This window comes from uncultured Methylobacterium sp. (assembly GCF_964244095.1).
GTDB lineage: Bacteria > Pseudomonadota > Alphaproteobacteria > Rhizobiales > Beijerinckiaceae > Methylobacterium.
The window spans coordinates 1-55,839 of sequence record NZ_CAXTHR010000001.1; the positions used below are offsets into that span (position 1 = coordinate 1).

The 55,839-nt window shown below is 69.4% G+C and carries 56 protein-coding genes and 1 pseudogene; 18 read left to right on the forward strand and 39 right to left on the reverse strand.

Annotated features, from left to right (window positions below; translation table 11 throughout):
- Positions 1–554: transcription termination factor Rho (gene rho / locus ACFE86_RS00005; protein ID WP_375453270.1), on the forward strand; the 554-nt coding region annotated here is incomplete at its 5' end.
- Positions 555–657: 103 nt separating this feature from the next.
- Here the strand turns inward: rho and ACFE86_RS00010 are convergent.
- Positions 658–1,050, reverse strand: a complete 393-nt coding sequence (locus ACFE86_RS00010; RefSeq protein WP_375453271.1) for a 4-oxalocrotonate tautomerase family protein — start codon at positions 1,048–1,050, stop codon at positions 658–660.
- 123 nt (positions 1,051–1,173) lie between these two features.
- Here ACFE86_RS00010 and ACFE86_RS00015 point away from each other — a divergent pair, with 123 nt between their 5' ends.
- Positions 1,174–2,058, forward strand: a complete 885-nt coding sequence (locus ACFE86_RS00015; protein WP_375453272.1) for a LysR substrate-binding domain-containing protein — start codon at positions 1,174–1,176, stop codon at positions 2,056–2,058.
- Positions 2,059–2,097: 39 nt separating this feature from the next.
- On the opposite strand, the gene ACFE86_RS00020 is transcribed toward ACFE86_RS00015, so the two are convergent.
- Together ACFE86_RS00020 and ACFE86_RS00025 are read right to left on the reverse strand one after the other, a co-directional pair.
- Positions 2,098–2,823: a TerC family protein gene (locus ACFE86_RS00020; protein ID WP_375453273.1), complete on the reverse strand. Its 726-nt coding sequence runs from the start codon at positions 2,821–2,823 to the stop codon at positions 2,098–2,100.
- Between the two features lie 38 nt (positions 2,824–2,861).
- The gene (locus ACFE86_RS00025; protein WP_375453274.1) at positions 2,862–3,863 is read right to left on the reverse strand and encodes a lipid kinase; all 1,002 of its coding nucleotides are present in this window, start codon (positions 3,861–3,863) and stop codon (positions 2,862–2,864) included.
- A gap of 408 nt (positions 3,864–4,271) precedes the next feature.
- Here ACFE86_RS00025 and ACFE86_RS00030 point away from each other — a divergent pair, with 408 nt between their 5' ends.
- A complete protein-coding gene (locus tag ACFE86_RS00030) occupies positions 4,272–5,141 on the forward strand; it encodes a hypothetical protein (protein ID WP_375453275.1) in 870 nt (289 codons plus the stop codon).
- A 9-nt stretch (positions 5,142–5,150) separates the two neighbouring features.
- Positions 5,151–6,317 (forward strand): thermonuclease family protein, encoded by a 1,167-nt coding sequence (locus ACFE86_RS00035; RefSeq protein ID WP_375453276.1) that lies wholly within the window; start codon positions 5,151–5,153, stop codon positions 6,315–6,317.
- A gap of 150 nt (positions 6,318–6,467) precedes the next feature.
- On the opposite strand, the gene murA is transcribed toward ACFE86_RS00035, so the two are convergent.
- Positions 6,468–7,757: a UDP-N-acetylglucosamine 1-carboxyvinyltransferase gene (gene murA, locus ACFE86_RS00040; protein WP_375453277.1), complete on the reverse strand. Its 1,290-nt coding sequence runs from the start codon at positions 7,755–7,757 to the stop codon at positions 6,468–6,470.
- A 163-nt stretch (positions 7,758–7,920) separates the two neighbouring features.
- The gene (locus tag ACFE86_RS00045; RefSeq protein ID WP_375453278.1) at positions 7,921–8,355 is read right to left on the reverse strand and encodes a hypothetical protein; all 435 of its coding nucleotides are present in this window, start codon (positions 8,353–8,355) and stop codon (positions 7,921–7,923) included.
- Positions 8,356–9,216: 861 nt separating this feature from the next.
- On the opposite strand from ACFE86_RS00045, the gene hemA reads away from it, so the two are divergent.
- The 4 genes and pseudogenes from hemA to ACFE86_RS00065 form a co-directional block, all read left to right on the forward strand.
- Complete coding sequence (gene hemA, locus ACFE86_RS00050; protein ID WP_375453279.1) at positions 9,217–10,521, forward strand: 5-aminolevulinate synthase; 1,305 nt, start codon at positions 9,217–9,219, stop codon at positions 10,519–10,521.
- A 65-nt stretch (positions 10,522–10,586) separates the two neighbouring features.
- On the forward strand, positions 10,587–12,344 hold the full coding sequence (locus ACFE86_RS00055) for a carbamoyltransferase (RefSeq protein ID WP_375453280.1): 1,758 nt from the start codon (positions 10,587–10,589) through the stop codon (positions 12,342–12,344).
- Positions 12,341–13,558 carry a YncE family protein gene (locus ACFE86_RS00060; RefSeq protein ID WP_375453281.1) on the forward strand — a complete coding sequence of 406 codons (1,218 nt, stop codon included), beginning with the start codon at positions 12,341–12,343 and terminating at the stop codon, positions 13,556–13,558. Before ACFE86_RS00055 ends, ACFE86_RS00060 begins: the two co-directional genes overlap by 4 nt.
- A 286-nt stretch (positions 13,559–13,844) precedes the next feature.
- Positions 13,845–14,453: pseudogene (locus ACFE86_RS00065) on the forward strand (IS3 family transposase); the annotation flags it as partial.
- Between the two features lie 283 nt (positions 14,454–14,736).
- On the opposite strand, the gene ACFE86_RS00070 reads toward ACFE86_RS00065, so the two are convergent.
- From ACFE86_RS00070 to sctS, 13 genes are all read right to left on the reverse strand, one after another.
- A complete protein-coding gene (locus tag ACFE86_RS00070; protein WP_375453282.1) occupies positions 14,737–15,738 on the reverse strand; it encodes a helix-turn-helix domain-containing protein in 1,002 nt (333 codons plus the stop codon).
- A gap of 210 nt (positions 15,739–15,948) precedes the next feature.
- Positions 15,949–16,332 (reverse strand): hypothetical protein, encoded by a 384-nt coding sequence (locus tag ACFE86_RS00075; protein ID WP_375453283.1) that lies wholly within the window; start codon positions 16,330–16,332, stop codon positions 15,949–15,951.
- A 455-nt stretch (positions 16,333–16,787) separates the two neighbouring features.
- Positions 16,788–17,048 (reverse strand): hypothetical protein, encoded by a 261-nt coding sequence (locus ACFE86_RS00080; RefSeq protein ID WP_375453284.1) that lies wholly within the window; start codon positions 17,046–17,048, stop codon positions 16,788–16,790.
- Between the two features lie 485 nt (positions 17,049–17,533).
- Complete coding sequence (gene sctU, locus ACFE86_RS00085) at positions 17,534–18,682, reverse strand: type III secretion system export apparatus subunit SctU (protein ID WP_375453285.1); 1,149 nt, start codon at positions 18,680–18,682, stop codon at positions 17,534–17,536.
- A complete protein-coding gene (sctT, locus tag ACFE86_RS00090; protein ID WP_375453286.1) occupies positions 18,679–19,506 on the reverse strand; it encodes a type III secretion system export apparatus subunit SctT in 828 nt (275 codons plus the stop codon). The genes sctU and sctT overlap by 4 nt, the downstream gene beginning before the upstream one ends.
- Positions 19,507–19,575: 69 nt before the next feature.
- A complete protein-coding gene (locus ACFE86_RS00095) occupies positions 19,576–20,892 on the reverse strand; it encodes a hypothetical protein (RefSeq protein ID WP_375453287.1) in 1,317 nt (438 codons plus the stop codon).
- A 26-nt stretch (positions 20,893–20,918) separates the two neighbouring features.
- Positions 20,919–21,371 carry a type III secretion system chaperone gene (locus ACFE86_RS00100; RefSeq protein ID WP_375453288.1) on the reverse strand — a complete coding sequence of 151 codons (453 nt, stop codon included), beginning with the start codon at positions 21,369–21,371 and terminating at the stop codon, positions 20,919–20,921.
- A 140-nt stretch (positions 21,372–21,511) separates the two neighbouring features.
- Complete coding sequence (locus ACFE86_RS00105) at positions 21,512–21,889, reverse strand: CesT family type III secretion system chaperone (RefSeq protein WP_375453289.1); 378 nt, start codon at positions 21,887–21,889, stop codon at positions 21,512–21,514.
- Positions 21,886–23,118, reverse strand: coding sequence for an HrpJ domain-containing protein (locus tag ACFE86_RS00110; protein ID WP_375453290.1), 1,233 nt, complete (start codon positions 23,116–23,118; stop codon positions 21,886–21,888). The genes ACFE86_RS00105 and ACFE86_RS00110 overlap by 4 nt, the downstream gene beginning before the upstream one ends.
- Before the next feature lie 165 nt (positions 23,119–23,283).
- Entirely contained in the window at positions 23,284–23,610 is a 327-nt protein-coding gene (locus tag ACFE86_RS00115; RefSeq protein WP_375453291.1) for an EscF/YscF/HrpA family type III secretion system needle major subunit, read from the reverse strand.
- Positions 23,611–23,635: 25 nt separating this feature from the next.
- Entirely contained in the window at positions 23,636–23,881 is a 246-nt protein-coding gene (locus tag ACFE86_RS00120; protein WP_375453292.1) for an EscE/YscE/SsaE family type III secretion system needle protein co-chaperone, read from the reverse strand.
- The gene (locus ACFE86_RS00125) at positions 23,882–24,682 is read right to left on the reverse strand and encodes a Crp/Fnr family transcriptional regulator (RefSeq protein WP_375453293.1); all 801 of its coding nucleotides are present in this window, start codon (positions 24,680–24,682) and stop codon (positions 23,882–23,884) included.
- A 35-nt stretch (positions 24,683–24,717) separates the two neighbouring features.
- Positions 24,718–25,005 (reverse strand): type III secretion system export apparatus subunit SctS, encoded by a 288-nt coding sequence (gene sctS, locus ACFE86_RS00130; protein ID WP_375453294.1) that lies wholly within the window; start codon positions 25,003–25,005, stop codon positions 24,718–24,720.
- Between the two features lie 346 nt (positions 25,006–25,351).
- On the opposite strand from sctS, the gene ACFE86_RS00135 reads away from it, so the two are divergent.
- Positions 25,352–28,042: an FHA domain-containing protein gene (locus tag ACFE86_RS00135; RefSeq protein WP_375453295.1), complete on the forward strand. Its 2,691-nt coding sequence runs from the start codon at positions 25,352–25,354 to the stop codon at positions 28,040–28,042.
- A gap of 96 nt (positions 28,043–28,138) precedes the next feature.
- Here ACFE86_RS00135 and ACFE86_RS00140 read toward each other — a convergent pair whose 3' ends face one another.
- The 21 genes from ACFE86_RS00140 to ACFE86_RS00240 form a co-directional block, all read right to left on the reverse strand.
- Positions 28,139–28,423 carry a hypothetical protein gene (locus ACFE86_RS00140; protein ID WP_375453296.1) on the reverse strand — a complete coding sequence of 95 codons (285 nt, stop codon included), beginning with the start codon at positions 28,421–28,423 and terminating at the stop codon, positions 28,139–28,141.
- Positions 28,424–28,450: 27 nt separating this feature from the next.
- Positions 28,451–28,738 carry a hypothetical protein gene (locus ACFE86_RS00145; RefSeq protein WP_375453297.1) on the reverse strand — a complete coding sequence of 96 codons (288 nt, stop codon included), beginning with the start codon at positions 28,736–28,738 and terminating at the stop codon, positions 28,451–28,453.
- Entirely contained in the window at positions 28,731–29,549 is an 819-nt protein-coding gene (locus ACFE86_RS00150) for a hypothetical protein (protein WP_375453298.1), read from the reverse strand. Before ACFE86_RS00150 ends, ACFE86_RS00145 begins: the two co-directional genes overlap by 8 nt.
- A 34-nt stretch (positions 29,550–29,583) precedes the next feature.
- Positions 29,584–30,072 (reverse strand): hypothetical protein, encoded by a 489-nt coding sequence (locus tag ACFE86_RS00155; protein WP_375453299.1) that lies wholly within the window; start codon positions 30,070–30,072, stop codon positions 29,584–29,586.
- A 4-nt stretch (positions 30,073–30,076) separates the two neighbouring features.
- A complete protein-coding gene (locus tag ACFE86_RS00160) occupies positions 30,077–31,249 on the reverse strand; it encodes a MotA/TolQ/ExbB proton channel family protein (RefSeq protein WP_375453300.1) in 1,173 nt (390 codons plus the stop codon).
- Positions 31,239–33,368 carry a type III secretion system export apparatus subunit SctV gene (gene sctV, locus ACFE86_RS00165; protein ID WP_375453301.1) on the reverse strand — a complete coding sequence of 710 codons (2,130 nt, stop codon included), beginning with the start codon at positions 33,366–33,368 and terminating at the stop codon, positions 31,239–31,241. The genes ACFE86_RS00160 and sctV overlap by 11 nt, the downstream gene beginning before the upstream one ends.
- A 43-nt stretch (positions 33,369–33,411) precedes the next feature.
- Positions 33,412–34,677, reverse strand: a complete 1,266-nt coding sequence (locus ACFE86_RS00170; RefSeq protein WP_375453302.1) for a hypothetical protein — start codon at positions 34,675–34,677, stop codon at positions 33,412–33,414.
- Between the two features lie 102 nt (positions 34,678–34,779).
- Positions 34,780–36,624 carry a hypothetical protein gene (locus ACFE86_RS00175; protein WP_375453303.1) on the reverse strand — a complete coding sequence of 615 codons (1,845 nt, stop codon included), beginning with the start codon at positions 36,622–36,624 and terminating at the stop codon, positions 34,780–34,782.
- Positions 36,625–36,636: 12 nt separating this feature from the next.
- The gene (locus ACFE86_RS00180) at positions 36,637–37,269 is read right to left on the reverse strand and encodes a hypothetical protein (protein WP_375453304.1); all 633 of its coding nucleotides are present in this window, start codon (positions 37,267–37,269) and stop codon (positions 36,637–36,639) included.
- Positions 37,270–37,276: 7 nt separating this feature from the next.
- The gene (locus tag ACFE86_RS00185) at positions 37,277–37,762 is read right to left on the reverse strand and encodes a pathogenicity island protein (RefSeq protein WP_375453305.1); all 486 of its coding nucleotides are present in this window, start codon (positions 37,760–37,762) and stop codon (positions 37,277–37,279) included.
- Between the two features lie 269 nt (positions 37,763–38,031).
- Positions 38,032–38,484 carry a hypothetical protein gene (locus ACFE86_RS00190; protein ID WP_375453306.1) on the reverse strand — a complete coding sequence of 151 codons (453 nt, stop codon included), beginning with the start codon at positions 38,482–38,484 and terminating at the stop codon, positions 38,032–38,034.
- A gap of 31 nt (positions 38,485–38,515) precedes the next feature.
- On the reverse strand, positions 38,516–39,379 hold the full coding sequence (locus ACFE86_RS00195) for a hypothetical protein (RefSeq protein WP_375453307.1): 864 nt from the start codon (positions 39,377–39,379) through the stop codon (positions 38,516–38,518).
- A 12-nt stretch (positions 39,380–39,391) separates the two neighbouring features.
- Positions 39,392–40,276: a type III secretion system translocon subunit SctE gene (gene sctE / locus ACFE86_RS00200; RefSeq protein ID WP_375453308.1), complete on the reverse strand. Its 885-nt coding sequence runs from the start codon at positions 40,274–40,276 to the stop codon at positions 39,392–39,394.
- A 308-nt stretch (positions 40,277–40,584) separates the two neighbouring features.
- Positions 40,585–41,109, reverse strand: a complete 525-nt coding sequence (locus tag ACFE86_RS00205) for a tetratricopeptide repeat protein (RefSeq protein ID WP_375453309.1) — start codon at positions 41,107–41,109, stop codon at positions 40,585–40,587.
- Positions 41,110–41,434: 325 nt separating this feature from the next.
- On the reverse strand, positions 41,435–42,583 hold the full coding sequence (locus tag ACFE86_RS00210; protein WP_375453310.1) for a hypothetical protein: 1,149 nt from the start codon (positions 42,581–42,583) through the stop codon (positions 41,435–41,437).
- Between the two features lie 359 nt (positions 42,584–42,942).
- Complete coding sequence (locus ACFE86_RS00215) at positions 42,943–43,581, reverse strand: hypothetical protein (protein WP_375453311.1); 639 nt, start codon at positions 43,579–43,581, stop codon at positions 42,943–42,945.
- Positions 43,582–43,659: 78 nt separating this feature from the next.
- Complete coding sequence (locus ACFE86_RS00220; RefSeq protein WP_375453312.1) at positions 43,660–44,115, reverse strand: type III secretion system chaperone; 456 nt, start codon at positions 44,113–44,115, stop codon at positions 43,660–43,662.
- A 185-nt stretch (positions 44,116–44,300) separates the two neighbouring features.
- Positions 44,301–44,711 (reverse strand): hypothetical protein, encoded by a 411-nt coding sequence (locus ACFE86_RS00225; RefSeq protein ID WP_375453313.1) that lies wholly within the window; start codon positions 44,709–44,711, stop codon positions 44,301–44,303.
- Positions 44,712–44,718: 7 nt separating this feature from the next.
- Positions 44,719–45,099 carry a hypothetical protein gene (locus ACFE86_RS00230; protein ID WP_375453314.1) on the reverse strand — a complete coding sequence of 127 codons (381 nt, stop codon included), beginning with the start codon at positions 45,097–45,099 and terminating at the stop codon, positions 44,719–44,721.
- Between the two features lie 28 nt (positions 45,100–45,127).
- Positions 45,128–48,508 carry a hypothetical protein gene (locus ACFE86_RS00235; protein WP_375453315.1) on the reverse strand — a complete coding sequence of 1,127 codons (3,381 nt, stop codon included), beginning with the start codon at positions 48,506–48,508 and terminating at the stop codon, positions 45,128–45,130.
- A gap of 49 nt (positions 48,509–48,557) precedes the next feature.
- Positions 48,558–48,923 carry a hypothetical protein gene (locus ACFE86_RS00240; protein ID WP_375453316.1) on the reverse strand — a complete coding sequence of 122 codons (366 nt, stop codon included), beginning with the start codon at positions 48,921–48,923 and terminating at the stop codon, positions 48,558–48,560.
- A gap of 225 nt (positions 48,924–49,148) precedes the next feature.
- On the opposite strand from ACFE86_RS00240, the gene ACFE86_RS00245 reads away from it, so the two are divergent.
- From ACFE86_RS00245 to ACFE86_RS00285, 9 genes are read left to right on the forward strand one after another with little or no spacing between them, the layout of a single operon-like run.
- Complete coding sequence (locus tag ACFE86_RS00245) at positions 49,149–49,805, forward strand: hypothetical protein (RefSeq protein ID WP_375453317.1); 657 nt, start codon at positions 49,149–49,151, stop codon at positions 49,803–49,805.
- A 10-nt stretch (positions 49,806–49,815) separates the two neighbouring features.
- Positions 49,816–50,250, forward strand: coding sequence for a hypothetical protein (locus ACFE86_RS00250; protein ID WP_375453318.1), 435 nt, complete (start codon positions 49,816–49,818; stop codon positions 50,248–50,250).
- Positions 50,251–50,302: 52 nt separating this feature from the next.
- The gene (gene sctI / locus ACFE86_RS00255) at positions 50,303–50,821 is read left to right on the forward strand and encodes a type III secretion system inner rod subunit SctI (RefSeq protein WP_375453319.1); all 519 of its coding nucleotides are present in this window, start codon (positions 50,303–50,305) and stop codon (positions 50,819–50,821) included.
- Positions 50,818–51,660 carry a type III secretion system inner membrane ring lipoprotein SctJ gene (sctJ, locus tag ACFE86_RS00260; RefSeq protein ID WP_375453320.1) on the forward strand — a complete coding sequence of 281 codons (843 nt, stop codon included), beginning with the start codon at positions 50,818–50,820 and terminating at the stop codon, positions 51,658–51,660. Before sctI ends, sctJ begins: the two co-directional genes overlap by 4 nt.
- Complete coding sequence (locus tag ACFE86_RS00265; RefSeq protein WP_375453321.1) at positions 51,657–52,397, forward strand: hypothetical protein; 741 nt, start codon at positions 51,657–51,659, stop codon at positions 52,395–52,397. Before sctJ ends, ACFE86_RS00265 begins: the two co-directional genes overlap by 4 nt.
- Positions 52,376–53,020 carry a type III secretion system stator protein SctL gene (gene sctL, locus ACFE86_RS00270; RefSeq protein ID WP_375453322.1) on the forward strand — a complete coding sequence of 215 codons (645 nt, stop codon included), beginning with the start codon at positions 52,376–52,378 and terminating at the stop codon, positions 53,018–53,020. Before ACFE86_RS00265 ends, sctL begins: the two co-directional genes overlap by 22 nt.
- Entirely contained in the window at positions 53,017–54,402 is a 1,386-nt protein-coding gene (gene sctN / locus ACFE86_RS00275; protein WP_375453323.1) for a type III secretion system ATPase SctN, read from the forward strand. Before sctL ends, sctN begins: the two co-directional genes overlap by 4 nt.
- Before the next feature lie 8 nt (positions 54,403–54,410).
- Positions 54,411–54,878, forward strand: a complete 468-nt coding sequence (locus ACFE86_RS00280; protein ID WP_375453324.1) for a YscO family type III secretion system apparatus protein — start codon at positions 54,411–54,413, stop codon at positions 54,876–54,878.
- Positions 54,875–55,687: a hypothetical protein gene (locus tag ACFE86_RS00285; protein WP_375453325.1), complete on the forward strand. Its 813-nt coding sequence runs from the start codon at positions 54,875–54,877 to the stop codon at positions 55,685–55,687. Before ACFE86_RS00280 ends, ACFE86_RS00285 begins: the two co-directional genes overlap by 4 nt.
- The last annotated feature ends 152 nt before the right edge of the window (positions 55,688–55,839 follow it).

Sequence of the window (55,839 nt, forward strand, 5' to 3'; positions counted from 1 at the left end):
CGGCCACCCGCCACGTGCAGGTCGCCGAGATGGTGATCGAGAAGGCCAAGCGCCTCGTGGAGCACGGCCGCGACGTGGTCATCTTGTTGGACTCGATCACCCGATTGGGGCGTGCCTACAACACGGTCGTCCCCTCATCGGGAAAAGTGCTGACCGGCGGCGTCGACGCCAACGCCCTGCAGCGGCCCAAGCGGTTCTTCGGCGCGGCGCGCAACATCGAGGAGGGCGGTTCGCTCTCGATCATCGCCACCGCGCTCATCGACACCGGCTCGCGCATGGACGAGGTGATCTTCGAGGAGTTCAAGGGCACCGGCAATTCCGAGATCATCCTCGACCGCAAGGTCTCGGACAAGCGCGTCTTCCCGGCGATCGACATCACGCGTTCGGGCACCCGCAAGGAGGAACTGCTGGTCCCCGCCGACGCCCTCAAGAAGACCTACGTGCTGCGCCGCATCCTCAACCCGATGGGCGTCACCGACGCGATCGAGTTCCTCATGGACAAGCTGCGCCAGACCAAGAGCAACGGCGACTTCTTCGACTCGATGAACACCTGATCGCTTCGGAATTCCGACGCGTGAGAAAGGCCCCGATCGCAGGATCGGGGCCTTCTTCGTGGGCGTGGGTCTCTCGAATCGGGCGCCGCCGGGGGCCGCCGTCTCAGGAAGCCGACGCCCTTCCGGCCCGGTCTGCCTGCGTGCGCCCGCCATAACCCCAGGCGTCGGCCGGCACCTCGTCCACGACCACGTAGGTGGCCAGCGCCAGCCGTCGGCCGAGAACATCGGCGATCAGCGCATGGGCGTCCGCGACGAAGCGGGCCTTCTCCTTTGCGGTGTTGGTGCCCTGCGTGACCTTGGCGTCGAGATGGGCCGCGCAGGCGACCGGTGCGGCTCCGACCGTCCAGCCCGAGGTCGGAACGCGCTCGATCAGGACGGCGGTGAGTTCGGCAGTCTTGCCCAGCACCTCGGCCATCAGCACGGTGAGGCCGCCTTGGAGGCGGGCGGTTTCAGTGCCGTCGAGGTCGGCGGCGAGCTTGAGGGTGACGAACGGCATGGGGCGATCCTCAGCGGGCCGGCCATCCGCCGTGCCCTTGACACTGCCGACCGTAGGCTGTGAAGATCGTTCGGAATATCAGGAACTTTTAAATCGAAAGTTTGGAAAAACCGCACGGTTGCGATGCTGCCGACGAACCTCGACATGGATGTGCTGCGCACCTTCGTCGCCGGGATCGATCTCGGCGGCTACGCGCGGGCCGCGGTGCGGCTCGGCCGCTCGCCCTCGGCCATCAGCCTGCAACTGCGCAAGCTCGAGGATCAGGTCGGCCGGCCGCTGCTGCGCAAGCACGCGCGCGGCCTCGTTCCGACGGAGGCGGGCGAGGTGCTGCTCGGTTACGCCCGCCGCCTGCTCGATCTCAACGACGCGACGCTTGCCGCCCTGCATGCTCCGGCCGTCTCGGGGACCGTGCGGCTCGGCCTGCCGCAGGATTTCGCCGAGACGCATCTGCCGACCACGCTCGCCCGGTTCGTGCGCCTGTACCCGGAGGTGCGGATCACGGCGCGGGTCGAGCGCAACGCCGTCCTTCGCGCCGCCTTCGCGGCGGGCGACCTCGATCTCGCCCTGCTCTGGAACGAGGGCGACCCGTTGCCTCCGGCGGCCGGTCTCCTCGATCTGCCGATGGTCTGGATCGGCCCGTGCGACTGGGCCGGCCGTGCGGCCGGCGACCCGCTGGCGCTGGTGGCGTTCGACGCCCCCTGCCTGTTCCGGCATGCAGTCCTGTCCGCCCTGGACCATGCTGGCATTCCATGGCGCGTCAGTTTCAGCAGCCCGAGCCTGTCCGGGCTCTTCGCCGCGGTCACGGCCGGCCTCGGCGTCACGGCGCGAACGCCCCACGGCCTGCCCGCCGCACTATCCGTCCTCGATACGGCGCTGACCGGCCTGCCCCCGCTGCCGCGCCTCGGCCTCGTCTTGCTCAGCGCCACGCCGCCGACCGCCAACCCGGCTGCCGTCCGGTTGGAGGCGACGCTCCGCGAGACCTTCGTCCCGGGCGCGATCGAGCCCTGACCGGGCTCGTCGATCATGCCGAGGGAAGGCGTGTTCGGTTCAGGCCCGCGTCCGACGCCGCCGCACCAGCATGTTCAGCCCCTCGACGCCGGCCGAGAACGCCATCGCCGTGTAGATGTAGCCCTTGGGCACGTGCGCCCCGAACCCTTCCGCGATCAGCGTCATGCCGATCATGATGAGGAAGCCGAGCGCCAGCATCACCACGGTCGGGTTCTTGGCGATGAAGGCCGAGAGCGGCTCGGCGGCCACCAGCATCACCACCACCGCCGTGACGACGGCGATCATCATCACCGGCACGTGCTCGGTCATGCCCACCGCCGTGATGATCGAGTCGATCGAGAACACGAGGTCGAGCAGCAGGATCTGGACGATCGCCGCGCCGAAGCCGAGGGCGCCGGCCGAATCCGCGGCCTTCTGCTCGGGATCGACGCTGTGATGGATCTCCCTGGTCGCCTTCCAGAGGAGGAAGAGGCCGCCGCCGATCAGGATCACGTCGCGCCAGGAGATGCCCTTGCCCAGCAGCGAGAAGACCGGTTCGGTGAGATGCACGATGAAGGCGACGGTGCCGAGCAGCCCGAGCCGCAGCGCCAGCGCCAGGCCGATGCCGATGCGGCGCGCCCTGGTCCGGTGCTCCGGCGGCAGCTTGTTCGTCAGGATCGCGATGAAGATCAGGTTGTCGATGCCGAGCACCACCTCCATCACGATCAGGGTGGCGAGCGCCGCCCAGACCTTGGGGTCGGCGGCGAGTTGGAGGAGATGATCCACGCGGGGGACTCGGCGCTTTGGACGGAAGCAGGGACTTGTCAAAGAGGAAGCAGGGACTTGGCCGCTGCGCCGGGGCGGTGCGCGGGGGCCGGCGCGTAGACCTTCAGGATCTTCGGGAAGACCTTGAAGTGGGCCGGCGTGTGGGTGGTCAGCTCGCCGTCGGTGTTGACCGGCCGCGGCTTCTTCGTCGTCAGCACGACCTCCGTGGTCTGGAAGGCGCGCACGTCCGCAGCCCGCCCGTGCGTGCCGCGGCGCAGCGCCGGCAGCAGCGCGAGCAGGCGCCACCAGTGCCCGACCTCCAGGCTGTAGAAATCGAGCTTGCCGTCGTCGACGGTCGCCGTCTCCTCCACCGTCATCCCGCCGCCGTAATGGCGCCCGTTGCCCACCGAGGCCTGGATGGTGATGACGCGCTCGGTGCCGCCGTCGTGCACGATCGTGACGGTGAAGGGGCGGACGCGCCGCAGCACCCGGAAGGCGGCGATGGCGTAGCCCAGCGTGCCCCAGCGCCGCTTCGATTCGGCGGTGAGGTCGCCGGCCAGCTCGGCCGAGAAGCCGATGCTCGCCACGTTGAAGAAGTAGTGCCCGTTGACCCAGCCGAGATCGACCGGCTGCGGCGCGGCGGTCGTGATCAGCCGCGCGGCGGCCAGCGGATCGAGCGGTAGGCCGAGCGAGCGCGCGAGGTCGTTGGCGGTGCCGAGCGGCAGGATGCCGAGCGGCAGCCCGGCTGCGACGAGCGCGGCGGCGGCCGCGTTCATCGTGCCGTCGCCGCCGCCGAGGATGACGAGGTCGACGTCGCCGGCGTGGCGCGCGATCGTCGCCCGGCAATCGCCGCCCGGCGGCGGCTCGACCGGCTCGATGCCGCCCGCGCGCAGGGCCCCGCGCACCGCCTCGATGGCGATGGCGCCGTTGCGGGCCCTGGGGTTGCAGATCAGCAGCGCCCGGCGCGGGGACGGCCCGCGCCTCGGCGAGCCTTCGGCCGGAAGCCCTGCCCCCGGAAGCTCTGCCCCCGGAAGCCCCGCGGCGGGCGGACCGTCGTTCATCGACGAAGCTCCGGCGACCGGCCGGATCGGGCAGAGGTCTGGGACACGGGCGAGCCTTTCGGCGCGTTCGCGTCGCACCGGGCTTGGCCCGGCGGCGACGGCGTGGCTGGGGTCCGACATCGCGGTCGACGCCGCGACCGCCGGAGGGGCCCGGACCCGGGATGGCGCGAATCTGGCGTGTCCGGCCGCCGATCTCAACCCCGCGGCCACGCCCAATCCCGGGCCGCGTGTCCGGGCGGCCTTGCCGGTGCCGAGCCTTGCCGGTGCCGAGCCTTGCCGGTGCCGATCCTTGCCGACGAATCGGCTTCCATGGCATGGCTCTTCCGGTGGGATACCGTGGCGCGGCCGCCGCGGCGCGGGCGGCCTCCGCGAAAGATCCGGCCGCTCAGGCCGCCACCCGGTGACCCCATGTGCCCCGACCCCTTGCGCCCCGATCCCGCCCGTTCCGGCCGCGTCCGCCACGGTGTCCTCGCGCTCGGCCTGATCCTGCCGCTGGCGACGGCCGGCGTCGCGGCGGCGCAATCGCGGCCGGGCTGGGTCGATCCGCCGGCCAAGACCACGCCGGCCAAGACCACGCCGGCCCAGACCGCGCCTCCCGTGCCCGTGCCGGCCGATCCGGCACCGTCGAAGCCGGAACCGGGCCGGGCCGCCGCACCGGAACCGGCCGTGGCGGAGGCCGGGCGCGACGCCGCCGCCATGGCCGGCCCGAGCCGACGGGCCGAACGGCCGCGGATGCGCCGCGGGGCCGCCCGGCGCCTCGCCGGCACGCCGGCGGCGAGCGCCTTCCCGACCGCGCCGCCGATTACGGGCCCGGCCCCGCGCGAGGCCGGCGCCGATCCGCGCGCGTCCGACCGGGCCGGCCAGGCGCAGGCGCTCGCCGGCGACTACCTCGCGGTCTTCTCCGCGCCGGTCGGCGCGATGGTCGCCGGGGCGCCGCGCTTCTACGGCGCGCGCCTGCGCTTCCACGGGCGGATGACGACGCTGGCGGAGCTGCTCGCCGAGAAGCGCCGCTTCGCGCAACGCTGGCCGGAGCGGCGCTACGCGCCGCGCACGGTCCGCACCGCCTGCGACGCGGCGCTGGAGAGCTGCATCGTGCGCGCGATCGTCGATTTCCGCGCCGGCAGCCCGGCCCGCGGCGCGCGCGCGCAAGGGGTCGCCGAGTTGGTGCTGGAGGTGAGCTTCCCCGGCGGCCGGGCGGTGATCGTCTCGGAATCGAGCCGGGTCCTGCGCCGCGGCGCGGCGGTCGGCGCGCTGGCCGGCGGGCGCGCCAGCGGCTAGACCGGCCCGATGACAGTCGCGGACCCGGCATCGGCGGAGCAGGCGGAGCGTCCCGTCCTCGGCGGCGCGGAGCGCGCCGGCCTGCGGGTTCAGGTGCAGGCCGAGATCGCGCGCCGCCGCCCGAAACCCGTGGCCGTGCGCACCCTGGAGCTGCTCGCCGAGGCGGCGGTCGAACCGTCCGAGGGCCCGCCGGGCTACCGCGTCGTCGATCGCCACGGCCGCCCGAGGCTGCATCCGGGGTCGGACGCGCCCCTGACGCTGCCCGAGCTCGTCGACGACCTGCAGCGGCGTCATCCCGCGCTGTTCCCGCCGCCGGACGTCGTCGTTGCGCCGGCGACGCCGGAGGCGCCGGAGAAGGATTCCGCGCTGATGGCGGGCGCGGCCGAGATGCGGGCCGCCACCGTGCGCTTCGTCGAGACCGGGTCCGAGCGCGCGCGCGCGCTCGCCGAGCGGTCCACCGAGCAGGGGCGGGCGCTCGCCGAATCGGCGGCCGGGCGCGTCTCGGGGTTCCGCGCTCGCCTCGCCGCGCGGCTCGCCGCCCGCCGGGCGCGCGCATCGGGGTGGGGCGGGGCGGCCGCGGGCCTCGGCCGCCGCCTCGCGGGCGTCCGCAACTGGCAGGGCGAGGGCGAATCGGTGCGCCAGCACCGCCGCTGGCTCGCGGGCGGGACCGCGGCGGTTCTGCTCGCGGTCGCCGCCGCCGGCCTCGTGGTGGCCAGCCGCATCCCCGAGGGCGAGACCGCCGCACCCCTGCCGGCGGTCAAGCCCGTGCCGGCGCCCCGCCCCGCGCCGCCCCCCGAGGCGGCGGCGGCGCCGCCGGAGACCGCCGAGGCCACGGACCTCCCCGAGCCGCCGCCCGCGCCCAACGAGGTCCGCGGCAGGGCCGAGGTGATCGACACCGCGACCGTGCGGGTCTCGGGCAAGCTGATGCGCCTGTTCGGCGTCGAGTGGGTGCGCGGCGGGCAGGCGGACGAGCTTACGAAATACCTCGCCGGCCGGCCGGTCGCCTGCGTCCCGGCCCCCGGCAGCGAGAACTTCTCCTGCACGGTCGAGGGCCGCGACCTCTCCGAGGTGGTGCTGTTCAACGGCGGCGGCCGTGCCGCGCCGGAAGCCTCCCCCGAACTCGTCGCCGCCGAGGACCACGCCCGCACCGAGCGCATCGGCGTCTGGAAGCGGTAGCGCGTCCCGACGTGACGGGCACTGGTTCGCCGGAGGCGGGCGGGTCGAAACAAGGACTCGTATCCCGCATCACGCGAACGCGCCGCGGGAATGCGGTCGCCGCACGAGGGGGGAAGCACCCGTCGCGGTAGCGCCGGGAGGCGCGGTCGATCAGGCCCGAACCCGCTCGATCCGCGCGCCGCAGCGGCCGAGCTTGGCCTCCAGCGCCTCGAAGCCGCGGTCGAGGTGGTAGACCCGGTTGATCTGGGTCTCGCCCTCCGCCGCCAGCCCCGCGATCACCAGGGAGACCGAGGCGCGCAGGTCCGTGGCCATCACCGGCGCCCCCTTCAGGCGCGCGACGCCCTCGACGACGGCGAGATCCCCTTCGAGGCGGATCCTCGCGCCCAGGCGCGCCAGCTCCTGCACGTGCATGAAGCGGTTCTCGAAGATCGTCTCGCGGATGCGCGATTGGCCGGCGGCGAGCGTCATCAGCGCCATGAACTGCGCCTGGAGGTCGGTGGGAAACCCGGGGAAGGGGTCGGTGGTCACGTCCACCGCCGCGAGCCCGGCGCCGTTGCGCCGCACCCGGAGGCCGCCCGGCACTGGGGTGATCTCGGTGCCGGTGGTGGCGAGGATGTCGAGCGCGGCGTGCAGCAGGTCGGCGCGGGTGTTCTCCAGCACCACGTCGCCGCCGGTCATCGCCACCGCCATGGCGTAGGTGCCGGTCTCGATCCGGTCGGGCAGCACCTCGTGGCGGGCGCCGTTCAACCGCGCCACGCCCTCGACGACGATCCGCGGCGTGCCGGCGCCCTGGATGCGCGCGCCCATCTTGGTCAGGCACTCGGCCAGATCCACCACCTCCGGCTCGCGGGCGGCGTTGGCGATCACCGTGGTGCCGTGGGCGAGCGCAGCCGCCATCAGCGCCACGTGGGTGCCGCCCACCGTCACCTTGGGGAAGTCGATCTCGGCGCCGCGCAGGCCGTTCTTCGTCTTGGCCACGACGTAGCCCGCGTCGATCTCGATCTGCGCGCCGAGACGTTCCAGCGCCATGATCAGCAGGTCGACGGGCCGCGTGCCGATGGCGCATCCGCCCGGCAGCGACACCTTCGCCTCGCCGAAGCGCGCGAGCAGCGGCGCCACCACCCAGAAGCTCGCCCGCATGGTCGAGACGAGTTCGTAGGGCGCCGTGGTGTCGATGACGTTGGAGGCGGTGAGCCGGATGGTCTGGCCGGCCTCGGTCGACTGCCCCGGGCGCTTGCCCACCACCATGTGATCGACGCCGTGGTTGCCGAGGATGCGCGTGAGCGCGGCGATGTCGGCGAGCCGCGGCACGTTGGCGAGCTCCAGCGTGTCGCCGGTGAGCAGGCTCGCGATCATCAGCGGCAGCGCGGCGTTCTTGGCCCCCGAGATCGGGATCGTGCCGTTGAGGGCTGCGCCGCCGGTGATGTGGATGCGGTCCATGTCTTCGTGCCCTGGGACGCCGCGCCCGTATCGCGGTGCCGGTGCTCCCGCCGAGCGGGGCTCGTGCTCGATCGCAGCCTATAGGCGAGTTTTGTCCGAAAGGGGACCGGGGCTTAAGCGTTCCGCGGGAGGTGTTGCATCCCTCGACCGGCGGACAACGCCTTCAGGGACGCGCGAGCCTCACGATCGCGATGGCGAGCCCGCTCACGCCAGCCAGGAGTGCGGCCATGAGCGCGATCATCTGCCAGACGGTCGGGATGTTGGACACCTTTCCGTCGATCGTTCCGATCTTCGCCGCGATCGGGGTCAGCTCGGATGTCGATACCTTGGCGTCCAGCTTGGTATCGATGGCGATCAAGCGGCTCTCCAGCGTCCCGAACCGCTTCTCCGTGTCGAGCCGTGCCGCCGCAATCGACGTCTGGATGTCGTCGAGCCTGGCGAACAGTTTGTCGATGCCTTTTTCGAGGGTGGCCACCCGGCGGTCCATGCCGTCTGATGTGCCTCCTCCGTTGCCGCCGGACAAGGAGGGGGTCGCGCGCGGCTCATCCGCCTCCACTTCCGTTCCGGATTCCTGTCCGACAACGCGAAACTTAGTCATCGCCTGTCATCCCGCGTGCCTCCGCCCATGCGAGCAGCGGCTCGTGACCGAAGCTGTAGGTACAACCGCAGTTCGAGCAAACCAGAAGCCACTGGCGGTAGCGTTTTCTGCGATTATTGTCGTAATTTATGCTGTAGATGAATGGATAATAATTGCCTTTTAACTTCTCGACAAACTCAAATGTGTCAGTTTTGCAAACCTAACAATGAAAGTCGGGCGCCACTTCGTCAAGGAATGCGCTCGCCATCCTGACGAAATGCTGTGATGCACGCGGATCGTCATCGTTCGTGTCCATCGCGCGGGGAAACCCTCAATCGTCATCGCTTCGATTCGGACTCCGATGCGATGGAACGGGCGAATCTGACCGTGACTTATTGTCCACAGCCTGCCCAGCCGAATTCTCCGGAGATGAAGCCGCGCCTTCGGACGGATGGTCGCCGCTCGACGCGTCGGCCTCCCCCCGCCCGCGCGCCTGGCCCTTCCGCCGCCGCAGGTTCTCGCGCAGCGCCGCCTTGAGGCGTTGCGTGCGGGTGCCGTCGTTGCCTGCGCTCATGATCCACGCGACCCATCGTCGCCTTCGACTCGTAAAGCCCGTCCCCGCGCCTCACAATGGCGTCGTGGGCGATGCAAGGCAGGTCTGTCTCCGGCCTACCTTGAACCGATTCCAGACCCGCCTGTATCGTTCCTCTCGGCGGCGCACCGACACGCCGCCGGATTCTTCGCCTTCCACCCGATGCACGATCGGGCGGGCCGGACCCCGGTGGGGTTGCGGACCGCACCGAGGGCATCGCGGCCCTGTCCGCCTCGACGATCCCGCGCCCGGACGGCCCCGCCGCCCGGTCAGCCACGACAAGGACTCCCATGCCCGAGACCCGGCCCGCCGCGAATGCCGCCCCCACGCAGAGCCTGGGCACCGGGCACGGCGTCGGCACCGATTACGAGGCCCATTTCCGCGGCGCGCTGGAGCGGCTGCACGGCGAGCGGCGCTACCGGGTGTTTGCCGACATCGAGCGGATCGCGGGCCGCTTTCCGACCGCGCATTGGCGCCGGCCGGACGGGGCGACCTCCGAGATCACGGTGTGGTGCTCGAACGACTACCTCGGCATGGGCCAGCACCCGGAGGTGGTGGCAGCCCTCACCGACACCGCGCGGCGCTGCGGCGTGGGTGCCGGCGGCACCCGCAACATCGCCGGCAACACCTCACCCCTGGTCGACCTCGAACGGGAACTGGCCGACCTGCACGGCAAGGAGGCCGGCCTCGTCTTCACCTCCGGCTACGTCTCGAACCAGGCCGGCATCTCGACGATCGCCAAGCTGATCCCGGACTGCCTGATCCTGTCGGACGCGTTCAACCACAACTCGATGATCGAGGGCGTGCGGCACGCGGGCTGCGACAAGCGGATCTTCCGCCACAACGACCTCGCCCACCTCGAAGAGCTGCTGGTCGCGGCGGCCGGGCGCAACACGCTGATCGTGTTCGAGAGCGTCTACTCGATGGACGGGGACGTGGCGCCGATCGGCGCGATCTGCGACCTGGCCCGCCGCTACGGCGCGATGACCTACCTCGACGAGGTCCACGCGGTCGGCCTTTACGGGCGCCGCGGCGGCGGCATGGCCGAGCGCGAGGGCGTGATGGACCGGGTCGACGTGATCGAGGGCACGCTCGCCAAGGGCTTCGGCTGCGTCGGCGGCTACATCACAGCGTCCGCCGCGATCTGCGACGCGGTGCGCAGCTTCGCGCCGGGCTTCATCTTCACCACCGCGCTGCCGCCGGCGATCGCGGCCGCCGCGCGTGCCTCGGTGCGCTACCTCAAGCGATCGAACGTCGAGCGGGACGCGCACCAGCGCCAGGCCGCCCGGACCAAGGCGTCGCTGGAGGCCGCCGGCCTGCCGGTGCTGCCGACCGACACCCATATCGTGCCGGTGATGGTGGGCGACGCCGAGCTGTGCAAGGCGGCGGCCGACCACCTGCTGGAGCGCCACGCGATCTACATCCAGCCGATCAACTACCCCACCGTTCCGAGGGGGACCGAGCGCCTGCGCATCACCCCCTCGCCGTTCCACGACGAGGCCCGCATCGCCGCGCTGACCGCGGCGCTGGTCGAGACCTGGGACACGCTGGATCTGCCGCGCGCCGGCGCGGTGTTCGCACAGGCCGCGGAATAGGCCCGGACGGAGCCGGTCGCGCGCCGCGTTGCGGGGCGCGGCGGCACGCGCTACCCCGGCCCGCGATGCGGTATTACCTCGGCCTCGCCACCACCTTCCACGATCCGGCGCTCGCGCTGGTCGGGCCCGACGGCACGGTGCTGTTCGCCGAAGGCGCCGAGCGGTTCCTGCAGTACAAGCGCGCGCCGAACTGCGAGCCCGACCCCGCGTCCCGGATGGTCGGGCTGCTCGGCCAGCACGTGCCGCAGGGCTCCGAACTCGTCGTCGCCTCGACCTGGGGCCAGCAGTTCACCGACTTCCTCGACGGGCAGGCGCGCGCCGGCGCCTTCACCCTGGAAGCCCTCGGCCGCCACGCGCCGGCGCTGAACCGCTCCTTCGTGCCCGAGCGGGCCGAGCGCATCTTCGTCGCCGAGATGGCGATCGCGCAGGCGCGAGCCGGCTACGGCACCCTGCTGGCGCTCGACCAGGAGACCCGCGGGCGCGGCGGCGAGCCGCGGGCGCGCATCGTCCGGCAGGTGCGCCACCCCCACCACCTCACGCACGCCGCCTACGCCCTGTGGGGCAGCCCGTTCGCGGACGCCACCGCCCTGGTCGTCGACGGCATGGGCGAGACCGGCGCGGCGGCGCTCTATCGGATGGAAGCCGGGCGCATCGCCGAGGTGCGCCGCCACCGCGGCCGCGGCTCGGTAGGCTTCCTCTACGGCCTCGTCACGGATCTCGCCGGCTTCGACCAGCTCAAGGGCGAGGAGTGGAAGATCATGGGGCTCGCGCCCTATGGCCGCGCCGACCCCGACCTGATCGCGCTGCTGCGCCGGCTCTACGGCGCCCGGAACGGCCGCCTGACGTTCTCCGACGACGCCACCGTGCGCGCGGTGGCCGCCGCAATCCTGGCGCGCCGCCCGGCCGATCTCGGGGAGGGCGGCTGGGCCGACCTCGCCCGGAGCGGCCAGGAGGTGTTCTGCGAGCTGATGGACATCCTGGTGGCCGAGGCCTGGGCGCTGGTGCCGCACGAGAACCTCGTGATCGCCGGCGGCTGCGGCCTGAACTCGTCCTACAACGGCTGCGTGCTCGCCCGCTCCGGGTTCTCCCGCCTGCACGTGCCCTCGGCGCCCGGCGACGACGGCAACGCGATCGGCGCCGCGTGGCTGGCCTATGCCGAGGACCATCCGGACTGGACCGGCCCGGCGCTGGCGGCCCGGCCGCTCACCGCCTATCTCGGCTCCCGCGTGCCGACCGGGCCGATGGAGCGGCTCGCCGAACGGGAGCCGCGCGCCCGGCGCATCGGCCACGCGGCGGTCACGCGGGAAGCGGCCGGGATCCTCGCGGGCGGCGGCCTCGTCGGCTGGGTGCAGGGCCGGGCCGAGTTCGGCCCGCGCGCGCTCGGCAACCGCTCGATCCTCGCCGACCCGCGGCCCATGGGCGCCAAGGACGCGCTCAACGCCAAGGTTAAGTACCGCGAGGCGTTCCGCCCCTTCGCGCCCTCGATCCTGGCGGATGCCGGTCCCGACTGGTTCGAGGATTATTCCGATAGCCCGTACATGGAGCGCACGCTCGTCTGGCGCGAAAGCATGCGCGACAAAGTGCCGGCGGTGGTCCACGCCGACGGCACCGGCCGGCTCCAGAGCGTGACACCTGCGCGCAACCCCGCCTACGCCGCGCTGATCGCGGAATTCGCCGCGCTCACCGGCGTGCCGATCCTGCTCAACACCAGCTTCAACGTGATGGGCAAGCCGATCCTGCACACGGCGGAAGACGCGATCCTGATGTTCTACACGACAGGGCTCGACGCGCTGGTGGTGGAGGACTGGATCGTGGTGAAGTGAGCCCCGCCCGAGCCCTGCCCCGTTCGCGGCGCTTCCGGGCGGCGCGGACCCTCGCCCTCGGTCTCGCGATCCTCTTCCACGTGGTACTGGCGGTCCTGCCCGGTCTCGCGCAGGAGAGGCCCGGGTCCTTCCTGCTGGTCGGCCTCGACGGCAAGACGTTCTTCGCGCCGGAGGGCGCGCGGAACGGACCGGACGGGCACGACGCGGTGGCGATCGTCGACATCGCCGACCCCGCCCGGCCGAGGCTCGTCCACGTCCTGCCGCTGCCCAACTCCGTCTACGGGCCGCCGACGAACCTCCAGATCACCCCGGACGGGCGCCTCGGGCTCGTGGCCAGCGCGGTGACGATGCGGCGGGAGGGCGAGAACTGGTACGCGCAGGCCGACGACCGGCTGCACGTGATCGATCTTGCCGCGGCGCCGCCGCGCCTCGTCGAGACCATCCGGGTCGGGCGCCAGCCCTCGGGGCTGGCGATCGCCCGCGCCGGGGATTTCGCGCTGGTGGCCAACCGCGAGGGCCGCAGCGTCACGGTGCTGACGATCCGCGGCACGGTGGTCCGGCCGGCGGCGGAGGTCGATGTCGGCGACGAGGCGGCGGCGGTGGCCATCACCCCGGACGGGACCCGCGCCTTCGTCGCCAAGAACAAGGCCGGCACCGTCGGCTTGCTGGCGATCCGGGGCGGCGCGGTCACCTACGATCCGACCCTCGACATGCCGGTCGGCCCCGGCACCTACGGCCTCGAGGTCACGCCCGACGGCGCCTTCGCGCTCTCGGCCAACGCGGGCGCGGTCCCGAGCGACGGCCACGCCGACGTGGTCAGCCTGATCGGCGCGCGCGGCCCGCGCCCGGTGGTGCTCGACCATGCCGGCATCGGCGACACCGCCGAGACCCTGGCGATCGCGCCCGACGGGCGCCACGCCGTCGTCTCCGTGGTGAAGGGCGCCGCCGCCCCCCACGCGAGCCCGGCCTACACGCCGCGCGGCGCGGCGGTGCTGGTGGCGATCGGGGACGGGCGGCTGCGCGCCGTGTCCGAGGCGCCGGCTGGCGCGGTCACGCAGGGCATCGCGTTCGATCCCTCGGGCGCCTACGCCTACGTCGGCAACTACGTCGATCGGACGCTCGGCGTGTACGCGGTGTCGGGCGACGCGATCCGCGAGACCGGCTTCCGCCTCGACCTGCCGGGCCAGCCGGCCTCGCTCCGCGGGCGCCCGTGATCGGAGCAGGCCGTTTAAGGGATGTGAGCCCGGTCTAAGCATCATTGCGCGAAGTGGCCGCCGGTTCGCGCGAAAAAAAATGATGCGGCACCAAAGAGATCGAAGCAGGCATTCGTGGGGCGACCCACGAATGCCTGCTTAGAGCCGATCGGACACCTCGCAATACCTCTTCCATGCGGGGCGGTGTCGTGATTTCCTGATGCTATCGGCGTTGGGGAGGCTCGGATGGGTCAGCCTGGGGTCTTCGATCTGGTTGAACGGTATCAGCGTCTGTCGGAGAACGGCGAACCACAAGTGCACGTATCGGATCTACCGGGACGAAGGACTGTCGATCCGGTCCAAGCTGCCCAATCGCAAGCGGGCTTGGCGGTATCGTCAGGGTCGGCCAGGGATCGGTGGGCCCAACGAGGTCTGGGCAATGGACTTCGTGTCCGACCGCATCTTCGACGGGCGTCCGTTTCGGATTCTGACCGTCGTCGATTGCCACACGCGAGAGGCGCTCTCGCTTAGACCGAGAGCCAACTTCCGCGCCTACCAGGTGACTGAGGCGCTCGACGCCTTGGTCCGGCTGCGAGGTCGACCGAAAAGCCTACGGGTGGACAATGGCCCCGAGTTCGCCGGGCGCATGCTCGACCAGTGGGCCTACCTGAACGGGGTCGAGATCGACTTCTCCCGACCGGGCAAGCCGACCGACAACGCCTACATCGAGTCGTTCAACGGCCGCCTATGGGCGGAATGCCTGAACGCTTCGTGGTTCCTGTCGCTGGCGGACGCGCGTGAGCGCATTGAGGAATGGAGGTGCCACTACAACGAAGATCGACCTCACACGGCCCTGGGTGGCTTGACGCCTCGAGCCTTCGCCAACCAAGCTGTCACAGCCCTAGAACTTGCATAGGCCGTGGACCACAAACAAGGTCAACTCCAAGCAGGGCGCAAAGCCATACCTCAGGGAGGACCACTTTCCAGGGGGCAGGCCAGGCCCAGCTCCGTAACACTCAGATGATCGGCGATGTGAGCCATATCCGCCTCCATGAAACGTGGCACAGACCCTAACCAGATTATCGCTCAACGAGAATTACCCGCCGAGTCAATCAGACGGAAACGGTATGACACACGGCCGAGGTTGCCTACACTTATAGGCCAAACACTCGGGATGACCCCGCGTCGATAATAGCAGCCTATCCCCCCAGGCGCGCCCACCAAGCTTTCACCGGCTCGGCCGAGCGTTGCCGCTCGGCATCGGCTTGCACGATCCGCTCGTGGCGTAGGTCGCGCGGCGTCAGACCGAAGCGCCGCCGGAAGACGCGGCTGAGATGGGCAGGACTACTGAAGCCGGAGATGGTCGCCAGTTGTGCTATGTTGCGGGTACCCAGTGGATCGGCGAGGGCATCCCGTACGGCCTCCAGCCTTAGTTCCTGAACGTGTCGCATCACGCCGCCGAGCGGCGCAAAGGCCCGATAGAGTGTCGCCCGTGACACCCCGATCCGTACCGCGAGAGAAGCCGGCGAGAGATCGGCGGCGGCAAGATTGGCGCGGATCACCTTTTCGGCGAGGTTCAAGACCCCGCTATCGAGCTCCTGGCCGTCCAGCGTATCGACCGCCGCCGACGTATCGAACAGGCGGCGCAGGAATGCGAAGAGATCGGTCGTCACGGCCTCCGTCTCGGCAACCGTGAGCCGCGGTAATTGCCGGCTCAGCGCCATGATCCGAGCAAACAGCAAGCGCTCGCGGTCCTTGTCGAGGCGGGGGCCGATGCGGTCGAGGTCGACCCCGACGAGCAGGCTTCTGGGGATTGCGAGGCCGCTCGTGTCCGACGCGGCCGCCCGCGCGTCGACCGTACGCGCGAGGTCGCAGATCGCGACCTGCCCGCGGCCGACCATGACGGACCGTCCGCCGAATTCCCCCTGGAAGCCGCCGGACCGATAGCACTGCAGCAAAACGTGGTTGGGCGTCGCGGCGACCAGCGCTTGGTCACGGGTGAGGTGCTGGGCATTGAAGGTGCAGCGATGGGCAATGACATCGTCCATGAGGTAGCTCGACACGCTGCCGCGCGGCAGTGCTCGGCTGTAGCGAGCCCGCTCGATGGCGAACATCGGCGCCATGACCTCCCGCCATTCAGCGAAGGCTTGCTTCTCGGGCAGGCCGGCGGTGCGATAGTGCAGGACGGGCAGGACGGTCACGGATCGGTCGTCTGTGCCTTAAGCGCGAACGGCGATGCGCGTTGTGGAGATACTGGACTCAAAAACAAAGCTTTCGCGTATCCCAGAAAGACTGAGCGCGCCTACGTGGCTTGGAGCGCCCTGCGTTTTCGCGGAAACTGCATCTCCATCGCGGTCGAACACATTCGCTCGAAACGGCTCGGTCCAGATCGCCGGTGGGGTTGGCCTATCTCAGAGGTAGCGCCAGAGGCCGCCGACCAGTACGCACCGGCCCCAGAGCGACACTCCGGTGCCGGTACGATCGATGTGATAGTAATCACCCGTCAGGCGCTCGACATAGGCGGTCAGTGCGGCGTCGTCGGCGAGCGTGATGCGCGTCGGCGAGATGTCCGCGTATGGACGCTGGTCGATCCGTTGCCAGCCCCGGCCCGCGTTCTCGAACCGTGTATAGACGAGATCGGCGCGGCTGAAGCTCATCCGGATCTTCAGGTCGAGCAGGAAATTGTCGCCGAGGCGCCGGAGATTGGTGCATTCGAGGTGGACCTGACCGGACGGTTGCGTGGGGCTGCGCGCCGTCGGCAGGGTCCGCTCGGCGGCCGAGGCGCCTTCGGCCACGCCGGCAAACCAAGCCAACAATGTGCAACGTGCCGCCAAGCGTGCGATGCGCCGGTATGTCATGCGATGCCGCCTGCTGCGTTTCGGTGGTGAGGACAGATCAATAGTCGAGACGGAAAGCCGCACCTGGCCCGTATGGAATCGGATTCGGTGCCGCCACTCGACAGACGGGTGGCCCGGGCGGCTCCGGATCGCAGACGATCCGCGGATCGTCATGGCGGGCGCACAGGCCGAACGTATTCACGGCGAATCCGGGTAGGCATCCCCCTGTCGCCGAGCGCAGGAGCGGCCGAAACGGCACCAGGGGGACGGGTGGCAACGAACGCCTCGCCGGATCGGTCGAGGACAGCGGATCCGCCGCGACGGCGGGTACGGCCGGGAAGCCGGCGATCAAGCCGGCCGCGAAGCATCGGACAAGTCGCCGCCGACCCGCGCCGGCCCACGAAACCCAGGCATCACCGGCGTCTGTCACGGTCTCGCTCCTCATTGCTCCGGCGGCGCTCGGCCTCCCGCATGTCGTCCTGACGCCGTTCCGCGCGGTGCAGATCATCTCGGCGCTCCTGTTCGCGCCGGTCCGTCGCGCCATCGTCCCGGCGGCGCTGGAGCCTGAGCAGCTCCTCGATCATGCCCTGCTCGCGTCGAGCCAACTCCCCCCCGATCAGGTCGCCCTGAGCCTGAGCCGAGGGGCCGGACAGCAGGAATGCGGCGAGCAGCAAGGCACGCCCGCATGCTCGACGGCTTTGCCCGCTCTCGAAGGATCGCCACGGGTCACCGGTCCGAAGCCTGCCCGATCCACGTCGGTCGAAGGCCTGCGGCAGTGCAACACATCCGGAACCGATCGCCGGGCTCACCATTGATCCATCACATTGCACGCGCCTCTTCGGAGCGGTTCTATGGGACAACAGAGCATCAACGAGGTCATACGGCTTTACTCTGCGGGTATGATTTCGCGTGCGAGTCTTGAAGAAGAAATCGATGCTCGCAAGCATGCGTTGGGCGAGACGGGACGCCGTACAGGGTCCGCTTCGCTCGAAGATTGCATCGACTTGTACCCGGACAGCAACGGAACGTGGCGGGCCCTCAACTGATCGGGATATCAGGATCAGTCCAATCGAAGGCGGCCCGCATGCCGCTTCGGCATTGCGGCCCCGGGCAGGCCAGCCAGTAGCCATCGCTCGCGTGCAGGCGTGTATCGTGAGGCTCATGGAGAGGCTCCGTGGTCCGCGCCGGCGCCCGTATCCCGGCGATGATCTCCGGCTTCCATGTCGATCACACCGTGCTGCAGGCGCTCCTGATAGAGCAAGTGGCGGTTGCGCGAGACCCAGGCCAGGACCTCGGCGACGATGTCGAAGAGATCGTCCGGGATGGTTTCGTTGACCGCCGTGTCGGCGTAGAGGGCGCGGGCGAGCGCGACGTTGCGGAAGACCGGAACGCCCGCCTCCTCGGCTTGTGCCCGGAGCTGCGCCGCGTGGGCGTTGCGGCCTTTGGCCGTCACGAGGGGCACCGGCGCGTCCTGCTCGTCGTAATGCAGCACGATGGCGAGATGCGTCGGGTTGACGACGAGCGCCGTTCCCTTGCGGGCGGCCTGCCCGCCGTCCCCCGTCGCCAGTTCCTGCGCCAACTGACGGCGCTTGCCTTTGATGTGCGGGTCGCCCTCGCTCTCCTTGTATTCGCGTTTGACCTCGTCCTTGCTCATCATCAGGCTCTTGGTGTGGTGGTGCTTCTGATAGGCGAAGTCCGCCACAGCCACGACGACGAAGGCGAGGCCCGAATACATCAGCGTCTGGAATAGCACCGCCGAGATCAGATTCGTCTGGCAGGGAAGGCCGCAGCCTATCGACTGGGTGAAGGGCCCGATCGCGGCGCGTAGAACGTAGTAGAGCAGGATCGACAGGACTGCGATCTTCAGGAGCGACTTGAGAAGCTCCACGATTTGCTTCATCGAGAGGATGCGCTTGAAGCCGGCGGCCGGGCTGACTTTGTCGAGCTTCGGCATCAGGGATTCGAAGGCGAACAGGACGCCGAACTGCAGCACGTTGGCCGCGATCGCCGCCACGATGGTGATCCCCACGACCGGCGCCAGGATCACGAGGATCTCCCGGCCGATGATCGTCAGGCCCTGAAGGGCGTTGGTCCGGAAATCCCCGATGGCGAGCACGGCGGCGACGTCGAACAGGGTGACCAGGCGGCGGGTGATGTCGCCCCAGGCCAGCCACAGGTAGATGATCACGGCCAGCAGCGAGCCCGCGGTCACCGCCTCCTGGCTTCGGGCGACCTGCCCGCGCTGGCGCGCATCCCGCTCGCGCTTGGGGGTCGGAAGCTCGGTCTTGTCTCCGGAGGTCTCGCTCACGGCCGCATTCCGGAGGCGCGCATCAGCCCGTCGAGGCTGGAGACGTAGCGGGCAAACAGCGACGTCTGGCCGGCGGCGTAGGGCAGGAGCGTCGCGAAGTAGAAGATCAGGATGAACATGGCGAGGCCGCTCTTGATCGGCATCGCCAGGACGAAGACCTGGATTTGGGGTGCGAAGCGGCTGACCATCGCCAGCGCGAACTCGGCCAGGAACATCACCGCGACCACCGGCCCCGCCATCACCACGACGAACTCGATCGCGTGGTCGAACGACCCGAGCATCAGAGCCGGGAACCGGTCGGTGAGGATCGGCAGCGCGCTCGGAGCCGGCCAGAGCGCGAAGGAACGGTAGAGCAGGCCGACGATCGGCAGGACGCCCCCCGCGACGTAGAGGTAGGTCAGGAAGACCTGCGAGAAGACGATGCCCAGCGTCGAGGTTTCCTGGCCCTGCAGCGGGTCGATCGACGAGGCCATCGACGACCCGCGCTGGTTGTCGATCAGCGCGCCGGCCGACTGCACGCCCCAGAACACCCAGCCGACCAGGCTGCCCAGGACGAAGCCCACCGCGGTCTCCTTGGCGAAGTAGGCGGCATAGCTCGTCAGTTGCCGGTCGAACCCGTCGACGTGCTGGAGGTTGACCCCGGCCGGGACGACGGACAGGGCGAGGATGACCGCGACCCGCGCCGTCCGCGGCACCGCGGTCGACACGAGCAGCCCCGAGGTCGCCATGAACGCGTAGACCCGCGGCAGCGTGAGCAGGAGCGCGGTGAACTCCCGGTCGAACAGCCGCAGGAAGAGTTGCAGGGTGTCGCGCAGGTCGGTCATTCGGGGCGCCGGCCCATACGGTTGACGGTCACGAGGGTACGGCCGCGTGCCGCTGGGATTCAATCGGCTTCACACCGTGGCGGCACCTTGAGAATAGAAAGTCTCGGCCATGACCTTGATGTTCAGTTGCATCTGCGGCTCGATCGTATCGAGCTGTTCTTTCACGGCCGGATGAAGCGGGGCGTTTGCCTGCATCTTTCCGGAATTCGCGAATGTCTGCATCACTTTCGAGCAAGCAGTCATGCTGACAACTGAGAGAGGTGTCGGAGTACTTGGGCTAGGCGTAGGAACGCCGAGGCTCTTCGCGAAATCGCTCGTCGGCAATGTGACATCCGCAATACGAGTACTGAGGATATGCAGGAAGAAGTTGGCCATCATGGTGTTTTCGAGCGCCTTTACTTGGGCGGGTGAAAGGTCGCTGCTTCTCACTACTTCGATGGCGGCGCGAAAAATGTCTTTGATAGACTGGGGATAGCTGGCTACGATGTCTCTTGCCCCTTGCTCGTCCTTTCCGAGCATCCTCTCGAAGAATCCCTTCGCATATTCTCCCGATCTGCTGGCGAAATTATGGTTGTCGATCTGCACTTGTTTATTTAGATCTGGATAGCTTTGCAGGGCTCGGTTTCCGCCTGTAAAGTCTGCCTGGCTCAATAGCACGGTCTTGTTTGCCGGAAGCTGAGCGTGTTCATCGATCGCTAGGTTGATCGCGAAGCCGTTGGCGGCATTTTTCATCAGCGCCTTGAACGCGGTGTCCTGGCGCATGAACGTGGTGATATCGACCTTCGTTCTCTCGATCTCGGCGCTGACGATCGACTTCACCTGAGCGATCGTCTCCGGCGAGGCGTGCGACGTCAGGTCGACATCGACCTTCTTGAGCCAGTCGGACTTCAGCGACGATGCATAGGCCGCGTCTGCGACGGCATCCGTCGTCGTCGAACGTGCTGCATCGGCCGTCTGCCGGATGTTCAGAGGCGGCTCGTCGTCCTGGATACCCAGCCGCGTCTTCAGGAAATCGACGACGTCGTGTTTCGCCTCGCTGAGGACATGGGCAAGCTTCGAGTCCTGGACCTGAGATGCGACCTGTCCGATCTTGCCGCCGAGGTCCGAGAGCTTGCCCTTGAAGGCTTCGAACTTCGAGGTCATCCATCCCAGCGCGGTGTCCATGACGGATGGACGCGTCGCCTCGCCGCTGCCGATCCGCGTCGACACCGTCGCCGCCGCTCCGGAGACGCCGCCGGCGACGGCCGCCCCGACCTCCCCAGGTCCGCGCGAGGTCCGCAGGAACATCTCGCCGGTCCCGGTCTTGTGGAGGTCCGCGGTCTCGCCGGGAGCGAGGGACGTGCGCGGAGACGAGGCGGGGGCGGCGTTGCCGAGGCCGACGGGCATGATGGTTCTCCTATCTGCTTGGCGGCTCAGCCGCGGATGAGGTATTGCTCGGTCGCGGGCAGTTCGGCCGCCAGCGGTGCGCCGTCGAGGGCTTCGTGCCCCTCAGGGCCGTTCCAGAAGGCGGCGCTGCCGAGGAAGTCGACGATGCGGGCGTGAAGGCCGTCCGCATCGAGGCCGCGCAGGTCGAGGCGCTCGCACAGGACGATCTGCCGGCGGCCGGGATCGAGGGCGAGGCGCGCCGGCCCCGTCGCCGCGCCGAGGTAGTTGGCCGTCATCAGGCGGGCGAGACGCGTCTGGTCGAGTTCCGGCGGGAGCGCGGCGAGGGGCGTGACCATCTCGACGTGATCGGCGCCGATTCCCACGAAGCCGACAGGGGTCTCGCCGAACACGACCTCGGCGTGCTGGTCGGGACCGAGTTCCAGGTCCGGCAGGCCGGTCACTTCGCGCAAAGCCGCGATGGCTTGATGAAGGTCCTGCATCAGGGGCAAAGTCCTCGTTACGATGGCTTCGGTTCCGGCGTCGCTGCCCACGGCCCCGCTTCGTCCGGTCGTTCTAGCCGCTCCGCCGGCCGTCGCAGTCACGTTCGGCACAGCGAGGCGGGAGTCTCGCCCCCTCCCGGTCAGGGCAGGCCGCGGTGGACGGCAGCGAGCTGATGCAGGCAGGCGTCGAGGGTCGGAAGGTCGCACTCGGCCTCGTCGAGGCTCAGGCTGAACACCAGGCTGTCGTCCGCGGCGAGGCCGGCATATACGATTCGCCCCGTGCCGGGATCGACGCCGGCTCCGGCGAGAGCGGCCTGCAGCAGCTCCGGACCAAGCCAAGCCGGGCGGCGGGCCAGGCTGACGAGCACGCGCGCGCCGTCGCGCGAGGGCGTCAGCGAGAGGGTGCCGGTCTCGGCGAACACGAAGCTGACGCTGCCATCCCGCGCCGGCCTGAGCGGCAGTCCGAGCTGCCCTGCGAAACCTTCGATCGCTCCGAGGCTCATCCGCGAGAACGTCATCGGCCGGGCTCCCGTCCCTGTTCGCGACGGGCGACGGGCCGACCCCGGCCATCGCCCGCCGACTCGTCCGCGTAGGCCTCCTCCTCGGCGACGAGGGTGTCGAGGAGCGTCATGATCGCCTTCGTCTGCTGCGCGCGGGCCTGCACCGAGGACATGATCTCGTCGGGGATGTCGGCGTGCAGGCCGCGCAGGCCGTTGGCGAAAGTGACCTGCACCGCGGGCGGACGGTCGCCGAAGCCGCCGAGCAGGCGGCGCGCGTCGGCGAGGCTCGCGGTCGGCTGCGAGGCGAAGTTCAAGATGCGGCTGGTCTGGTCGACCGGGTTCGCGGGGACCGCCGGCCGCTGTCCCCGGTCGGTGAGTTGGATGAGTTGGCGCGTCGCATCGAACACCGTCTGCATCTTCTTGAGCTTGCCGAGTTCGGTCAGCAGGCCGTGCAGGAAGACGGGATCCGTCGACGGGCCGGCGCTGGAGAGGTCGCGGCCGGCCGCCGTCATGAAGGTCTCCACGGCCTCGCCGAAGGAGCGCAGCACGTCGAACCGGGTGAGCGCGTCGAAGAGCTGGCCGACATGCATCGTCTCGCGCAGCATCGCCCGATAGACGTCGCGCACCGCGGCGGGATCCGTCTCCAGGGTCTCGGCGGCGCGGGAGGCGACCTCGGCGACCGCGAAGCCGGCATGGACGTCCCGGGCGAGATCGGTCTTCTGGAATTCCGCGCGCGCCTCGTCGAGGCGGTTGAGGAAGACGGGATCGGCGCCCACCGCCTCGAAATGCGCGCGGGCGACCTCCAGCCCCGCATATTGGTGCGTGACGTCGCCGTCGAACTCCCTGAGCGCGGCGAGGATCTCGTCCTTGGTCGTCCCGCCCCCGCCGCCCGATCCCTCCAGCAGGTTCCGCATCGTCTCCAGTTGCCCGACGAGGGCGAGGAGGGCCGCCTCGCGCGGCATGTCCGGGAGCTTGTCGAGGTAGCTGTTCAGCCGCGCGATCGCCTCGGGGTCGATGACCTGACCCGACCGGACGGTCCGTTCGCCGAGCGACTTCCGGTCAGCGCGGTGCGCAACCGACTGCCCGAGCTCTTCGGCCGCGTCCGTGAGCTTCGATGCCTCGGACGACAGCGCGACGTCTTCGCCGCGATAGCTGCCGCGCGCCTGCTCCACGACCTCGGCCCCCACGGGGGAGATCACGTTGAAGGCGGAGACGTTCTGCCGTGTGATTTCGGATGAGCCCGACATCGCGCGTCATCCTCGCAGGAACAGTGGGTGCCTGTGGAACCGGCTTGGCGGCCGGTTCCACAGGGATCGTGCTTGCGCGACGGCATCAAATCGCCGTCGCATCGGCCGTTTTCCCAGCCCGAGCGTTATCGGGCGAACTGCGTCCGCAGGCCGCCGCACCCGAGGTCAGGCGACGTTGCGGGCGACCGACTTCAGCGTGTCGGAGACGGACTTGAGCATGTTCGTGCGCAGGTTGCTGATGGCCGACCAGCTATTCATTGCCATCTGCATCGAGAACATCTTCTCAGTGTCGGACAGGTTGGAGTTCTGCTCGATGGAGCGGATATCGTTCTCGATATTCTTCATTTGCGCCTGGAGCTGGTTCTGGCGCCAGATCAAGTCGAATCCATCGTAACCGGTCAAGGGAGTAGTGCTGTAAGTTGCACGCGTCGTTTCGTTCGTCTCATAGAAACTTGCTGTGCCAATCCGAGATGCCGGGTTTCCCGTTGTCATGTCGTTTCTCCTTCGTCTTAAAACGTCAGTTGCCGGTCCGCGAGAGGATGTGCGTCGCGGCGGTGATTGCGTTGGCCAGGGCGTTCGTCCTCTCGAACTCGGCGGCCTGGATGCCGCGGCCGATGCGGCTGCGGACGCGCTCGGCCATGCCGTCGAGGCGCAGGAGCGCCTCACGCCGCGTGGCCGATCCTTCCGGACCCCGAAGCGATTCCTCGAGATCGGTCATTCCGAAGCCGGCCTCGGGCGCCGGCGATGTCTCGTCGGTCGCCATCTAGAGCGTCTCCTCCATCGAGAGTCCCTCAAGTCGAGCGCGGTTGAGGATCAGGATGCAGCGGTCCTGGATCGCGATCCAGCCGGCCCGCTCCCAGGTCTTCAGGGCGCGGTTGACGTTGCCGCGGGAGCCGCGCGCCATCAGGCCTAGATCGGTCTGGTTGACGACCGCCCCGAGCATGCCGACCTGGCGCCCCTTGACGACCGCGCGCGTGCCCAGCCCGTCGGCGAGGCGGAGCACCGATTGCGCGAGGCGCGCGGGCAGCGACTTCAGGCTCAGGTCCCGCGTCAGCGTGACGTAGGAGCGGTAGCGCCGGGCGACGACGCGGGCGAGGGCGTCCCCGACGTCGGGATGACGGACGGACAAGGCCTTGAAGGCCTGGACCGAGATGCTCGCGGTCGTCAGGCAGCCGATCGCCGTCGCCATGTCGCAATAGGTGCTGCTCTCGAAGACGCCGAGTTCCCCGAAACTCTCGCCCGGCGGCAGGATGCCGTGAAGGACGGTCGACCCGTCGTCCATCAGGTAGGACAGGCGCACGTGCCCGGAGACGACGAAGAACAGGTGCTTGGCCTCGTCGTCCTGGAGATAGATGAACTCGTTGGACCCGAAGCTGCGGCGCACCGCGGCCCTGGCGAGGTCGGCCTTGGCTCCGCTGCTAAGCTTGGCGAAATCGGCCGACGAGAATGCGATCTCGACACCCATGGTGGCGCGGTAGGGTGCGCTCCGCGGGTCGCCCGAAGCCCTGAGGGGGGAGGCCTCGGGGCGGGTGAACGCCTGAAGCATCTCGCGTATCTCGGACATGAACGCTCAGGCCGCCGACGCGGCGGCGAGGCCGGTCACGGCCGCGCCGACGCTTTGTGGGTGTAGCGCGGGAAATCGTCGAAGAGCTTCGTCGTGTAGGTCAGCATCTCGCTTCCCAGGAATCCCGCCATCGCGGCGATGGTCACGGCGACCGCGATCAGCTTGATCGCGAAGGACAGCGTCTGCTCCTGCACCTGAGTCAAGGCCTGCAGCAGGCTCACGCCGATGCCGACCACCGAGGCGACCACGATGGGAGGCATCGAGAGCAGCATCACGAGCATCATCGCTTCCGTGATCTGGTGAACCGCGTCGGAGGGCGTCAAGGAATCGTCCTGTCATGACCCAGCGCCTGTACGCCACCGCGGAACGATCTCGTCCATAAACCGAACACCATCCCGAACCCGCGGTCGTGGCAGGAACTTCGATCGCCGAGGCTGCATATCGGATCGTGCGCGTGCATGTATGTTTCAGCGTCTCAGAAGTTTCATCCTTGTCCCACGAACATGGGCATCCACGGCTGTTTTTCTCCAAGAAGGGGGGTAAAGCCACGGTTACTTGACGCCGGTGGGTGACTTGGCGGAATTCACGCCAAGTATAAGGCCTGCGGTGAGGCGTTCGCGTGCGACGACGAGGACTCATCGTCCGCGTCCGGGATGGGTTTGAGACACAGTGACCGAGACCCGACCTTCCGATCTCGTTATCCTCAAGATCTTCAGCGGCGTTCAGGCAGGCGTCGAAGTCTCCCTCGTCGCAGGTGAGTACAATCTGGGCAGCGGCGCGGAAGACGACATCCAGCTCGTCGACGTCAGCCTGAAGGCCTCCCACGCCCGCCTGCGGGTCGCACCTGGCAAGATCGAGATCGCCGGATCGGCCGGAAACCTTCGGACCGCGGCGGGGGTGACGGCCGGGCCGGACGATCCCTGGCGGGAGATCGAGCCGCTCGACATCGTCACCGTGGGCACGACCCGGTTCGCCCTCGGCTACCCGACCTCGCAATGGGCCACGATCGCGGAAGCCGAGCTCGATCAGTCCGCCCGCCCGGCGCCGGTTCCGCCGCGCGGCCTCGCCGCTCGTTTCACGCCCGAGCGCCTGCGCAACCTGGCGGCTCCCATGATCGCCCTCCTCCTGCTGCTCGTCGGCATGGGTTGGTACGTCCTCGACGGCGGCCTGCGGCGGAGCGGGCAGATGGCGGCCTCCGGTGGACAGGATCTTTCCGTCGTGCGCGAAACCCTGGACAGGTTCCCGTTCGGACGCCCCGTCACCGCGCATCAGGAGGTCGACGGCGCCATCTACGTCAACGGCTACGTCGAGAGCCCGGTGGAGCGGCGGGCGCTGGCTGCGGCGCTGGAGCAGACCGGCGTACCGATCCGGGTCCGTCTCTGGGTCCTTCAGACGCTTCGCAGCGAGGTGCAGAACCTGATCGAGGTGCAGAAGGTCAACGTCACCCACGAACTCGCGGCGAACGGAAACCTGACCCTTGAGGGGACGATTCTGAACGCGGCCAGGGCCGAGCGCTTCGTCGAACTGGTGAAGGACCGGGTGCTCGGCGTCGCCGGGATCGACGCGCGCATCAAGACCGCCGCGACCCTGCTCGGGGAGGTCGAGAAGCTCGCAGTCACGACGCAGATCCAGCCCTGGATCCTGCTGAGGGCGGATGGTGATCTGATCGAGGCCAACGGCGCGATCCCCGTCGCGAAGATCGACGCCTGGGTCGGGTTCCTGCAGAGCTATGCCCGGCGCTTTTCCAAGGACATTGCCCTCCGCTCCTTCGTGCAGTTGCAAACGCCGGGAGACCGCGGCGGGGCGGTGCCGGAGCGCGCCATCGTGATCGGTGCTCAGACAAGCGGCGGGGACGCCGCGCTGAATCTCGATCGGCTCCGGCAGGGATCGTTTCAGCTCGACGAGGTCTTCGCCGGTGCGGCGCAGCGTCTCAACGGGGAGATCGGTCGGCGTCCGGACACGGCCGGCCCTGCCGCCGGTGCGGGCGCCGACGGTGCCGCAGCGTTCGAACCGGGCGGTTCCGGTGGACCCGGCAACGCGATCGTGCGCGACGGCCGGGCGGTCGGCGGACCCATCCGGGGCAACGGTGCGGAGAGCCCGGCCGGACCCGGCGCCTCCGGAGCGAGCAACCGTCGCCCGAGCGAGGCCGGCCCTGCCGCCGGCGCGGGCACTGACCGCGCCGCAGCGTTCGAACCGGGCGGTTCCGGCGGATCCGGCAACGCGATCGTGCGCGACGGCCGGGCGGGCGGCGGACCCGTCCGGGGCAACGGTGCGGAGAGCCCGGCCGGACCCGGCGCCTCCGGAGCAGGCCGTCGCGCGAGTGAGGCCGGCCCTGCCGCCGGCGCGGGCAAGGGGCTGGACAGCCCGCGCCTGCCCGGCACGGCTGGGCGCGGGAGCCCGGCATGGGACCGAGATGCGGGTGCCCAGGGGGAGGGCGGAGCGCCGCCGAGGCAGGGCGAGGTGAATCGGGCGACCAACCTGCTCCTCGACGCGATCGGTGGCGATCGTCGTCCGGTCGCGCCCGACCGGTCCGGTACGGCGGCCCGTTTTTCCGCCGACGCGCGAGGTGAAGGCGGCTTCGCAGCCGGCGGAGCCGAGACCAAGGGTCTCCCGGCCGGTGCGGGCGGGACCTCGGATCTGGCGGCGGGAGCTTCCGCCTCCGACACCGCCAGTGCGGACCTGGCGGACCAGGGCCGCGACCTGCTCGAGCGCTGGCGGACCGGCAATCTCGGCACCGATGCGCGCGGCCGTGCCTTGCGGATCGCCATGGAGACCCTTCGGGCCGGTGGCGACGGGGCCGGTGGCGACGGGGCCGGTGCGCAAGACGGCGTTCCGAGCTGGTATCTTCCACTTCTGGAACCACGCGAGGCCAAGGCGACCGCTCCCTGCTGGCCGGATGCGCAACTGCGCCCTGCGGACATTCCGGCCACGCTGTTCTGGCTCGATATCCTCAGCACGAGCGAGGGAACGTCGCTCGCGACGTTTGGACGAGACGTCCAGGTTCTGCTGCTGGAGGCCGGCCTGAATCCCAACCGCGTGGGCGCGTGCGCCAAGCAGGCCGTCCCGGCGAGCGAGGCCGCGGCGCACTCGCTCTATCTGCGCGAGATCGCGCGCAACCCTGCCTTCGTGCGCTTCATCGTCCGCGATCTCGCGCCGTTCACCCTGGACATCGCCGGCGCGAACCTGCTTCAGGCGCGCTTCGTGCTCACCCGAGGCGGGCGCAAGATGTATGAGGGCGCAGCGCCGGATCGCTCGAGCCGTCTCGCCATCATCGGGGAGCTCGGCGTGGCGATCCAGCTTGGCCGGGGCCTGTCGACGGTCGTGTTCGAACCCGACATGAACTGGAAGATCATGCCCTGACGAAGCAGGGATTTACGGAGGCGGAGCCGCTCGCGAGGCAGCGGATTCGGTTGGGTGATCCGCCGACGGCTCGATTTTCCCAAAAGACTGTTCTCGTCAGGCGTCCCGTCCGGCCTTCGGTGAGGCGGGTGCAGCGGCCTCGGCGTTCCGCAACAGGGTGGACATGTTCGGCTGGACGAAGGCGCGCATCGGAGGGGGCGTCGCCGCCTCGTCCTCGAAATCTCCGGACGCCTGGGAGAAGTCGAGGACCGGCGGGCGCAGCATGCCGTAGAGCACGGAGGCGAAGCGCGAGCCCCGCGCGTCCTGCGAACGGTCCTGGTCGTTCGAGGCGGCGGGTTGCGCCGGGTTCGTGCCGCCGATGCGATAGGTCGACTCGGTCATGGTTGGTCGTTCTTTCCTGGGAGGGCGTCAGACGCCGAGGGCGGCACCCGGTGCGACGTAGACGCTCTGCTGGCCGATCAGGTCGGCCGCATCGAGGTGCCGCTTCTTGGTCGTGCTCTCCACCAGCGTGATGCTGGTCTGATCGAGATAGGTTTGGAAGGCGTCCGCCTGCGCCACGGCGCTGCGCTCGGTCCGCACGTCGGCATTCTGCGCGATGGCCTTCGGCGAGGAGACGGGCAGCGGGTCACGGCTGGCCTGCGCCGTCTGATGATCCGGCAGCGGCGTGGATCGCGCGAAGGGCGTCGGATCAATCATGACGTCTCCTCTTGGTGTCATCCGTTGATCGAGCGGCGAGACTCAATTCCGAAGGATATCGGTAGCTCATACGTGACCTCGGGACAAGTTGTTCGATAGCCAGGACCGCCACGACACCTGCGGAAATGGCCAAGATTTCCAACGCGACGGACAGAATCCGGTACAGGCGTCCGGATAGCCCAGCCGTCTTGGCGGGGCTGGCGCCTGCACCATCCGCTTCGCTGCCTGCCGCGACGGAGGCGTCCGGGCGGAGGACCGCGGAAGGCGAGGCCGACAGCAGGCGGGCGAGATCCTCGCGGAAGCGGCCGCGCTCGTCGCGATGTTCGAGGATCGCGAGGAAGGCGGACGACCACGCGCTCCCCTCCCGGTCCCGCAGCGCCCGCGGCACCGTGATCTCATGCCAAGCGAGCCCCGCCTGCTCCAGCCGGCGGACCGTCGAATCGTACCAGCGGTGGGAGAACACGTAGAGGCGGACGGGCATGCCCGGCTCTCCAGCATGGAGGAGCCGGTCGAGGGCGGCGAGGGGAGCGGCTTCCGGTACCGGGAATCCGGCAGACGGCGACCGCAGGCCGGACTCCACAAGGTCGAGGCTCACCCCCTTCGTGCCCGGCGCGCGGGCCCGCAGGATCTCGACGAGCGCCCCGGCGCGCAGCGGCGCGCGCGCGCGGCTCCCCAACGCCTCCGTCGCCTCGACCGGAACGGCGGGTGCCGGCGCGTCGGAACCGGCGCGCAGGAGGATCAGCAGGATCAGCAGAAGGGCGGCAAAGATGTTGGCCGACAGATCCGTGAGCGCGGCCGCTCCGAGCCCCATCAGGTCGTCCTTCGGAGGATGACCGCGCCGTGCCTCACGGCGCGGTCGCGAATGCCATGCAGGCGCGGGCGAGAGCCGGTTCCTGCGCCGCGGCGCATGTGGAGCGCGCGCGGACCTGTTCGATCTGCGGCGGGCCGTAGGCCGCAGCGATGGGCTCGAAGGCGAAGGCGCTCTCGAGACCGTTCGGCTCCACGATCAGCAGAAGCGGTTCGCCCGCCTCGCGCAGGCGGAGGAGCAGGGCGCGCAGGGCGGGATCGTCGGGGATCCGGTCGAGGGGGACCGCGCGCCCGTCCTCCGCGAGGCGCAGGCCGTCGGCGCCCGCGAGAATGGGCTGAGCCGGCCGGCCGCGCACCGTGACCGCATCCGTCGGCCGCTGCGCGCCGGGGCTCCGGGCCGCCTGGTGGACGACGGGCAGCAGCACGAGGATCGCGGGCAGCACCGCCGCAACCAGGGCAAACAGCAGGTCTGCGAACGGATCGTAGAGCCCGTCGTCCGCCTCAGGCTCGTGCGAAGGGCCGGGCAAACCTCTAGGCGGCATCGGCCGCCTCGATCGTTCCGGCGAAGACGGCGCAGGCGGCGGCGAGCTCCGCCTCGCTTTTCTCGATGAGCGACAGGAAGAGCGAGGCGGCCATGCTGCCGAGCAGGCCGAGCAGCGTCGTCTCGAACTTGAGGGCGAGGCCTGCGAGGCTCCCGGTCAGGTCGATCCGGCCGCCGGCGGCGCCATCGAGGGGAAGCGACGCCATCGCGGTGGCGAGACCGACCACCGTGCCGAGGAAGCCGAGCAGAGGCAGCAAGGTTATGAGGCCGCGCACGAAGCGTCGCGACGCTTGGCGGAACGCCTCGAAGGCGGCCGCCGCGCGGCGCCCCCCGTCAGGCCTCCGGGCCTCGGTCCCATGATCCTCCAGCGCCGCCGCGATCAGGCTCGCCGTCCACGTGCGGCCGTAGGCACCGCAGATCTCGTCCACCCGCGCCTGCAGGCCGGTGGCGCGCCCGCTCGCCGGGAGAAGCGCGAAGGCGGCCTGCACCCCGTGGAGGGCTGCCCGATCGCGGCGATGGCGCAGGACCGCCTCCCACAGATGCGCCATGATGACGAAGAACAGGAAGACGATCGCCCGATGGATCGCGCTGCCTCCGGCCAGGGCCCCGGCGAGCACCGTCGACAATGTCGTCTCGACGGACCGTTCCGGCGCGGTGAACCCCATCACCTGATAGAGCAGAAGGGTCAGGAAGGCGCCCAGCGCGACCGCGGCCGCGCCGGACTGGATCTGCACGTTGGCGCGGGCTTGAAGCGGCGCCTCCCAGAAGGCGCAGAAGCGCAGGTCGCACTCCTCGCTCAGGACGTGACTCGCGAACAGGGTCACCAGGATCTGCGGCCAGAGCGGCAGGGCCGCGGCGGCCGGCGCGCCCGTCGCCGCGGCGAGCCCCATCGGGACCACGAGGGCGAGGGCGACGCTGCCGCAGGCCCCCAAGCGCAGCCGGAGCGGTGGGAGCGCGGCCCGGCTGAGCACTCCGGAGACGAGGGCGAGGATCACCCCGAGGGCGCACGCCCAGAACGCCACACCCTGTCCCCGCCCGTGCACAAGAAGGTAGAACCCAAGCGCGACGCAGAGGCCGACCGTGTAGGCGGTGAGCCGTGGGCGCAGGTGCTGCGCGGTCCCGGCCGCGGGCTGCGCGGCGAGGGCGGCGGTCTCAGGCCGCATTGTTGATCTGGGCCGTCAGCTTGATGCGTTCCAGGGGCTGCACGTTCGCGTTGGCGGTGAGTTCCTGGTAGGACAGGACGGCGAGGTGGGGGAAGTCGCGCTCGACGATCTTGCGCATGAAGCGGCGGATATCCATCGGCACGAGGATCACCGGAGCCACCGCGTTCTGGCCCGCGCTGTCGACGACGCCGCGCATGGAGCCGATGAGCTGGCGGTGCACGTCGGGCGAGAGGGCGAGGTAAGAGGCTCCGCTCGTCTGCCGGATCGCGTTGCGCACGATGTCCTCGACCTCCTTGGCGATGAGGTAGGCCGGGATGATGCTTTGGCCGCCTGAGAACTTGTGGGTGATGTAGCGGCTGAGGGCCGAGCGCACGTGCTCGGTCAGCACGATCGGGTCCTTCTCCCGTTGGCCCCAGGCGACGAGGGCCTCCAGCACGGTCCGCATGTCGCGGATCGAGATTTCCTCGCTCACCAGCCGCTGGAGCACGTCGGTGATGGTGATGGTCGGCAAGAGCCGGGTGGCCTCGCGCACCAGTTCCCCGAAGTTCTTCTGCATCTGTCCGATGAGGTACATCGTCTCCTGGACGCCGATGAACTCCGACGCGTGGTTCTTGAGCACGTGGGCGAGATGGTAGGTCAGCATCGTCGAGAGCGTCATCACCTGCATGCCGGCCCGCTCCAGCGTCGGCATGTGCCGCGTCGAGACCCAGTAGCTCGGCGTGTGGGGCAGGAAGTCGTCGCCACGTTCGAACGGAATGTCGAACATGCGCAGATTGGCCTCCGTCTCGCGCACGATGACGTAGCCCGGCCTTGCCGCGCCCGCGGCGACGGGCACCTCGTTGACGAGTATCCGGTACTCGCCGTCCTTCAGGTTCTCGTTCAGGCGCAGGTGGATGCCGGGGAACGGCACGCCGAGGTCGAAGTAGAGGGCGCGCCGCACCTGCGCGACCTCGCGGTCGAGCTTGTCCGGCCGGATCGCGTCGCGCACGCTGGCCGCGATGTCGACGATGAGTGGCACGGTCAGCGCGAAGCTCACGCTGGGGATGGGCGCCGTGTCGGCCTCCTCGGCACCGGGCAGGGAGGGCGCTTTGCCGACGGGGGCGAGGGCCGAGGCTAGCGCCGGCATCTCGCCCGCTCGCACCTTGCTCGCGCCGCGGCGGCGCTTGCGGATGGTCATCCAGCCGCCCACTCCAGCCGCAGCGGCGAGGATGAGGAAGATCGGGGCCGGAAAGCCCGGCACCAGCGCGAACACCACCATGATGACGGCGGTGATCAGCAGCGCCTTCGGCTCGGCCCCGAGCTGGCCCATGATGTCACTGCCGAGATCGGCGTTGTCGTCGGAGGCGACACGGGTGACGATGAAGCCCGCCGTCATTGAGATGAACAGAGCCGGTATCTGCGAGACGAGGCCGTCGCCGATCGTGAGCAGGGAGTAGCGTTCCATCGCCTCGCCGATGGGCATGCCGCGCTGCATCGTGCCGATGGCGATGCCGCCGATCATGTTCACGGCGATGATGATTAGTCCGGCGATGGCATCGCCTTTGACGAACTTCATCGCGCCGTCCATGGCGCCGTAGAGCTGGCTCTCCTTCTCCAGCTTGTTCCGGCGCCGCTTGGCCTCGTCGAGTTCGATCATGCCGGCGCGCATGTCGGAATCGATCGACATCTGCTTGCCGGGCATCGAATCGAGGGAGAAGCGGGCCGAGACCTCGGCGACGCGCTCCGAGCCCTTCGTGATCACCATGAAGTTCACGATGGTCAGGATCAGGAACACCACCAAGCCGACGACGAGATTGCCCCCGACGACGAAGCGCCCGAAGGTCTCGACGATGTGGCCGGCATCCGCCTGGATCAGGATCAGGCGCGTGGTCGAGATCGCGAGCCCGAGCCGGAACAGGGTGGTCAGCAGCAGGATCGACGGGAAGGACGAGAGCTGCACGACATCGGTGAGATAGACGGCCGCCATCAGCAGGATCGCGGCCAGTGCGAGGTTGAGGGCGATCAGCACGTCGATCACCGCCGTCGGCAGCGGCAGGATCATCATGAAGATGATGCAGATCAGCAGGAACGCCAGCAACAAGTCGTTGCGCTTGGACAGCGCGTTAAGGAACCGCATCATCGCGTGCACGCCGCTCCGGGGTCTGTCTCGATCGGCATCCGGTTCAGACCGCGAACTGATAGCGGACGAGGTCGTCGTCCGCGTCCTGCACCGCGGCGGCCGGCTCGTCGCGGAACTGCCGCAGCATCTGGAGAAGGTCCGCGAGCCCGGTGAGGAGGCCGAGCGCGGTCTGCGCCACGCGGCGCTCGTCCTCTGCGTCGCCGGCCTCGCGGCTCGTGCGCGCATTCGTATCGGCCGTCGCGACGCTGTCCTGCTGGAACCGCCTCAGGGTCTGCGCGACGTCGTCGAGAAGACGGTCGAGATCGGTGCTGCGCTCCACCGACCGGCTGCGCTCGCCCCCCCCGGTCTGGAGGAACAGCGCGATCTGGCTGAAGACCGAGACGAGGGCCAGGTCGCGTTGGGGGCCGGCCGCTGCGAGGACGGCGATCTCGCCCTCGATCCGGGCGACCGTCGCCGTCGCCGTCGCGATCTCGGCCGCGACGGCCGCCAAGCTGGAATCCGCCTCGGCGAGGGAGGCGTTCGTCGTCGCCAGGGCCGCGCGCGCCTCCGCGATCTCGGCGGTGAGGTCTTCGAGGGTGGTCGTGTTGGCCTCCAGAAGCGCGCCGACCATGGCTCCCTCCGATTCCGCGGCGGAGCGATCGCCGATGGCCGCGTCGCGCTCGACCCTCAAAGCGTCGGCACGCTCAGGGTCGTTGGCCGCGTCGGCGGCGGCGATCTCGTCGTCCAGCCCCGCGATCCGCGCGGTGGCCGCGGCGAGGGCATCCGTGGATGCCGCCTGCCGGGCGGTCAGATCCGTCCGGGCCTCATCCGCCTCGGTCTTCCCGGCCGTCGCGTATGAGATCAGCCTCGTCAGTCGGCCGGCCTCGGTCGTGAGCGCCTCCTTCTGCGTCGTGAGATCGGTCTGCTGCACGCTCGATGCAGCGAGTTCGGCCTGTGCGGCCGTCCGCTCAGTGGTCTTGGCAGCGATCTGGGCAGCGCCGCCGACGATCCCCGCGATCGCAGAGCCCAACCCCGTGCGCAGGCCGGACAGGGCGCTGGCGATCCTGTTGCTGCTGCCCTCCTGGGCCGCCGCGTCGACGGCGAGCGCGATCTGCGCGAGGATCATGGCGGCGTCCTCCGGATTCTGCGGCGTGCGCAGGCCGAGGAGCCCGGTGCCGAATGCGGCACCGAAGGATGCGTAGAGCGCGGGCGGCGCCGCCGTCTGGGTTGCCGAAATGCCGGCCCCGACCGTCGCGGCGACCGGCGCGACGGTCGGGGCCGTCGCGTATGTGGGGGGCGGCGATGTGACCGAACCGACGCCAGAGGACATGGGCGTTCCTTGACCGAGTGGAGGTCGCGTGTGGAGCATACCTTAGACGGCCTGCGGATCGGGGCTGTGCCGTACGTGACGAAACCGCCTGCTGATCACGCCTCACCCGATCAGGGGGCGGAACGCCGTCACCTCGGCCTCTTCGCTGCCGGCATCCCCTGCGAGGCGGGCGAGTTCCTCCTCGACGAGCTCGAGCACCGTCTCGATCGCCGACAGCAGCACCGCCAGTCCCAGCAGGAACCGCATGCGGCGGGACTTGGCGAGGCCCGCCAGCAGGTCGCGCAGGCGCGCCAGCCCATGAGGCTTCACCCCGCACCTCTCGATATAGGCGAGGATGTCGCCTTCCTCGCTCGATGCCTGCTGCTTTGGCATCAGGCCAAGCAGCCGCGCCTCGAGGGTGGGTGCGAAGGGCAGCGGCGGCGGCCAGCCGGGAATCATCGCCGCGTTGAGGATGAAGGACGCGATGATTCCCGCACGCTCGACTTGCCCGCCGATGGCGAGGCTCGCGGGCGCGGTCCAATCCGGAAGAAGCGTCGGGTCAGCGGGCGCATTCCGTGCGTCGCCGCTGATCGGCGAGGCGGAATCCGCGCTCCTCGAAAGCGCGACCCCCTCCGTTCGCAGGGGGAGCGGCGCTGCGGTAAGGGCCTGGCGCGTCGGGGGCGTGACATCCGGCGCATCGGTCTCTGGCAGACCAATCCTTGCGGGATTCGCTACCCCGCGGGCTTCACGTGATGAGGGCTCGGCCAGCGCAACGAGGTGCTCGCCCGGAGCGGCGGAAGCCCCCGAGGATGGAACGGGTGCTCGGCCTGCCAACGCCGATTCCGAACGCGCAGGCGCGCGGGCGTCGGCCTCTCCGATGCTCTCAGGCTGCACCGGTGCCTGCGCATCGGTCTCCGGCCGACCGATCCTTGCAGAGTTCGCTGCCTCGCGGACTGCAGGTGGTGCAGGCTGGGCCGGCGCGACGACGCGTTCGCTCGGAGCGGCGCCCGGATTGGCGGAAGCCCCCGAGGAGAGAACGGGTGCTCGGCCTGTCATCGCCGGCTCCGCCTCCGACCGCGCAGGCGCACGGGCATCGGCCCCTCCGATGCTCTCGGGCTGCATCGGTGCGCGGGCGGCCATCCTTCCCGCGCCTTCGGGCGGCGCCGACGTATCGGCATCTTCGGATCGCGCTGGCGCGCCGGAGCCTGCCGGCTCCGTCGGGGCTGCGACGAACCTCGCCCCGGCACCGGGCGCCGCGTCGGCGGTCCGCTGCCCAGCGGCCTGGTAGGCTGGAGGCGATCCGGATGTCGGTTCTCCGTCCGGACCCGGCTGAGCGGAAGCGGCGCGCTCCGGGTTGTCCGTCCTCGTCCCGGCCGCCGGAGCGTCAGGCTTGCCGGGCGATACACGCCCGGGATCCCGGGCTGGTGCCGCCTCGGACGCCTCCCCACCGGTGGTTTCCGTGATTTGGCTGCCCGGCTCCGGCGATTCAGACCGTGCCATTGCCGCGACTGGTGCATGATCCGGCCTGGGGCCTTCAGGCCGGGTCGGCTCGCGCCGTTCGGCGAGCGAAAGCGGTTCGGCGCGTGCCGCCGAGGCGGATTCCGAAGGGGATGCGCCCGCGGTTTGATCGGGCTCGGCCCGCGCGACCGCATCCCGCGGCATCACGATCGTCCGATCCCAGGACGAGGCCCGGAGCGAGGGCCAGGCCGGCGCGCCGGCGGCGGCACTGGGCGGCCTCAACCCGACCAGGGATTGCGCGGGGGGGCGATCGTCGCGGCGCGGCTCGGACGGGGCCTGATCGAGGGACGTCAGATCGTCCGCGCCACGCGGACCGAGAACGCCGGCCGAAGCCGTCCGCGGCGCCTCGACCGTCTCCTGGAGCGAACTTCCGATGTTGCGGGCGATCTCGATCGAGGCTTGGCCGGCCGCGAGGGCGAATTGCTGGTTGACGGCGTCGAGCGGCGGCATGGGATCAGCACCTCATCGCGGTACGCCGACGCCGGGTGACGACCGCCCGCGGGCTGCGTGCTGCGCAGCGGCGAGTTGCAGCCTCGCCGCCTCCTGGCGCATATCTGGCGGCGTGTCCGGCCCGTCGCAGCGCTCAAATGCGCGGAGGTGTTCCGTACCGAGCTCCCAGTTCTCCACGGCCATCGCCAGGCCGGCGGCATGGAAATGGGCGACCGCCCAATCCGGCCGCAGGGCGGCGGCGGTGGCGAAGGCGAGCCCCGCCTCGCGTGAGGCCCCGCGCAGGCGCAGGCAGACGCCGTAGCCGACCCAGTAGTCGCCGCCGCCTCCGTCGAGGACGCACAGGGCACGGAACAGATCCTCGGCCCGCTCGTGACGCCCGGCCGAGAACCAGGTGTGGGCACGGGCATAGAGCGCCTCGGCGAGGCTCGCGGGCAGGCGCAGCGCCGCGCCCAGGGTCTGGCCCCGACGCAGGCCGTCGACCAGACCCGCGCCATCGATCCCGAGGGGTTCGGCGACCTCGGCGCAGACGCGGGCCAAGAGTTCGGTCTCGGCCTCGTCGAGGCCGAAGGGTCCGGAGCGCTCCTCCGCCCGTCCCGTCACGTTGCGCGGGGCATCGACGGGGGCGGGATTGGGTGCCGGTACCATGGGCCGCTCAGGCCGTCGCCGCGGATGGGCGGGCGATGGCCGTCAAGGTCCTGAGCAGCCGCTGCGCCTCGCTCGCCACCGTGGCGTCGCCGGTCTTGCGGGCATGCGCGAGCGCGTCGTTCAGATCCTCCTCGGCTTCGGCCAGGTGCCCGAGGCCGAGGCAGGCCCGGCCCGACAGGTAGTAGCCGCGCGGATCCCGGGGGGCGAGGGCGACCACGGCGGAGGCCGCCTGGAGGGCGAGATGGTCCTCGCCGAGGGTGATGGCGCAATTGGCCAGCCCCACCTGGAAGTCGACGTTCATCGGCTCGCACAGGATGAGGCCGACATACATCCGCAGGGCCTCGGCCGGGGCGCCGCGCTTGAGGTGATTGCGGGCGACCTCGAGGCCGACCGAGAGATCCTCGCTCTTCAGGCCGATCTCCTTGCGCAGGCTGCCCTCGAGAAAAGCCTGGACCGGATCGATATCCGGCGTTTGACCGTCGTCCTGTTTCATCGGTGCTTGCCCTGGGGCCTCGGTCCGGTGCGTGGCGGCAGCGCAGCCGAACTGTGCCGCCGGGAGAAATCGTTCGCTTAAGGCATTTTCTGTGATCTCTGGATCACGGAAAATGCTCTAAGTCTTTGTTTGGTCGCATTTTCTTCACGCGAGCCGGTATCCACCTCGCTGGAAAATGCTCTAGAGCATCGGACCGAGAAGTCCGATGCAACAACAAGAGCTTGGAGCATCGTCCTGAATATTGTGTCCAGGACGATGCTCCAGGTGGATCAGAGCCGGAGGAGCATGGTTTCGCCCAAGGACATCGGCGCATGCGTGCCCGCGAAGGGGTCGGCCTCCAGGGTTGCGGCGTGCAGTTCGAGGAGGTGCAGCACCTCCTCGATCCGCCCGCGCAGAAGGGGAGCCGCATCGAGCCGGCAAGGCGCGGTCGTCACGGCCTCGACCTGCGCGTCGGACCCCGCCGTCAGCCGTAGGCCCGCTTGGTTCGTCAGCAGCAGCCCGAGGCCGTCGCGCAGCAGGCGCCGGAGTTGCTCGGTCCGGCGCGCTCCGCCGTCGGCGAGCCGCCCGAGGCTCGCCGAGATCACCACCTGCGTCCCGTCCGGCCCCGGCGCGAGGTCGACCGTGCGGCCGTCGATCTGCAGGGCCGGCCGTTCCGTGCCCGGCGGGACCAAGCCGAGACTTCTCCAGAGCGCACCGGTGACGGCCTCGAAGCTGTCGCTCATCATCCCTCCCGATCCGCCCTGCGCACCCTGCTCAGACCCTGGTCATGACCTGCATCTGCTGCGCCTTGGCGTCGGCCATCTCCTTCAAGAAGTTGATGATCGACTTGATCATGTCGTTCATCGTCTCTTGCATCTCCTTCTTCATGTCGCCCTTGGCCTGGAGGTCCTGGGCCATCGCGGCGTCGACCGCCCCTTGTGCCTCCTTCTCCTTGGCGGTGGCCTGGGCATCGGTGGAGGCGTAGCCCGATCCGGCCTGACCCACCTGGTTCGCTGTTGTCGCGAGGCCACCGATGCTCTGGGACATGCCGCCCAGTGCCTTGCCGGTCTCGGCGACGCTCGCGGTCGTGCTTCCGAGCTTGCTGATGCCGTTCAGTCCGACGCCGACCGACGCGACGCTGGCGACGATCGATACGGCGGAGAACACGATTGAGACGATCATGGCTTTCACCGCCCCATCCTTGAGCTCCTTCGCCTGGTCAGTCGACATCTGAGCCTGGCTCATCAACTCGGTCTTCGCCTGCTCGCGCGCATTGAGCCGGTCGTCGAGGGCGTTCTTGCGCTGCTCGGCGGCCTGCTCGATCAGCACGCGGGCCAGGAACTCGAGGCTGTCGCCCCCGCCGACGCGGGAGCCTAGCGCCGCGGCCGCTCCGGCGTAGATGTCGAGGGTCTCCTCGAGATCGGCGGGCACCTGCCCACCGGGGGCGATGTCGCCGGCGGCGATCATGGCCAGGAACAGCTTGGCCTCCGCCGGCGGCAGCGCCTCGGCCCTGGCCTGGATGCCCTGGGCGACCTGGATCGCCTGATCGACGTCGACCCCCGGCTTGAGGCTGTCGCCCTGGTAGAACGAGGGCGGGACGTAAGCCCTGAGGCCCTCCGGAACCGTACCTGCGGACATGATGATCTCCTCTCAGCCTCTGAGGCCGACGCGGGCGTAGCTGGCGGCACTGTCGTTGGCCGATTCGACCAGGGTGTCGAGCATGCCCTCGAAAGTCTGGTGCACACCCTTCAGACGAGTCAGCGCGATGTCGATCATGTCGTCGAGGAAGGCGACGATCGCCTGCATCGCCTTGGAGGCGCCCTCGAGTCTCTTGGCGTCGGCTTCGAGGTCCGTCGCATCCTTCTTGCCCACGGCGCTGGCGATGTCTCCAGAGGCGCTCGCGGCCGTGGAGGCCACGGCGATCGTGTTCGTGGCGATGCCGGTGCTGCCCTGGATAGCGTTGTAAACAGCGAAGCCCAGTTGGTACGCGCTCACGCCGCCCGCGATCGCCGCCCCGATCATCATGGCGCCGGCGACCACGGCGACGACGATCCGGGCGATGGTGTCGGCCTTGTGGCCCGCCTTGGTCGCCTCCTCCTCGGACATGCCCTGGTCCATCAGCACGGCCTTGTTGGCCTCGCCGATGAAGCCGAGCGACGGCTGTCCGTTCTTCTCGGTGTTGACGGCGACGTAGGTCGCGTCCGCCGCCATGCCGAGCAGAAGGATGCCCGCGCCGATCAGGAGCGCGCCCGAGACGATGCCGGCGGGACCTGTTGCGATCGACGTCGCGAGGGCCAACACTCCGGCGACGATCGACGCGATAGCGCCGATGTACTGGAACGCGATCTTGACCTTGTCCCAGGTGCTGAGCTTCCCGCGCTTCTCGGTCGCTTCCGCGAGCTTGTCTTCGGATTCCTTGATCTTCTCGCTCTTCTCCGCCAGCGCGAGGCGCTTGGATTCCTGGTCGGTCCTGATCTTGTCCTCTTCGCTCGCCCCGATCGTGTCCTTGATCTTGGCCATCACCTCGAGCAGCATCGTCTGAAGCTTCTCGCCGGACATCTTCGGCATCAGCGTGCGCAGGCTGTCCATCATCGAGCCGAAGGCGGCCTGGACCGTCGCGTCGGGCACCGGCCCGTCCAATGTTATGGCGCCGGCTCCCGCCACCACGGCGGTTTCGACCCGCACGGGTGCGCCGGTGTCGCTCGCCGACGTTGCGCGGGCGTACGTGTTCTGGATAGGGATCTGGGTCGCATCGCCTACGGGCATGGCTGGCTCCTTCGCAAGGGACGGCGCTGCCCGCGCGCCTGGCGGGTTTCGGCCGGAGGGAAACGGGAGGCGGCGGCTCAGGCCGCTTGGTCGGTCCGGTCGCCGATGAGGGCGAGCATGCGGTCGGCATGCGCGACGAGGTCGAGCCTGCCTGCGTCCCGCGCCTCGCCCTTGCCGACCTCGAAGCAGGCGCGCGCCCGGTCGAACTCAGTGGCGGCCAGGAAGCACTCCCCGAGCCGCAGGTAGCCGTCCGGGTTGGTGGCATCCAGCGCCACGAAGGTGACGTAGAGCTTGCCCGCGGCTGCGTAGTTGCCCTGGGTCTGATAGGTCGTGGCCAGGGCGTAGATCACGCGCTCGTCGAGGGGCTCCAGGTAGTGGAGCGTCGTCAGCGTGTTCTGGGCGCCGGCGACATCGCCGGACTGCATCTGGCGGATGCCCTGGACCAGGAGGGCGTCGCGCTCCTCCTTGGATATCTTGGCGATGTCGGCGAGCGACAGGCCCCCCTTCATCGCGTCGATGATGCTCCGCGCCCGCGGCGACATCGTGGCCAGCCCGAGGACGTGCTCGACGATGGTCGAGCTCGTCGCCACTACGTCCTTCATGTCGGCTTCTGAGGTTGGCATGCCGTCGAGGATCGACATTCACCGGCTCCGGATCTCGAGTACGGGGCAACCATAGCCGTTGGCCGTTGGCGCCTTGTGCCGAAGGTGACAGAGATCCGTTATTCGCCCTCCGGACCCTGTGCCTTCGTCGAGTTCGGTTCGAATACGGGACGACCACCGTGCCGCCGTCCCGCCTGGAGGAACCGTACCCTCCACAGGCCACGCCAACGGACGCATGATTCCCGATCCACCCGCGCCATCACCGCCGGTTCCGTCTGCGTCGCGGCGGATGACGCGCCCGACTTCCCCGGCGAGATCCATGCCTTCACCGGTGATCGACGCCGCTCGGCGGGATATGTTTCTTCGCCGATTTCGCCCAACCGTGGAGCAACGCGCGACGATCGGGGCCGATCAGAGCATCGAGTTCCGCGACCCCTCCGAGCCGATCCTCCAGGCAGTCTCGTACAATGATGCTCCTCGGGCAGAAGTATTTCGTCTTGCCCATGCTGCCCTGCATGACACCGGAGAATTCCAGCGTTCCCTCGATGAAATTCCCCCCGTCCAGAATTTCGTCGCGCACGTTCACGAAGCGGTTCCAGTCGAAGACGACATGATTGATGCGCTTGAGGTAATCGATGTGTCCGAAAGCCCGATCGAGGCGCGCTTCGAAGGCGTTCAGCTCGCTTGGGATGAGAAATTCCTGAAGAGCGTCGGAGATGGTCCGTCGCTGCATCGATCGAATTCGCGATGCGGTATTGATGTCGATGTAGGCCGGCAGGCCCGTATGCCGGTATTGCCGCGTGTTGGTGCCGGCTATGCCCTTCATCCGGTCCGGATTGTCGGCGTTCGGCCCGAACGTGAGATCGTTGTCGATCATCGTGACCTGGGTGCCGGCATAGCCGTGATCGCGTCTCGCGGCGGAAATCATGATGTTCCCGCTGTGAACATCCGGATTACCGGACAGGTAAGCGAGAATTTCAAGATCGCTGCATTTGCGTTGAAAGACGGGATCGAAGATGATGGTCGGGTTCTTGCGGTAATATTCTTTGGCCGAAATACCCGGTGCGATCGTCATCGCCACGAAGGATCGGCCATCGATCAATACGGTCGATGATCTTGGCGCACTTGCGGTGCCGAGGAAACTGTCGAGAATTGATGTCGCTATGTTTCTGTGTGCGAGACGCGGTTCGGAATGATCGATTCCGACGCCGGTCTGGACGGTCGTGGGCTGGCCGTTGTACAGCTGCGACTTGACCTTCTTTATCGCGATCTCATGAACCGTCGTGCCCTGCTTCTCCTTCAGCAAGCAGGTATAGACGTCGTTGAACGCGCCTTTGCCGAGAAGCCGTTTGCCGATCACCTCAATGCCATGGGCGCTCAGGTCGACGGCGCGCGCATCTCCAAAGTGAGTGGCGGATCGACCGAGTATCAGTTTGCAGATGTCGAGTATTCCATCGACATGAAGCGGCGCCATCGTCCCTCTTAACACGGTGGTCTGGCACGGGACGTAGCGATCTCGAAGTCTTCGTCACGGTGCTTGAAGCGTTTTGGAGTTAGGTGGGTCCGGCTAGAGCATTTTTCGTGATCCCTGGATCACGGAAAATGCTCTAAGTCTCTGTGTGGTCACATTTTCTTCACGCGAGCCGGTATCCACCGCGCTGGAAAACGCTCTAGAGCAGAAAATCGGATAATTCCGCGTCGAGACGTCGGGCGCGGCATCGCCGGTTCTCACCGCTGGACGAACGCGTACCCGAGGCGTCAGCCTTCCGCCTGCTCTGACGGTGTCGCCGCGAGAAGTCTGTGTCGCGGCGCGGATGTAAAACGCGATCCTGGCTAAGCGCGTATGTATCCGTTCGTCAGCATCGCCGTGTCGTCGGCCGGGGCAGAGTGGCTGAAAGCGTTCGAGCGGGGCCGCTGCAGCGACTCGGCCGTAACGTTGTTGTAGTGCGGCGTCTCGACCTCGGCGGCGTCGACATTGTTGTAATGCGGCGTCTCGACCTCGGTGGCATCGACATTGTTGTAGTGCGGCGTCTCGACCTCGGCGGCGTCGACATTGTTGTAGTGCGGCGTCTCGACCTCGGCGGCGTCGACGTTGTTGTAATGCGGCGTCTCGACCTCGGCGGCGTCGACGTTGTTGTAGTGCGGCGTCTCGACATCGGCGGCATCGACGTTGTTGTAATGCGCCGTCTCGGCTTCACCCGCGTCGCTCGTGGGTGCCGCATTGCGGGAAGGTTCCGCCTGCGTGCGGCCCGAGCCGATCTGGAAGCGCGCGTTCGCCGGTCTGGCCTCCTCGAACTTCGATTTCATCCACGTCGTCGTGGCGTCAGAGCGCGATGGCTGCGTCGCCTCGCCGTTGCCCCGTTGCGTCGAGACCGACGTCCGGGCGTCGGCAGTCTCCGCACGGTTCGAGGACGGCAGGGACATCTCGCCGGTCGCGGCCGTGCCACTGTTACGGGTCTCGCTCGGCGCCAAGCTCGTGCGAAATACGGGGAGTGATCCGCCGACACTGTTAGAGGTAACCATGGCTGTGATCTCCGATCGTGAAGCGGCTCAGCCGCGGATGAGGAAGTGGTCCCTCGCCGATAGGTCCGGTCCGGACGTGGTCGGCCCGGCGGCCGCCTCGCGGCCCGCGGGGCCGTTCCAGAACGCGGCCGTTCCGAGGAAGTCGGCGATGCGCTCCCGCAATCCGCCCGCGTCGAGCGCTCGCAGGTCGAGGCGCTCGCACAGGGCGACCTGCTTCCGGCCCGGGTCGAAAGCGAGGCGCGCCGCGCCGGTGGCGGTCCCGAGGTAGTTCGCAGTCATCAGGCGGGTCAGCGTCGCCTGATCGTGGGTCGCGGCAAGGCTTGCCAGCGGCGTCACGAGTTCGAAGTGATGGCGGCCGGTCGCGACGAAGCCGACTGGCGTCCCGTCGAAGACGACCTCGACGTTCTCGCCCGGGCCGAATGCCAGGTCAGGCTGGCCGGTTATGTCGCGCAGGACTTCGATCGCCTGGTGTATATCGTGCACGTGCAACACCTGAGATGTTGAATCCAAGACGGCGGAAGCGTCCCGGGCTTCGGTTCGCAGAACGCTTGTAGGGGCGATTCCAGGCCAGCCGAAGTACCATACGGCACAGTTGTCATGTCATTCGGTTTCCGGGTGACTGGCTCGGGGCATGTTTTCTGGGTCGCCCCGCCCACGGTCGCCCCGATTCAGACGTGGCGCAGATAGATCTCGACGGCCTCGCGCGCGCTCGCCCGGTCGTCGAGCTCGAACAGGCAGCGGGCCTTGAGGTAGCGGCGCATGCGCTGGCGCTCGGTCAGGGTGTAGGTGCCGAACCGCTCGACGGGGGCGAGCCGGTCGAGCTCCTCCAGGCAGGCGAGCGCAGCCGCCCAGTCCTGCGCGAAGAAGCGCAGCACGGCGCGGGCGAGCAGCACCTCGGCGGTGGCGTCCCCCGTCAGGTAGAGGGCCTCGGCCAGGATGCCCGCCCGGTCGACGAAGCCCTGCTGGGCGAGGACGAAGACGGTCAGCAGCAGGAAGTCGCGCTGGCGCGCGTCGAGGCGCGGCTCGTCCGGGAGCGCGGGGGCCGTCCCGGCCGGGATGGCGGGCAGGAGCGTCGTCATGGAATGCTCACGCGCGCAGCAGGGCGGCCAGCGCCGAGCGGACCTCGTCGTCCAGCGCCGCGTCCTCGGCGAGGAACCGCGCCGCCTCGTCCAGCACCCGGCGGCGGTGCCCGGTGGCGCGGCGCGCCGCGGTGGCGAAGGTCGCCCCGGCGGTGATGCGCGCCTCGGTGAGCGCCGCCGGCTGGAGCAGGGCCGCGTCGAGCGAGAGCGGCTGGAGCAGGCGCGGCAGCCGCTCGTCGAGGGAGGGCCGGCGCAGCACCGCGTCGAGGGCGGCCGGCTGCGGCAGGAAGGCGGGGCCGACCGGCCCCTCCTTGGGCAGGTGCGGCTGGTCGCGCGGGCCGACCCGCGTCACCGATTCCAGACCGATGTCGAGGCTTCCGATCTTCACGGTCGGTCTCCCGCCGGCGCGCGCGGCATCAGTTCAGGCCGGCGATCTTCTGCACGATCTCGGACATCTTCGACAGGGCGTTGTTGGCGAGGTCGAAGTTGCGGTCCTTCTGCTTGGTCAGCGCGTTGATCTCGTTCATCTTGATCTGGCTCTCCTGGTTGATCTGCGTCACCGCCTGGCCCACCGAGGTCGAGAATTGCTGCCAGGCGGAGGATTTTTTGGCCTCCATGCGCTCCACTGGGCGGGACAGGCCGAGCAGGGCCTCGATCGGGTGCTTGGCCCCGGAATAGCCACCGCCCTGCGTGAACATGGCCGACACGCGCTTCTCGTCCTCGGTCAGGGCGTTGAACGCATATTCGATGCCGTCGTTGGGGTCTTCAACCTTTGCTCCCGAACCGGACAAGACTTGCGTCGCGTTCGTATCGCTGCCCGTGAAGTTGGCGACGGTCTTGTTGATGAGGTTCTGCATCACGGCGTAGGTCTTGAGCAGGGCGTTGGTCTGGTCGACCTCCTCGGTGCCGATGCGGATCTTGGCCTCGCCCGCGAGGTTCGTGTAGAGTTGGAACAGATACACGAGGTTTGGCACGTCGAGCGCTCGGTTCTGGAGCGTGCCCGTCTCGGCGAGGGACTTCCGTGTGTTCTGCAGGCTGAGAAGCTGCCGCTCCTGTGCGATGAAGGTGTCGTAGCCCTGTCTGATCTTTGCGTTCTGGTCGGTGCTGACGTACTTCGCATCAGGAATAAGGCCAGGAGATCCCCTCGTCCCTGCCGGAAAGCTTACGCTGTTCAACGCGATGCCGTTGATGTACAGGTCTGATCCGCCGAAGACGATCGGAGGTGGATCGAGATTCAGCACATAAGGCTGTAATGCACCGACACCAAGCTCGATGGCTTTTTCATCGACATAAGTTCGCAGGTTTATTTTGACGTCTGGTTTATCTTCTTGAAAAAAATACAGCGGCTCCACGTTGGCGCCGTTTTCGTTTGTGACAAAAGCATTGTTGAACGAATCTCTCCACTCGCCCTCCGTTGCAAACCCTACGCTTCCTGGCTTTTTCCCTTCGGATATCTTTCCAAAGGCTGGCGTCGTCACGTAGAGATACGGCGACCCGAAATATATGATCGGATCGCGAGAATTCAGGTCGTACAGATTCACTGCGAACGCGTTCGCCCGTGCGAAACGCGTCATGATCTCGTCGACCTGCTTGTCGATCTCGGCCTCCGAGAAGATGGCCGAATTGCCGAGGGAGGCCCTGACGTTGTCGAGCTGGTCGCTGAAGAGCCTCTTGTCGGCCGCCGGCATGTGGCCGTCGCCGCCCTTCTCGCCGCTCGGGTTGGCGATCCGGGCCAAGGCGGCGTCGACCTTCACCTGCATTTGGATCAGCGCGGTGGCGCCCCCGACCAGGCCGAGCCCGGCGCCGAGACCCGCCGTCCCCTGGAAGACCGCGAGTCCCGCCAGTTTGTTCTGATCGGCAAGGCTCATCTTGGCGATGTCCTGCTTCTGCAGGTTCTCGGCGATGTAGACCTTGTTGCCGCCGGCGATGGTCCTGGTGGCGGCCTCGGCCGTCGTATCCGCGGGATTGGGGACGCCCGCCGAGATGAAGGCGGTGATGACGTTGGTGCCGGTCCCGATCGTGACCGAGCTTCCGGATGCGGGGATGTACTTGCGCAGGTATTCGAGCTGAACCGCCGTATGCCAGGAGTTGAAGGCCTCCGCGCTCAGCGCAGTCGGCGCCTTGCCGAATTCGGCCAGGACGGCCGCCGGCTTGTCCACGATGGTGTGGCCCGCCGTGCCGTCGAGCGTCGGGAACAGCGATTCGGCGTTCGCGCGGTTCGGGTTCGGGTCGAGGCCGACCTCGCTGCCCAGCAGGTGGTCGTAGGGGATGGCGAGCACCTGCCCCGGCGAGGCAAGGATGTTCAGCGGCGACGAGCCCGTCTGGACATAGGTGGTGCCGTCGTTCTCGGGCGTCGCCCGCACCACGGTGGCGCCGATGCCGATCACCACCGAGGCCTGGCCGGGCGTGCGGTTCGCCCGCGTGTACAGGTCCTGGAAGATCGGTGGCCAGTCCAGGAACTCTGACGCCGCGAGCGTGGTCGGCGCCGTCGAGAAGCTGGTCGGGTACAGGCTGATCGCCGCATGGCCGGCCGCGTCCAGGGCGAGCAGCGCCTTCGGCCGGCCGGTCGCGGAATCGGCGGGGATCGTGATCGTCTTCGGCGTGCCGGTTCCCTTCGCCGCGACATAGCGGTCCTGATCGCCGGCGGACCACATCTGGAACAGCGCCAGGTCGAGGCTCGCCGGATCCGGCAGGGTGGCCGGCGGGCCGCTCGACAGTGTAACGGACGGGAAGTCGTCCCCGATCCTGACGTCGTATGTGCTGCCGCTCGGGCCGAGGGTGAGCAGCGGGCGGGCGTCGTAGGGCGGATTATCCCGGCTGTTTCCCTGCACGAACGCGATCTGCGCCGCCTGCGGCCAGGCGAGGAACGTCGCGGCGGGTATCGCGACCGATTGCGAGAGAAAACGCGCCGGGCCGTTGACGATCTCGGCATCCTCGCCTTTCGAGCGCACGAGCCCGATCAGCGTGCCGCTCGTTCCCGCGTCGAACACGATGGTCTTGGGATAGTCGCCGCTGCGCACAGGCGCCTGCGCCAGGATGTAGGCGGTCTGGACAGGGCTCGGCCAGGATTGGAAGGTCGCGGCCGGCAAGGCACTGTTCAAGTCGGTGAGGGCTTTACCGAACTGGGGATAGGTCGACGCGGGCACACGCACCACGTACTCTCGGCCCCGATTGCCTTCGACCACGATGTCCGTGAAGGACGTTCCCACCGATTGGAGCGAGATCGAGGGTGGTCTCGCGGAGCTGTACTTGTCGGCATAGCGGAACTGCTCGTCGGGCGGCAGCGCGAAGAAGTCCGCCGCACTGAGATCCGCCGGCGGGGTGGCGAAGATGCGCGCCTCCTGCGCCTCTGCCTTGAAACCCTGACTCGTCGTGATCGTGACGCTGCCGTTCTCGTTCTCCAGCCGGGCCTCGATGCCGGCGTCGGCGGGGCCGATGTCGAGCCGGCCCGAGCGCCCGTTCGTCTCGACGTAGAAGGCCTGGGCCGCCTCCGGCCAGTCGAGGAAGGTTGCCACCGGGACGTCGCCCGGCGCCACGTTGAGGCCGGCCGGCGCGGGCGTGATCTCGACATCGTCGGCTCTGTCGGCTCGGTCGTTCAGGCGCACGATCGCCTGGGCGCCGCTCGACGGGCCGACCAGGACGGCCGGCGGCGTCCCGATGCCGTAGGTCCGCACGAAGTCCACCTGGATCGCCACGGGCCAGCGCGCGAAGGCCGTCGGGGTGACGAGGTCCGGCGTCGGGGCGTAGCCGGCGGCATTGTACTGCGCCGCGGTGATCGTCGAGGTCGAGAGGCTCATCGTCGGTGGTCCTGGAACGAGATCGGGTCCGGGCCGCGCGGCCCTTCGGTCACAGCCTGAGGCGGGTTCTGGCCCGGTGGCCGCGGTCGGCTTCCCCGGTCGCCCCCAAGGCCGCGGCGCTCCGGTGCGCCCGCGACAGCGCGTCGGCCCGTCGCCGCAGGGCGTCGAGGGCGGCGTCGAGGGCGTCCGGCTCCGTCGCGGTCGTCAGGTCGAGCAGGATAGCGCGGGCCTGCGGGTCCGCGCGCAGGGCCGGCAGGGCGGCGAGGCGGGCGAGGCCCTCCCGCACCGGCCCGAGCACCCCTGCCCAGTCCGGCGGCTCCGGCTGGGCGGCGAGCCATGCGTCGATCTCCGCCACGGCAGCGGCGGCGTCGGCCTCGTCCGGCGCGGAGGTCCATCGGATCGTCGGTCGTCTCACCGCTGCCAGAGTCCCCGCGCAAGCCCCGTACCCGAAGACGTGGAAGGTCCGTCCCTTCGGCCGGCCGGACACAACGGGTCCCGAGGCTAGGGCCGATTGCGGGGGGCGCCTGTCACATTCGGCACAGGTCCGGGAGTGCGGGATGTCTACCCTAAGGCACACGCGGATCGGGCCGACGCGACGGCCCCGCCGGGGCAGCGGGCGCAGGCGGAGGACGGGAGACGGATGCACGACGTGTTGGTGCTGCCCCAAGGCGGGATCGCGGGAGGGGCCGTGGCGGCCTTCCTCATTCCCGTCGCGGGTCGCCGGGACGTGGGGCACTGGATCGACGCGGCTTTCGAGGAGGCCGCGCGCCGAGCCGATTCGGGCGATCCGGCCGACGCGGCCGTCGCACGCCTGCTCGCCGCGCCCGGCGCGGACGCCGCGGACCGCGACGCCGCGGCCGGCCGCATCGCCGACCACCTCGAGGCCGACGCGGATCTCATCGCGGCGGGTCCTGCGGGCCGGGGCTGGGCCGGGGCGCTCTGGACGGTCGCCGCCGCCGCGGTCGCGGAGGGACGGCTGCGCGAGGCCCTGGCTCTGCTCGCGGCCCTCGTCGTCGCGCCGGCCGGGCGCGAGGAGGGGCTCCTGGGCCTCGCGGTCTGCGCCGCGCGCCTCAAACAGTATGAGGAGGCGCGCATCCTGGCGCTCGCGAGCCGCGCCTCCGGGCCGGGCCATCCCCGCGCGCTCTGCGTCGCGGGCCACTGCGCCCTGGAGCTCGGCGACCGGCGCGCGGCCCAATCCTACCTCGCCACCGCGGCGCGCATCGCCCGGCGGCGGATCGAGTTCCGCGAGGATCTGCGCCTCGCACAGCGGCTTCTCCTCCTGATGCACATCGCGTGAGGCCACCCCGGTGAGCATTCCGAACCTCGATCGGAGGTCCGAAGGGCAGGCCGACGCGCTCTCCGAGGCCGGCAGCCTGCTGGAGGCCGAGGACACGCGCCTCCTCGTCGACATCGGCTTCATGGCGCTCTCGCACGGCTTCGTCGCCTCCGCGGAGGAAGTCTTCCTCGGCGTGATCGCCGCCCGTCCGGCCCAGGAGGCGGGCCAGATCGGCATCGCGCTCGCCCGCCTTCATCGCGGCGCGGTCGACGACGCGGTGACGATCCTGCGCCGCCTGCCGCCGAGCGATGCCGCTCGCCTGTTCCTCGGGCTGGCGCTGAACCGCCAGGGCGATGCCGAGCAGGCGCAATCGATCCTCGGCGACGTCGCCGCCTCGGCAGGCGCTCCGTTTTCGCGGACCGCGCAGGACCTCCTCGAAGCCATGCGCGACAGGAGCGGCCGATGACGGCGCGCGCGGTACGCAGGGTGATTCAGAATTGTTCTAAGGAGTTGATGTCATGGCAACGTTGAGCTTGGCCGATCTGGCCGGCGCCCCGGGCGGGACCGTGCTGAACGAGGGTCTGCGCCCGGTTGCCGACGCCGCGCGCACGACGGCCTTCGAGGACGCGATGGGACGCACCGGCGCCGTGCCGACGCCGGTCGCCGATGCTGCCACGGCGCCCGCGGATCGGCCGAATTCCGTCGCGCGGCAGGAGGCGGTCGCGCGGCAGGAGGCGGTCGCCCCGACGGAGGGCTCCGCCGCCCGCGAGCGCGTCCGGCGCACCCTCGATCTCGAGGGCGTCGCGACGCGCCCGACCGAGGGTGACGCGATCCTCGGCGGCCTGCAGCGGCTGCGCGGCACCTTCGATGGGCGCCACAGCCGCATCGGCGCCCTGATGGAGGGCAACGCCGTCAACACCAACGCCCTCCTGGCCATGCAGATGGAGGTCGCGCAGTACACCCTGCTCGTGGACGTGTCCTCCAAGCTCACCGGCAAGGCGACCCAGTCCCTCGACACGCTGATGAAGGGCCAGTGACCGCAGACCGTCCCGGACAGGTCGGCAACGGGCTTCGGCGGGCCGCGCGCGGTCTCGCTCTGGCCGGCTGCCTGCTGCTCGCGGCCTGCAGCAGCGACCTCTACTCGAACCTGAGCGAGGTCGAGGCCAATCAGATGATGGCGGTGCTCATGTCGAACGGCATCAGCGCGACGAAAATTCAGAAGGGCAAGGACGGCTTCACGGTCAGCGTCGAGGACCGCGACATGCTGCGCTCGATCGCCCTGCTGAACGATCGCGGCTTCCCTAAGAACACCCGCGAGTCGATCGGCAAGGTGTTCCAGAAGTCCGGCATCATGTCCTCGCCCTTCGAGGAGCGCGTACGCTACATCTACGCGCTCGGCGAAGAGGTGGCGCAGACCTTGAGCCAGGTCGACGGCGTCGTCGCGGCCCGCGTGCACATCGTGCTGCCCGATGCGCCGCAGCTCGGCCAAGCGGTCAAGCCCTCCTCCGCCGCCGTGTTCATCAAGCACCAGCCGGGCGTCGACCTCGACTTCTTCGTGCCGCAGATCAGGCGCCTCGTCAGCAGCTCCATCGAGGGCCTGGAATACACCGCCGTGACCGTGGTCCTGGCGGAGGCCGCCGTCACCAAGACGGCGAGCAGCGTGCCCGTGAGCCCGACCGTGCAGGTGCTGCCGGGCCTGAGCGTGCGCGACACGGATACCGGCCGCTTCTGGCAGCTGGTCTACGGTGGCATCATCGTGATCGTGCTTTTGGTGGGCGGCCTCGTCGCCGCCCTGACGGTCATCCTGAAGTCGCGCCTCGGGCGCCGGCGGCGTGCGCCGGATTTCGCGGCGCTGCCGATGGTCGAACCGTCGTGAGCGCGGCCGTCATCCCGGTCCCGGCCGTCATCGAGGCGCGGTCGCTGAGGCTCGTCGGGGCGCTCGCCTCGGTGATCGCGCGCCCCCTCGACCACCTCGACCCGTCGGCCATCGGCCTCCCCCCCCTCTCCGGCGCCGACCTGTCGCGCCTGGCTGCGCACCCGGCCTTCCGGGCGCCGGTCAACCGCGCCCTGTCGCGGGACCTGCGCCTGGGCGAAGCGCCGCTCGACGCCGCCTTCGTCGCCCGGCTCGCCTCGAGCCCGCACCTGCGCCTCTCGGCCCTCGTCGCGACCCAGCCCCTGGCCCGCGTGCGGGAGGCCGCGTTGCTGCTCGCAGCCGCGATCCTGCACCGGCGCGTGATCGGCCTTGTGCTCCGGACGGACCGCGACCGGGTCCGCGTCGCGCTGGGCGAGGCCGGCTTCGTCGTCGCGGTGCAGGAAGCGCCGCTGCTGCACCCGCAGCTCGCCGAGCTCGACATCGGCGCGGCCGGGGCGACGGCCCTCGCCCCCGGCCTCGATCCGGAGGTCGCGCGCACGCGGCTCACCGGGGTGGGCCTACGCGCGCTCTCCCGCTTCGTCGCCGCCCAGGCCCCGGCCCTGAGGACGCTGTTCGAGCACCGCACCCCACCCCCTCCCAGCGGCAAAACCTCGGAGGGCGCCTTCTCCGAGGGCGCCTGCGAGCACGTCGTCAAGTTGGTGCGCCGGAGGATGGACGGGTGGACGGCTATTATCGGCTGAACGCGTTGGGCTACCGGCTCCCGAGCGGCAGTCACGTGCTGCCGCCGGAGGCGTTCGAGCCGGTGGCTGCCGCGACCGGCCTGCTGCGCGAGGCCGAGGATCGGGCCGCCGCCATCGTCGAAACCGCGCAGGAAGCCTACCGTCAGGAAAGTCTGCGCGGGTACAACGACGGCTTGGCCCGCGCCAAGCTCGACGCCGTCGAGCGTCTCCTTCATGAGAGCGCCGCGCTCGATGCGGGCCTGCGCGGCATGGAAGCCGAGCTTGGACGGATCGTCTCGGCCTGCCTGCGCAAGCTGGTGGCCGAGTTCGACGATCATGCCCGCGCCGAGGCGGTGGTGCGCGGGGCGCTGCGGCAGATGCGGCGCGAGCGGCGCTCGGAACTGCGCGTCTCCCCGGCGCAGTTCTCGGCCTTCAAGGCCTGCATCGGCCGGATCACCGCGGACTTCCCCGAGGTCGAGCTGGTCGACGTGATCGAGGACGCGGCCCTCGTCCCCCCCCAAATCGTGCTCGAATCGCGCATCGGCCGGGTCGAGGCCGACCTCGACGCGGCGTTGTGCGACTATGAGACCCTGATCCGCGGCGTCGTGGCCGAGGACGCCCGTGGGCGCGGGGCCGGGCCATGAGCCGCCTGGATCGGACCCTCGACGGCGAGGCGATCGAGCGCGAGCGCATCGTGCGCATCCGTGCCCGCCTGTCCTGCGCCCTTCCGGAGATCGCCGGCCGGGCCGCCGCCTTCACGCCCTACCCCCTCACCGGCCGGGTGCGGAAGGTCGTGGGGACCATCATCCACGCGAGCGTGGCGGACGTACAGGTCGGCGAGATCGTGGAACTGGTGACCCGGGCGACCGGTGCCCGCCTCTTCGCCGAGTGCGTCGGCTTCCTCGACGAGGAGGCTCTGCTCTCACCGATCGGGGAGACGCAAGGGGTCTCGCCTCGTACCGAGGTGCGCCGCACCGGCCGGGTGCAATCGGTGGCGGTCGGGCCACAACTGCTTGGCCGGGTGCTCGATGGGATGGGCGCCTTCATCGACGGCAAGGTGCTGCCCTTCACACCCGAGGCGCATTACCCCGTCTACCAGAGCCCGCCCGACCCGATGCGCCGCCGCGTGATCGACGCCCCCCTGCCCCTCGGCATCCGCGCGCTCGACGGGGTGCTGACCTGCGGCGAGGGCCAGCGCATGGGCATCTTCGCGGCGGCCGGAGGCGGCAAGTCGACCCTGCTCTCGATGCTGGTCAAGGGTGCCGAGGTCGACGTCACCGTGCTGGCGCTGATCGGCGAGCGCGGGCGCGAGGTCCGCGAGTTCATCGAGCACGACCTCGGACCGGAGGGGTTGGCGAAGTCGATCCTCGTGGTCGCCACCTCCGACCGCAGCTCGATGGAGCGCGCGAAGGCCGCCTTCGTCGCGACGGCGATCGCCGAGTACTTTCGCGATCAGGGCCGGAAAGTCCTGTTCCTGATGGATTCCGTGACGCGCTTTGCCCGGGCGCTGCGCGAGATCGGTCTGGCCGCGGGCGAGCCGCCGACCCGGCGCGGCTTTCCGCCCTCCGTCTTCGCCAACCTGCCCAAGCTGATGGAGCGTGTCGGCATGTCGGACCGCGGCTCGATCACGGCGCTCTACACCGTGCTGGTCGAGGGCGACGACATGAACGAGCCCGTGGCCGACGAGACCCGCTCGATCCTCGACGGCCACATCGTGCTCTCGCGCAAGCTCGCGGCCGCCAACCACTACCCCGCGATCGACGTGCTCGCCTCGAAGAGCCGCGTGATGAACGCCGTGGCCTCGCGCGAACACGTCGCAATGGCGGCCAGGATCAGCACCTGGCTCGCGGCTTATGCCGAGGTCGAGCTACTGATCAAGGTGGGCGAGTACAAGAAGGGATCCGACCCGGAATCCGATCTCGCAATCGCCAAGTATCGCCTGATCAACGCCTTCCTACAGCAGCGCACGGACGAGTTCGATGATTTCGAGACCATGCTCCAGAAGCTGCGGAGACTGACGCGATGATCGGCCAGATGACGGTCCTCCTGCGCCTCAAGCGGCTCAAGGAGGAGCAGGCGCTCCGTGCCGTCCAGGCCAAGCGCCGCGAGGTCGCCGAGGGCGAAGCCGCCCTCGGCGAGGCCCGCGCGATCGTGGTCGCGAGCGCTGCGACGCTGCCCGCGCGGGAGGACGCGATCTACCGAGCCATCCTCGGCACCGTCGTCGATCCCGACGCTCTCGACGACACCCGCGGGGCCGTGGTCGCCCTCCTGCAGGGCCATGCCCGCCTCGAAGACGCGGCGGCGCGCGCCGCCTACGTCCTGCGCCGCCTCGAGGGCGAGTTGGAGGAGGCTGTACTCGTCCACAGCAGGGCCACGCGGATGACGCAGAAGTACACCCTCGTGCGGGACGATCTCGTCGGAGCCGCCGCCGGCGCCGCCACGCTCGCGGAGGAGAACGAGGTCGACGAGATGTTCGGCAACCGCCGCCGGGAGGTCGCATGACGCGGATCGGTATCCCGGGTCAGGGTCCTGCGGGCCGCCCCCATCAGGCTCAAGAGGGCCGGAGTGCGAACGAGGCCGGCCGCGATCCCTTCCGGGACGCCGGGCGGGACCCGCGCCGCAATCCAGACAAGGACACGGCCGACCCGCGTCGGGACGCGTTCGGTCGGCGTGACGGAGGCGGCCTGCGCGGCGGGTCGCGCGGCCCGGCCCAGGGTGGACGCGATGGCGTGACGGATCCGGCGCAGGAGCGAGGCGCGCCCTTCAAGCGCCTGATCGAGGAGCGAACCCATGACCGGGATCATGGGGCTGAAGCGGATACGCGCGAGCAGCGCGGCGACGCTCGCATCCTCGCGGTCGCGGACATTCCGCCCGTCATGGTCTCCTCGGTGGTGAGTCAGCCCGCGGCGCCCTTTTTCCCCTCGCCTGGCGCGTCGCCGGCACTGCCCATGACCGACGGGCAGCGGATCGTCGCCGTGGCGGAGCGGATCGAGGAGGCCGTCCGCCTCGATCGCCTCGCGCAGGTTCAGGGCGGAGGCTCCTTCCGGATCGTCGGCGACGCCGCGGGCGGTCTGGAAGCCATCACCGTCGTCCTCACGCCGGTCAGCCTCGACGTCACCCTCACCCATAATTTCGACGCGCGACCTGAGACTCTCGCTCAGGCTGCCGCCCTGCTCGCAAGCCAACTCCAAGACCGCTTCACCACCCGCAGGGTCCGCATCCTGGAGGCGGTCCATGCGCACCGGCCGGACGCCGCTTCGCGGGACGGGCTCGCCGAGATTGGCCTCTTGCTCGGGCACCGATCCCAGTGAGCGCCGCACCTGTCGCCCTCTGGACACCGCCGAGCCTCCATCAGCCTCCGGAGGCGGGTGCATTCTGGAACGCCTTGACGAGTTGGCTTGGTCAGCGGCTGCCGCTGCGCGACCGGGCCTCGGCCGTCGTCGCGCTCGGAGAGGCTCCGACT

What these genes read in the sequence shown, in the direction of transcription:
- ACFE86_RS00280 (WP_375453324.1), top strand. Translation starts at nt 54,411, where the DNA reads ATGACGGTCCTCCTGCGCCTCAAGCGGCTCAAGGAGGAGCAGGCGCTC.
- ACFE86_RS00235 (WP_375453315.1), bottom strand. Translation starts at nt 48,508, where the DNA reads ATGAGCCTCTCGACCTCGACGATCACCGCGGCGCAGTACAATGCCGCC.
- ACFE86_RS00225 (WP_375453313.1), bottom strand. Translation starts at nt 44,711, where the DNA reads ATGACGACGCTCCTGCCCGCCATCCCGGCCGGGACGGCCCCCGCGCTC.
- murA (WP_375453277.1), bottom strand. Translation starts at nt 7,757, where the DNA reads ATGGACCGCATCCACATCACCGGCGGCGCAGCCCTCAACGGCACGATC.
- ACFE86_RS00095 (WP_375453287.1), bottom strand. Translation starts at nt 20,892, where the DNA reads ATGCCCGTCGGCCTCGGCAACGCCGCCCCCGCCTCGTCTCCGCGCACG.
- ACFE86_RS00205 (WP_375453309.1), bottom strand. Translation starts at nt 41,109, where the DNA reads ATGAAGGACGTAGTGGCGACGAGCTCGACCATCGTCGAGCACGTCCTC.
- ACFE86_RS00110 (WP_375453290.1), bottom strand. Translation starts at nt 23,118, where the DNA reads ATGTCGGGCTCATCCGAAATCACACGGCAGAACGTCTCCGCCTTCAAC.
- ACFE86_RS00185 (WP_375453305.1), bottom strand. Translation starts at nt 37,762, where the DNA reads ATGAAACAGGACGACGGTCAAACGCCGGATATCGATCCGGTCCAGGCT.
- ACFE86_RS00210 (WP_375453310.1), bottom strand. Translation starts at nt 42,583, where the DNA reads ATGGCGCCGCTTCATGTCGATGGAATACTCGACATCTGCAAACTGATA.
- ACFE86_RS00120 (WP_375453292.1), bottom strand. Translation starts at nt 23,881, where the DNA reads ATGGCGACCGACGAGACATCGCCGGCGCCCGAGGCCGGCTTCGGAATG.
- ACFE86_RS00145 (WP_375453297.1), bottom strand. Translation starts at nt 28,738, where the DNA reads ATGATTGATCCGACGCCCTTCGCGCGATCCACGCCGCTGCCGGATCAT.
- ACFE86_RS00105 (WP_375453289.1), bottom strand. Translation starts at nt 21,889, where the DNA reads ATGACGTTCTCGCGGATGAGCCTCGGAGCGATCGAAGGTTTCGCAGGG.
- ACFE86_RS00030 (WP_375453275.1), top strand. Translation starts at nt 4,272, where the DNA reads ATGTGCCCCGACCCCTTGCGCCCCGATCCCGCCCGTTCCGGCCGCGTC.
- ACFE86_RS00140 (WP_375453296.1), bottom strand. Translation starts at nt 28,423, where the DNA reads ATGACCGAGTCGACCTATCGCATCGGCGGCACGAACCCGGCGCAACCC.
- ACFE86_RS00015 (WP_375453272.1), top strand. Translation starts at nt 1,174, where the DNA reads ATGCTGCCGACGAACCTCGACATGGATGTGCTGCGCACCTTCGTCGCC.
- ACFE86_RS00045 (WP_375453278.1), bottom strand. Translation starts at nt 8,355, where the DNA reads ATGACTAAGTTTCGCGTTGTCGGACAGGAATCCGGAACGGAAGTGGAG.
- ACFE86_RS00195 (WP_375453307.1), bottom strand. Translation starts at nt 39,379, where the DNA reads ATGTCCGCAGGTACGGTTCCGGAGGGCCTCAGGGCTTACGTCCCGCCC.
- sctE (WP_375453308.1), bottom strand. Translation starts at nt 40,276, where the DNA reads ATGCTGCTCGAGGTGATGGCCAAGATCAAGGACACGATCGGGGCGAGC.
- ACFE86_RS00190 (WP_375453306.1), bottom strand. Translation starts at nt 38,484, where the DNA reads ATGAGCGACAGCTTCGAGGCCGTCACCGGTGCGCTCTGGAGAAGTCTC.
- sctV (WP_375453301.1), bottom strand. Translation starts at nt 33,368, where the DNA reads ATGATGCGGTTCCTTAACGCGCTGTCCAAGCGCAACGACTTGTTGCTG.
- ACFE86_RS00175 (WP_375453303.1), bottom strand. Translation starts at nt 36,624, where the DNA reads ATGCCGCCGCTCGACGCCGTCAACCAGCAATTCGCCCTCGCGGCCGGC.
- ACFE86_RS00055 (WP_375453280.1), top strand. Translation starts at nt 10,587, where the DNA reads ATGCGGTATTACCTCGGCCTCGCCACCACCTTCCACGATCCGGCGCTC.
- ACFE86_RS00025 (WP_375453274.1), bottom strand. Translation starts at nt 3,863, where the DNA reads ATGAACGACGGTCCGCCCGCCGCGGGGCTTCCGGGGGCAGAGCTTCCG.
- hemA (WP_375453279.1), top strand. Translation starts at nt 9,217, where the DNA reads ATGCCCGAGACCCGGCCCGCCGCGAATGCCGCCCCCACGCAGAGCCTG.
- ACFE86_RS00035 (WP_375453276.1), top strand. Translation starts at nt 5,151, where the DNA reads ATGACAGTCGCGGACCCGGCATCGGCGGAGCAGGCGGAGCGTCCCGTC.
- ACFE86_RS00180 (WP_375453304.1), bottom strand. Translation starts at nt 37,269, where the DNA reads ATGGTACCGGCACCCAATCCCGCCCCCGTCGATGCCCCGCGCAACGTG.
- sctI (WP_375453319.1), top strand. Translation starts at nt 50,303, where the DNA reads ATGGCAACGTTGAGCTTGGCCGATCTGGCCGGCGCCCCGGGCGGGACC.
- ACFE86_RS00170 (WP_375453302.1), bottom strand. Translation starts at nt 34,677, where the DNA reads ATGTCCTCTGGCGTCGGTTCGGTCACATCGCCGCCCCCCACATACGCG.
- ACFE86_RS00245 (WP_375453317.1), top strand. Translation starts at nt 49,149, where the DNA reads ATGCACGACGTGTTGGTGCTGCCCCAAGGCGGGATCGCGGGAGGGGCC.
- ACFE86_RS00100 (WP_375453288.1), bottom strand. Translation starts at nt 21,371, where the DNA reads ATGCAGGACCTTCATCAAGCCATCGCGGCTTTGCGCGAAGTGACCGGC.
- sctN (WP_375453323.1), top strand. Translation starts at nt 53,017, where the DNA reads ATGAGCCGCCTGGATCGGACCCTCGACGGCGAGGCGATCGAGCGCGAG.
- ACFE86_RS00115 (WP_375453291.1), bottom strand. Translation starts at nt 23,610, where the DNA reads ATGACAACGGGAAACCCGGCATCTCGGATTGGCACAGCAAGTTTCTAT.
- ACFE86_RS00010 (WP_375453271.1), bottom strand. Translation starts at nt 1,050, where the DNA reads ATGCCGTTCGTCACCCTCAAGCTCGCCGCCGACCTCGACGGCACTGAA.
- ACFE86_RS00125 (WP_375453293.1), bottom strand. Translation starts at nt 24,682, where the DNA reads ATGTCCGAGATACGCGAGATGCTTCAGGCGTTCACCCGCCCCGAGGCC.
- ACFE86_RS00160 (WP_375453300.1), bottom strand. Translation starts at nt 31,249, where the DNA reads ATGCGGCCTGAGACCGCCGCCCTCGCCGCGCAGCCCGCGGCCGGGACC.
- sctT (WP_375453286.1), bottom strand. Translation starts at nt 19,506, where the DNA reads ATGACCGACCTGCGCGACACCCTGCAACTCTTCCTGCGGCTGTTCGAC.
- ACFE86_RS00285 (WP_375453325.1), top strand. Translation starts at nt 54,875, where the DNA reads ATGACGCGGATCGGTATCCCGGGTCAGGGTCCTGCGGGCCGCCCCCAT.
- ACFE86_RS00150 (WP_375453298.1), bottom strand. Translation starts at nt 29,549, where the DNA reads ATGGGGCTCGGAGCGGCCGCGCTCACGGATCTGTCGGCCAACATCTTT.